This is a genomic window from Streptomyces sp. NPDC001920 (assembly GCF_053594495.1).
On the sequence record NZ_JBSFEP010000011.1, the window covers coordinates 1 to 57,533 of the forward strand.

At 71.6% G+C, this 57,533-nt stretch carries 45 protein-coding genes and 2 pseudogenes; 21 read left to right on the forward strand and 26 right to left on the reverse strand.

The genetic code is table 11. The features are described from left to right. Positions 1 to 408: 408 nt before the first annotated feature. Positions 409 to 858: a PTS sugar transporter subunit IIA gene (locus ACWCPI_RS19610; protein WP_388807279.1), complete on the forward strand. Its 450-nt coding sequence runs from the start codon at positions 409 to 411 to the stop codon at positions 856 to 858. Positions 859 to 940: 82 nt separating this feature from the next. Next, a complete protein-coding gene (gene ptsP, locus ACWCPI_RS19615; protein WP_451039315.1) occupies positions 941 to 2,611 on the forward strand; it encodes a phosphoenolpyruvate--protein phosphotransferase in 1,671 nt (556 codons plus the stop codon). Positions 2,612 to 2,682: 71 nt separating this feature from the next. On the opposite strand, the gene ACWCPI_RS19620 is transcribed toward ptsP, so the two are convergent. Both ACWCPI_RS19620 and ACWCPI_RS19625 read right to left on the reverse strand, forming a co-directional pair. Continuing rightward, positions 2,683 to 3,576, reverse strand: a complete 894-nt coding sequence (locus ACWCPI_RS19620) for a hypothetical protein (RefSeq protein WP_451039316.1) — start codon at positions 3,574 to 3,576, stop codon at positions 2,683 to 2,685. A gap of 121 nt (positions 3,577 to 3,697) precedes the next feature. Further along, on the reverse strand, positions 3,698 to 5,665 hold the full coding sequence (locus tag ACWCPI_RS19625; protein WP_451039317.1) for an acetoacetate--CoA ligase: 1,968 nt from the start codon (positions 5,663 to 5,665) through the stop codon (positions 3,698 to 3,700). Between the two features lie 211 nt (positions 5,666 to 5,876). Between ACWCPI_RS19625 and ACWCPI_RS19630 the strand changes: the two genes are divergently transcribed. After that, on the forward strand, positions 5,877 to 8,255 hold the full coding sequence (locus tag ACWCPI_RS19630; RefSeq protein WP_451039318.1) for a glycoside hydrolase family 31 protein: 2,379 nt from the start codon (positions 5,877 to 5,879) through the stop codon (positions 8,253 to 8,255). Here the strand turns inward: ACWCPI_RS19630 and ACWCPI_RS19635 are convergent. Beyond that, on the reverse strand, positions 8,246 to 8,782 hold the full coding sequence (locus tag ACWCPI_RS19635) for an NUDIX domain-containing protein (protein WP_451039319.1): 537 nt from the start codon (positions 8,780 to 8,782) through the stop codon (positions 8,246 to 8,248). The genes ACWCPI_RS19630 and ACWCPI_RS19635 overlap by 10 nt on opposite strands. A gap of 208 nt (positions 8,783 to 8,990) precedes the next feature. On the opposite strand from ACWCPI_RS19635, the gene ACWCPI_RS19640 reads away from it, so the two are divergent. From ACWCPI_RS19640 to glpK, 3 genes are all read left to right on the forward strand, one after another. Next, positions 8,991 to 10,637, forward strand: coding sequence for an EAL domain-containing protein (locus ACWCPI_RS19640; protein WP_451039320.1), 1,647 nt, complete (start codon positions 8,991 to 8,993; stop codon positions 10,635 to 10,637). A 482-nt stretch (positions 10,638 to 11,119) separates the two neighbouring features. Continuing rightward, on the forward strand, positions 11,120 to 11,917 hold the full coding sequence (locus tag ACWCPI_RS19645) for an MIP/aquaporin family protein (RefSeq protein WP_451039321.1): 798 nt from the start codon (positions 11,120 to 11,122) through the stop codon (positions 11,915 to 11,917). Between the two features lie 19 nt (positions 11,918 to 11,936). Continuing rightward, positions 11,937 to 13,457, forward strand: coding sequence for a glycerol kinase GlpK (gene glpK, locus ACWCPI_RS19650; protein ID WP_451039322.1), 1,521 nt, complete (start codon positions 11,937 to 11,939; stop codon positions 13,455 to 13,457). A 105-nt stretch (positions 13,458 to 13,562) separates the two neighbouring features. Here glpK and ACWCPI_RS19655 read toward each other — a convergent pair whose 3' ends face one another. The 5 genes from ACWCPI_RS19655 to ACWCPI_RS19675 are packed head-to-tail and all read right to left on the reverse strand — an operon-like array spanning position 13,563 to position 21,491. Then, positions 13,563 to 14,168 (reverse strand): GTP-binding protein, encoded by a 606-nt coding sequence (locus ACWCPI_RS19655; protein WP_451039323.1) that lies wholly within the window; start codon positions 14,166 to 14,168, stop codon positions 13,563 to 13,565. Further along, the gene (locus ACWCPI_RS19660) at positions 14,149 to 17,799 is read right to left on the reverse strand and encodes a hydantoinase B/oxoprolinase family protein (protein WP_451039324.1); all 3,651 of its coding nucleotides are present in this window, start codon (positions 17,797 to 17,799) and stop codon (positions 14,149 to 14,151) included. The genes ACWCPI_RS19655 and ACWCPI_RS19660 overlap by 20 nt, the downstream gene beginning before the upstream one ends. Before the next feature lie 24 nt (positions 17,800 to 17,823). After that, entirely contained in the window at positions 17,824 to 18,219 is a 396-nt protein-coding gene (locus tag ACWCPI_RS19665) for a DUF742 domain-containing protein (protein WP_451039325.1), read from the reverse strand. A 9-nt stretch (positions 18,220 to 18,228) separates the two neighbouring features. Then, positions 18,229 to 18,666 carry a roadblock/LC7 domain-containing protein gene (locus tag ACWCPI_RS19670; protein WP_451039326.1) on the reverse strand — a complete coding sequence of 146 codons (438 nt, stop codon included), beginning with the start codon at positions 18,664 to 18,666 and terminating at the stop codon, positions 18,229 to 18,231. Beyond that, positions 18,663 to 21,491 (reverse strand): nitrate- and nitrite sensing domain-containing protein, encoded by a 2,829-nt coding sequence (locus ACWCPI_RS19675; RefSeq protein ID WP_451039327.1) that lies wholly within the window; start codon positions 21,489 to 21,491, stop codon positions 18,663 to 18,665. Before ACWCPI_RS19675 ends, ACWCPI_RS19670 begins: the two co-directional genes overlap by 4 nt. A gap of 422 nt (positions 21,492 to 21,913) precedes the next feature. On the opposite strand from ACWCPI_RS19675, the gene ACWCPI_RS19680 reads away from it, so the two are divergent. Continuing rightward, the gene (locus tag ACWCPI_RS19680; RefSeq protein WP_451039328.1) at positions 21,914 to 22,513 is read left to right on the forward strand and encodes a hypothetical protein; all 600 of its coding nucleotides are present in this window, start codon (positions 21,914 to 21,916) and stop codon (positions 22,511 to 22,513) included. Between the two features lie 148 nt (positions 22,514 to 22,661). Here the strand turns inward: ACWCPI_RS19680 and ACWCPI_RS19685 are convergent, their stop codons facing one another. Further along, positions 22,662 to 23,624: a helix-turn-helix transcriptional regulator gene (locus tag ACWCPI_RS19685; protein WP_451039329.1), complete on the reverse strand. Its 963-nt coding sequence runs from the start codon at positions 23,622 to 23,624 to the stop codon at positions 22,662 to 22,664. Between the two features lie 188 nt (positions 23,625 to 23,812). On the opposite strand from ACWCPI_RS19685, the gene ACWCPI_RS19690 reads away from it, so the two are divergent. After that, entirely contained in the window at positions 23,813 to 24,499 is a 687-nt protein-coding gene (locus ACWCPI_RS19690; protein WP_451039330.1) for an alpha/beta fold hydrolase, read from the forward strand. 27 nt (positions 24,500 to 24,526) lie between these two features. Here ACWCPI_RS19690 and ACWCPI_RS19695 read toward each other — a convergent pair whose 3' ends face one another. From ACWCPI_RS19695 to ACWCPI_RS19710, 4 genes are all read right to left on the reverse strand, one after another. Beyond that, complete coding sequence (locus ACWCPI_RS19695) at positions 24,527 to 29,200, reverse strand: hypothetical protein (RefSeq protein ID WP_451039331.1); 4,674 nt, start codon at positions 29,198 to 29,200, stop codon at positions 24,527 to 24,529. Between the two features lie 72 nt (positions 29,201 to 29,272). Then, the gene (locus tag ACWCPI_RS19700) at positions 29,273 to 30,154 is read right to left on the reverse strand and encodes a hypothetical protein (protein ID WP_451039332.1); all 882 of its coding nucleotides are present in this window, start codon (positions 30,152 to 30,154) and stop codon (positions 29,273 to 29,275) included. Positions 30,155 to 30,185: 31 nt separating this feature from the next. Then, positions 30,186 to 31,712, reverse strand: a complete 1,527-nt coding sequence (locus ACWCPI_RS19705; RefSeq protein WP_451039333.1) for a hypothetical protein — start codon at positions 31,710 to 31,712, stop codon at positions 30,186 to 30,188. Positions 31,713 to 31,927: 215 nt separating this feature from the next. Continuing rightward, on the reverse strand, positions 31,928 to 32,623 hold the full coding sequence (locus ACWCPI_RS19710) for a GntR family transcriptional regulator (RefSeq protein WP_451039334.1): 696 nt from the start codon (positions 32,621 to 32,623) through the stop codon (positions 31,928 to 31,930). Positions 32,624 to 32,758: 135 nt separating this feature from the next. Between ACWCPI_RS19710 and ACWCPI_RS19715 the strand changes: the two genes are divergently transcribed. The 5 genes from ACWCPI_RS19715 to ACWCPI_RS19735 are packed head-to-tail and all read left to right on the forward strand — an operon-like array spanning position 32,759 to position 37,202. Next, positions 32,759 to 34,060: an MFS transporter gene (locus tag ACWCPI_RS19715; protein WP_451039335.1), complete on the forward strand. Its 1,302-nt coding sequence runs from the start codon at positions 32,759 to 32,761 to the stop codon at positions 34,058 to 34,060. After that, positions 34,057 to 34,905, forward strand: a complete 849-nt coding sequence (locus ACWCPI_RS19720) for a putative hydro-lyase (protein ID WP_451039336.1) — start codon at positions 34,057 to 34,059, stop codon at positions 34,903 to 34,905. Before ACWCPI_RS19715 ends, ACWCPI_RS19720 begins: the two co-directional genes overlap by 4 nt. A gap of 49 nt (positions 34,906 to 34,954) precedes the next feature. Then, a complete protein-coding gene (locus ACWCPI_RS19725; RefSeq protein WP_451039337.1) occupies positions 34,955 to 35,722 on the forward strand; it encodes a LamB/YcsF family protein in 768 nt (255 codons plus the stop codon). Continuing rightward, the gene (locus tag ACWCPI_RS19730; protein WP_451039338.1) at positions 35,719 to 36,336 is read left to right on the forward strand and encodes a 5-oxoprolinase subunit B family protein; all 618 of its coding nucleotides are present in this window, start codon (positions 35,719 to 35,721) and stop codon (positions 36,334 to 36,336) included. Before ACWCPI_RS19725 ends, ACWCPI_RS19730 begins: the two co-directional genes overlap by 4 nt. Next, entirely contained in the window at positions 36,333 to 37,202 is an 870-nt protein-coding gene (locus ACWCPI_RS19735) for a 5-oxoprolinase subunit C family protein (protein WP_451039339.1), read from the forward strand. Before ACWCPI_RS19730 ends, ACWCPI_RS19735 begins: the two co-directional genes overlap by 4 nt. 199 nt (positions 37,203 to 37,401) lie before the next feature. On the opposite strand, the gene ACWCPI_RS19740 is transcribed toward ACWCPI_RS19735, so the two are convergent. From ACWCPI_RS19740 to ACWCPI_RS19765, 6 genes are all read right to left on the reverse strand, one after another. Next, positions 37,402 to 38,352 carry an RNA-binding protein gene (locus ACWCPI_RS19740; protein WP_451039340.1) on the reverse strand — a complete coding sequence of 317 codons (951 nt, stop codon included), beginning with the start codon at positions 38,350 to 38,352 and terminating at the stop codon, positions 37,402 to 37,404. Positions 38,353 to 38,466: 114 nt separating this feature from the next. Beyond that, positions 38,467 to 39,453 (reverse strand): SGNH/GDSL hydrolase family protein, encoded by a 987-nt coding sequence (locus tag ACWCPI_RS19745; RefSeq protein WP_451039341.1) that lies wholly within the window; start codon positions 39,451 to 39,453, stop codon positions 38,467 to 38,469. Beyond that, positions 39,450 to 40,613, reverse strand: coding sequence for a glycosyltransferase (locus tag ACWCPI_RS19750; RefSeq protein WP_451039342.1), 1,164 nt, complete (start codon positions 40,611 to 40,613; stop codon positions 39,450 to 39,452). The genes ACWCPI_RS19745 and ACWCPI_RS19750 overlap by 4 nt, the downstream gene beginning before the upstream one ends. Continuing rightward, a complete protein-coding gene (locus ACWCPI_RS19755) occupies positions 40,610 to 41,737 on the reverse strand; it encodes a glycosyltransferase family 4 protein (RefSeq protein ID WP_451039343.1) in 1,128 nt (375 codons plus the stop codon). Before ACWCPI_RS19755 ends, ACWCPI_RS19750 begins: the two co-directional genes overlap by 4 nt. A 198-nt stretch (positions 41,738 to 41,935) precedes the next feature. Then, a complete protein-coding gene (locus ACWCPI_RS19760; protein WP_451039344.1) occupies positions 41,936 to 43,354 on the reverse strand; it encodes a HEAT repeat domain-containing protein in 1,419 nt (472 codons plus the stop codon). Positions 43,355 to 43,654: 300 nt separating this feature from the next. Further along, on the reverse strand, positions 43,655 to 44,047 hold the full coding sequence (locus ACWCPI_RS19765) for an ankyrin repeat domain-containing protein (protein WP_451039345.1): 393 nt from the start codon (positions 44,045 to 44,047) through the stop codon (positions 43,655 to 43,657). 363 nt (positions 44,048 to 44,410) lie between these two features. On the opposite strand from ACWCPI_RS19765, the gene ACWCPI_RS19770 reads away from it, so the two are divergent. Both ACWCPI_RS19770 and ACWCPI_RS19775 read left to right on the forward strand, forming a co-directional pair. Beyond that, positions 44,411 to 44,605, forward strand: a complete 195-nt coding sequence (locus tag ACWCPI_RS19770; protein ID WP_004002760.1) for a hypothetical protein — start codon at positions 44,411 to 44,413, stop codon at positions 44,603 to 44,605. A 40-nt stretch (positions 44,606 to 44,645) separates the two neighbouring features. Next, the gene (locus ACWCPI_RS19775) at positions 44,646 to 46,280 is read left to right on the forward strand and encodes a hypothetical protein (RefSeq protein ID WP_451039346.1); all 1,635 of its coding nucleotides are present in this window, start codon (positions 44,646 to 44,648) and stop codon (positions 46,278 to 46,280) included. Between the two features lie 104 nt (positions 46,281 to 46,384). Here the strand turns inward: ACWCPI_RS19775 and ACWCPI_RS19780 are convergent, their stop codons facing one another. Continuing rightward, on the reverse strand, positions 46,385 to 47,884 hold the full coding sequence (locus ACWCPI_RS19780; RefSeq protein WP_451039347.1) for an SCO1417 family MocR-like transcription factor: 1,500 nt from the start codon (positions 47,882 to 47,884) through the stop codon (positions 46,385 to 46,387). Between the two features lie 64 nt (positions 47,885 to 47,948). On the opposite strand from ACWCPI_RS19780, the gene yczE reads away from it, so the two are divergent. The 4 genes from yczE to ACWCPI_RS19800 all read left to right on the forward strand — a co-directional run bounded on the left by yczE (position 47,949) and on the right by ACWCPI_RS19800 (position 51,498). Next, a complete protein-coding gene (gene yczE / locus ACWCPI_RS19785) occupies positions 47,949 to 48,638 on the forward strand; it encodes a membrane protein YczE (protein WP_451039348.1) in 690 nt (229 codons plus the stop codon). Further along, entirely contained in the window at positions 48,635 to 49,405 is a 771-nt protein-coding gene (locus ACWCPI_RS19790) for a glycerophosphodiester phosphodiesterase (protein ID WP_451039349.1), read from the forward strand. The genes yczE and ACWCPI_RS19790 overlap by 4 nt, the downstream gene beginning before the upstream one ends. A 54-nt stretch (positions 49,406 to 49,459) precedes the next feature. Then, positions 49,460 to 50,845, forward strand: coding sequence for an MFS transporter (locus tag ACWCPI_RS19795; protein WP_451039350.1), 1,386 nt, complete (start codon positions 49,460 to 49,462; stop codon positions 50,843 to 50,845). 278 nt (positions 50,846 to 51,123) lie between these two features. Further along, positions 51,124 to 51,498 (forward strand): RNA polymerase-binding protein RbpA, encoded by a 375-nt coding sequence (locus ACWCPI_RS19800; RefSeq protein ID WP_003977404.1) that lies wholly within the window; start codon positions 51,124 to 51,126, stop codon positions 51,496 to 51,498. 167 nt (positions 51,499 to 51,665) lie between these two features. On the opposite strand, the gene fxsA is transcribed toward ACWCPI_RS19800, so the two are convergent. From fxsA to ACWCPI_RS19815, 3 genes are all read right to left on the reverse strand, one after another. Next, the gene (gene fxsA, locus ACWCPI_RS19805; protein WP_451039351.1) at positions 51,666 to 52,220 is read right to left on the reverse strand and encodes an FxsA family membrane protein; all 555 of its coding nucleotides are present in this window, start codon (positions 52,218 to 52,220) and stop codon (positions 51,666 to 51,668) included. 96 nt (positions 52,221 to 52,316) lie between these two features. Continuing rightward, entirely contained in the window at positions 52,317 to 53,138 is an 822-nt protein-coding gene (locus ACWCPI_RS19810; RefSeq protein WP_388807216.1) for a polyprenol monophosphomannose synthase, read from the reverse strand. Between the two features lie 557 nt (positions 53,139 to 53,695). After that, positions 53,696 to 55,300, reverse strand: coding sequence for an amidohydrolase (locus tag ACWCPI_RS19815; RefSeq protein WP_451039352.1), 1,605 nt, complete (start codon positions 55,298 to 55,300; stop codon positions 53,696 to 53,698). A 157-nt stretch (positions 55,301 to 55,457) separates the two neighbouring features. Between ACWCPI_RS19815 and ACWCPI_RS19820 the strand changes: the two are divergent. Beyond that, positions 55,458 to 55,541 (forward strand): annotated as a pseudogene (locus ACWCPI_RS19820) (transcriptional regulator); the annotation flags it as partial. A 7-nt stretch (positions 55,542 to 55,548) separates the two neighbouring features. On the opposite strand, the gene ACWCPI_RS19825 reads toward ACWCPI_RS19820, so the two are convergent. Beyond that, positions 55,549 to 55,989, reverse strand: a complete 441-nt coding sequence (locus ACWCPI_RS19825) for an Lrp/AsnC family transcriptional regulator (protein WP_004002750.1) — start codon at positions 55,987 to 55,989, stop codon at positions 55,549 to 55,551. A 267-nt stretch (positions 55,990 to 56,256) separates the two neighbouring features. On the opposite strand from ACWCPI_RS19825, the gene ACWCPI_RS19830 reads away from it, so the two are divergent. Next, on the forward strand, positions 56,257 to 56,691 hold the full coding sequence (locus ACWCPI_RS19830; protein WP_451039353.1) for a hypothetical protein: 435 nt from the start codon (positions 56,257 to 56,259) through the stop codon (positions 56,689 to 56,691). A 40-nt stretch (positions 56,692 to 56,731) separates the two neighbouring features. On the opposite strand, the gene ACWCPI_RS19835 is transcribed toward ACWCPI_RS19830, so the two are convergent. Beyond that, on the reverse strand, positions 56,732 to 56,854 hold the full coding sequence (locus tag ACWCPI_RS19835; RefSeq protein WP_451039354.1) for a hypothetical protein: 123 nt from the start codon (positions 56,852 to 56,854) through the stop codon (positions 56,732 to 56,734). Positions 56,855 to 57,171: 317 nt separating this feature from the next. Further along, positions 57,172 to 57,359, reverse strand: a pseudogene (locus ACWCPI_RS19840) (hypothetical protein); the annotation flags it as partial. Between the last annotated feature and the right edge of the window lie 174 nt (positions 57,360 to 57,533).

A 57,533-nucleotide genomic window follows, 5' to 3' on the forward strand; every position in this document is an offset into this window, starting at 1 on the left:
GGCGTTGACTTTTGGCACGCTGTTGAGTTCTCAAGGAACGGTCGCTTCCTTCGTACTCACCCTCTCGGGCTTTCCTCCGGGCGCTTCCCTTCGGTGTTTCAAACTCTATCAGTGTTTTTCCGGCCCTCCGACCACCGTCCTGCAGGCATGCAGAAGGCGACCCAAGGATAGGATCTGATGAGTTTGATCTGCTGGGCGAGGACACACCGTGGCGCCTCTCAGCCCCAAGCAGGAGTACGACTGTACACGCGGCCTCGGAGCCGGTGCAAATCCGTTTGGGGTATGGTCTAGACCACTCCGGTGCGCTCACGCGGAACCGGCAGTTCAAGTGACATACCCTGCTGAACAGTGTGCCGTCCGGCACTGGCAGGGACGGCCATATTGATCTCCACCTCTGGGAGGCTTCCCATGACCACCGTGACGTCCCCGCTGGCAGGACGCGCCGTCGGACTGGCATCCGTGCCCGATCCTGTCTTCTCCGGGGCCATGGTCGGCCCGGGCACCGCGATCGACCCCGTGCGTGAGCCCTCCGAGGCCGTGTCGCCCGTGGACGGGGTCATCGTCTCTCTCCATCCGCATGCCTTCGTGGTCGTGGACGACCAGGGGCACGGTGTGCTGACGCATCTCGGTATCGACACCGTACAACTCAATGGAGAGGGCTTCGAGCTACTCGTGAACAAGGGCGACACCGTCACCCGCGGCCAGGGCATCGTCCGCTGGAACCCGTCGGCCGTCGAGGCTGCCGGTAAATCGCCGGTGTGCCCGATCGTGGCCCTCGAGGCCACGGCGGAGTCCCTCTCCGATCTGCGTGACAACGGCGATGTGAAGGCCGGCGACAGTCTCTTCCTCTGGAAGTGACGAGGTGCCGTCGCAATGACGGCAAGTAGAGACGACAACCACCGCGGCGGCGGGACCCGCCGCACTATCGGAGACGGGTGAGATGGAGACAACGCTGCGAGGCGTCGGTGTGAGCCACGGTGTGGCGATCGGCGAGGTACGGCACATGGGAACGGCGGTCCTCGAACCGCCGGCCAAGCAGATTCCGGCCGAGGACGCGGAGCGTGAGCAGGGGCGCGCTCGCAAGGCTGTGGAGGCGGTGGCAGCCGACCTCGTAGCGCGCGGCAATCTGGCGGGGGGCGAAGCCCAGGCCGTGCTCGAGGCTCAGGCCATGATGGCCCAGGACCCCGAACTCATGTCGGATGTGGACCGCCGTATCGCTGTCGGAAGCACGGCCGAGCGCGCCGTCTACGACGCCTTTGCCGCGTACCGCGAGCTGCTGGCCGGCGCCGGCGAGTACCTTGCCGGACGCGTGGCAGACCTGGATGACGTGCGGAATCGTATCGTCGCTCGTTTGCTCGGGGTCCCGATGCCGGGTGTGCCGGACAGCGACGAGCCGTACGTCCTCGTCGCCCGCGACCTCGCCCCGGCCGACACGGCGCTGCTGGACCCGACGCTCGTTCTCGGCTTTGTCACGGAGGAGGGCGGGCCGACCAGCCACAGCGCGATTCTGGCGAGGGCGCTGGGTGTGCCTGCTGTCGTCGCGCTGCCTGGTGCCGGTGAGCTGGCCGAAGGCACGGTCATCGCCGTCGACGGGAGCACCGGCGACATCTTCGTGAACCCGAGCGACGAGAAGAAGGCGGAGCTCGAGGCCGCTGCCGCGGCGCGCAAGGCCGCGCTCGCGGCGTCGACAGGCCCGGGCGCCACCGCCGACGGCCACAAGGTGCCGCTGCTGGCCAACGTCGGTGGGCCCTCCGACGTTCCCGCCGCCGTCGAGGCGGGTGCTGAGGGTGTCGGTCTGTTCCGTACCGAGTTCCTCTTCCTGGACGACAGCAAGAACGCCCCGTCGCAGGAGAAGCAGGTCGAGGCGTATCGGCAGGTTCTTGAGGCGTTCCCCGAGGGGCGTGTCGTCGTCCGAGTCCTCGACGCGGGGGCGGACAAGCCGCTGGACTTCCTGACGCCGGCCGATGAGCCGAACCCGGCGCTGGGTGTTCGCGGGCTGCGGACCCTGCTGGACCACCCCGAGGTGCTGCGCACTCAGCTGACCTCGCTCGCGAAGGCCGCCGAGGGGCTGCCTGTCCATCTCGAGGTCATGGCCCCGATGGTGGCGGACCGCGCCGATGCCAGGGCGTTCGCGGACGCATGCCGGGCGGCTGGGCTGCAGGCGAAGTTCGGCGCGATGGTGGAGATTCCGTCGGCCGCGCTGCGGGCTCGCTCGATCCTGCAGGAGGTCGAGTTCCTGTCCCTGGGAACGAACGACCTCGCGCAGTACACCTTCGCCGCAGACCGTCAGGTGGGTGCGGTGTCCCGTCTGCAGGATCCGTGGCAGCCCGCGCTGCTCGACCTGGTCTCGCTGGCCGCAGAGGCGGCCGAGGCCGAGGGGAAGAGTTGCGGCGTATGCGGTGAGGCTGCGTCGGACCCGCTGTTGGCCTGTGTGCTGACCGGTCTGGGTGTCACCTCCCTGTCCATGGGTGCGGCGTCGATCCCCTATGTCCGCGCGACGCTGGCGAAGTACACGCTGGCGCAGTGTGAGCGTGCCGCGGCGGCGGCGCGTGCGGCGGACAGTGCCGAGGAGGCGCGCCAGGCCGCTCAGGCGGTGCTGTCCGGCGAGTAGCCGGTGCGGTACGGCTGCACGCCGATCGTGCAGGGGGCGCTCCGCCGGAAGGTGGGGCGCCCCCCGCGCGTTCAGTGGTGGTGTCCCGGGGGCACCTCGTCATCGCCGAGGTCTGGCGGTACGCAGTAGTCGACGCCCGATTCGGGAGAGATGAGGTCCCCGGATTCGACGTCGGTGCAGTAGGCGTCGAAGACCTCGCCGGCGGTGAGGGGTTCCAGACGGTCTCCGCGCAGGCGCCATCCGTAGATGCGGTCCGTCCTGCCCGGGGCGCTGGTGCGCATGACGAGTCCGCCGGGGCTCCTCGTGGCGAGGCCGAGGGCCAGGACCGTGGTGAATTCCAGCGTTTCGGCCTCGTCCAGATGCGTGGTGCCTTGGGCGTCGCCGTCGGCGTGGAGGACGGAGACGAGCGTTTCCGGGGCTCCGGTCACGCTGCAGACGAGGTGCCGGTTGCCCGGTTCGGCGGTCTCCAAGATGCGCAGGAGGACGTTCGAGGCGCGGGCGTAGGCTGCGCGGCCGATGTCCTCGCCGCAGGTGGGGCAGGGGCCGAGTCGTGCGAGGAGTGTGGAGGCGTACTCCCAGGTGGCCTGTCGGATGGCTTCGTCGACGAGGGCCGGGACGAGGTCTGCCAGCGGTCGGCCGTCGTACGGGACGGTGGGGCCTGTGGCGGCCAGCTCGGAGGTGAAGCGTGTGCGGCTCGTCGGGATGTCGGGATCGAGCCCGGTTTCGGCGCAGTAGTCGGCGTACTCCTGTGGATCGAAGAGGGCGATCGTCGTGTGGCTGCCCTGGGAGGCCCGCGTCCTGAGGAGGGCCTCCACCTGTTCCAGGTAGATCTTGTGGTCGTCGAAGGTGAAGCTGCGATAGCGCCGCATGGCACGGAAATCGTGTTCGTCGGTCAGCAGGCCGATGGTGCCGGCGATTTCGCGGCGCAGGACGCGTCGCATCGTGTGGCGGTCGGTGTGCGCCATGGTTCCCCCTGTGCTGTGCAGTCGATCAATGCTCACTCACAGTAATCGGGGGCACTGACAACGCGGACGTGCCGGCCTCGGTACCCGCCCCGAGGCCGGTGTCGAAGGCCGGCGTGGTCGGTCAGGCGCGTTTGCGGGCGAGTTCCTCGTAGAAGTGCAGCAGGTCGAGGTTGTCGATGGAGCCCGGGTTGACCGCCTTCTCCAGGGGGGCGCCTTGGAGGAGGCGCTTGACCGGGACCTCGATGCGCTTTCCGGTGAGTGTGTGGGGGACGCCGGGGACTTCGATGATCTCGTCGGGGACGTGGCGTGGTGAGAGCTGGTCACGGATGGTCTGCTTGATGCGGTCGAGGAGGGCTTCGTCCAGGACTGCTCCGGGGACCAGGTGGACGAACAGGGGCATCCAGTAGCCGCCGTCGGGCTGTTCGATACCGATGACCAGGGATTCCTTGATCTCGGGGAGGCGCTCCACGGCTTCGTAGATGTCGGCCGAGCCCATGCGTACGCCCTGGCGGTTGAGGGTCGAGTCGGAGCGTCCGTGGATGACGACGGAGCCTCGTGAGGTGACGGTGATCCAGTCGCCGTGTCGCCACACGCCCGGGTAGGTGTCGAAGTAGCTGTCGTGGTAACGGCTGCCGTCGGGGTCGTTCCAGAAGTGGATCGGCATGGACGGCATGGGGTTGGTGACCACGAGTTCGCCCACCTCGTCGGTGAGCGGTCTGCCGCTGGGGTCCCAGGACTGCAGGTCGGTACCCAGGCCGGGGGCCTGGAGTTCGCCGACGTACACGGGGAGGGTGGGCACGGCTCCGGCGAAGCAGGAGCAGACGTCCGTGCCGCCGCTGACGGAGGCGATCCAGAGGTCGTCGCGGACCTCGTCGTGCAGCCAGCGGAAGCCGTCGGGCGGCAGCGGTGATCCGGTGGTGGCCACGCACCGCACGCGGGTGAGGTCGAAGTCGTGTGCGGGACGTACGCCGGCCTTGCGGCAGGCCATGACGTACGCGGCGGAGGTGCCGTAGAGGGTGGCTCCCGTGCGTTCGGCGATCCGCCACTGGGCGCCCGTGTCGGGGTACCCGGGGCTGCCGTCGTAGAGGACGATCGTGGTGCCGGTGAGGAGGCCGGAGACGAGGAAGTTCCACATCATCCAGCCGGTCGAGGTGTACCAGAAGAAGCGGTCCTCAGGGCCCAGGTCGCAGTGCAGGCCGAGCTGCTTGAGGTGTTCGACGAGGATGCCGCCCTGGGACTGGACGATGGCCTTGGGCAGGCCGGTGGTGCCGGAGGAGTAGAGCACCCAGAGGGGGTGGTCGAAGGGCACCTGCTCGAAGACCGGTTCCTCGTCGGCGGCGGTGAGGGCCGACCATTCCAGGGCGCCTTCGGGGGCGTCGGTGCCGAGCAGGGGGATGTGGACGACGGCTCGAAGGGTGGGCAGTTCGGCGCGGAGCTCGGTCACGATGTCGCGGCGGTCGTGCTCCTTGCCGCCGTATCGGTAGCCGTCGACGGTGAACAGGACGACCGGTTCGACCTGCTGGAAACGGTCCAGAACACTGCGGGCGCCGAAGTCCGGGGCGCAGGAGGTCCAGACGCCGCCCACGGCGGCGGTGGCGAGGAGGGCGACGACGGCCTCGGGGATGTTCGGGAGGTAGCCGCTGACACGGTCTCCTGGGCGTACGCCGAGGGCGCGCAGCTCGGCGGCCAGGGAGCCCACTTGGCGGCGCAGCTCGCGCCAGGCCGTGGGACGGGGTTCGTGCGTTTCGTCGACGTGCACGAGCGCGGGTTCGTCTGCGCGGGTCTCGGCGGCACGCAGGGCGTGCTCGGCGTAGTTCAGGGTCGCGCCGGGGAACCACTGGGCACCGGGCATGGAGCGATCGCCCAGTACGCGCGTGTAGGGGGTGGCGAAGCGTACGTCGAACCACTCGGTGACGGCTTTCCAGAAGGTGTCCAGTTCGTCGACCGACCAGCGGTGGAGGGCCGGGTAGCCGCCCTCGGAGGGGGCACCGTGGCGTTCCGCGGCCCAGGCCTGGAATCTGGTGACCTGGGCCTGTGCGATGCGCTGTGGATCTGGCTGCCACAGCGGCTGGGGGTTGGAGATCGACATGGGGCGGCTCCCGGACTGTGCGCGTCGTGTGCGTCCTCCGCGCACGGCGGGGTGTGCGCGTGACGCGGATGACACGGACGATGCCATGTGATCGACTTCTGCACCAGGGTGCGCCCCACACAGTCCGCGTCGTGAAGATGTGGTCCCGTCATGGGTGAACGGCAGTTGAACGCCACACGCGCGTGGGGCGGACAGTGGCAGGCTGAGCAGCATGGACGGTCGTGACCTGGTGCGTTCGATGAGGGTGGTCGGTTCTGTGGGGGCTGCCCAGGGGTTGCGTACCGTACGAGCGGCGTGGCGCAGGAGGCGCGTCGACGCCGAGGGGCTGCCGCCCCGGGGCGCGGAGCGGGCTCGGGTGCCCGGGCCGGTGCAGGACGTGCGGCCCGGGCCGGGGGGCGGTGTGATCCGGTTCAGCCGGTCCGAGCTCCACGTCGTCGTCACCGTGCACGGTGCCGTCTTCTGGGGGTGGGACGGGGCCGCTCCCGAGCCGTCGTACGCGCTTGCGGGACGTTGTCCGGAGCCGGACCCTCGGGCGGTGCTGGAGCCGGACAAGGACGGTGGCTGGCGCGTGGTGGCCGAGCGGGTGACGGTCGTGATCTCGCGGCACGGTGCGGTGGAGGTGCAGACGCCCGGTGGGGTGACGCTGCGCCGGGATCTTCCGCCGCGTTGGTGGGAGCCCGTCGGCGGTGGGTCGGCGCGGTGGATGCAGCGGTCGGAGGTGGCGGCCGACGCGAGGTTCTTCGGGCTCGGCGGGCGGGCGGCGGGTCCACGGTTGCGGAACGGCACGTACCGGCTGTGGAACACCGATCCCGGACATGCGTTCGACCCGGGCGATGATCCGCTGTACATCACCATGCCGGTGCAGCTGGTCGTGGCCGATGCGGCCACGCATCTGGTGTTCCACGACAATTCCTGGGACGGCACGGTGACCTTGCGCGAGGGCGAGGAGGGGGCTGGTTCGGGACATGACCGGGCGGGGACCAGCGAGTTGCGCATGGAGGGCGGCCCGCTGCGGTGCTGGGTGATGGTGGGCACCCCCGCGCGCGTGCTGCTCGTCTGGGCCTCTCTGACGGGTGCGGCCGCACCGCCCCCCGCGTGGGCACTGGGCCATCACCACGCGCGCTGGGGTTTCGGCAGCGAGCAGGAGGTGCGGCGAATCGTTTCGGGGTATCTGGAGCGCGACCTTCCGCTGGACGCGGTTCATCTGGACATCGACCACTACGACGAGCACCAGGTGTTCACGGTCGATCATGACAACTTCCCGAAACTGCCGCAGCTCGCCGAGGAGTTGCGGCGGGACGGGATCCGGCTGGTGTCGATCGTCGACCCGGCGGTCAGGGCCACGCCGGGCAACGACGTGTACGACAGCGGGACGACCGAGGACGCCTTTGTCAGGGATGCCTCCGGGCGGCTCGTGCGCGGGGTGGTGTGGCCCGGGGAGTCGGTCTTTCCCGATTTCACCCACGCGCGCGTGCGTGAGTGGTGGGGTGGTCTGTACGAGGAGCGTCTCGGGCAGGGGTTCTCGGGTTTCTGGCACGACATGAACGAGCCGACCTCGTTCGCCGCTTTCGGGGAGTCGACGCTGCCGCGTTCGGCGAGGCACTCCTTGGAGGGGCGGGGCGGAGATCATCGGGAGGCGCACAACGTCTACGGGCTGTGCATGGCCAGGGCGGGCTACGAGGGGCTGCGCGATCTGCTGCCGCAGGAGCGGCCCTTCGTCCTCTCCCGTTCCGGTTGGGCCGGCATGCAGCGGTACGGGGGGACCTGGTCCGGTGACGTGGCCACGGGGTGGCCCGGGCTGCGGGCGTCACTGTCACTGGTGATGGGCCTCGGGCTGTGCGGGGTCCCCTACTCGGGGCCGGACGTGGGCGGGTTCGACGGCAGCCCGTCGCCCGAACTTTATGTGCGGTGGTTCCAGCTGGCCGCGTATCTGCCGCTCTTCCGTACGCACGCGAGCCTGCGCGCGGGGCGCAGGGAACCGTGGGAGTTCGGTCCCGAAGTGCTGGAGCACGCGCGCGTGGCGCTCGTCGAGCGTCGGCGGCTGCTGCCGTACTTCCTGACGCTGGCGCATCTGGCCCAGCGCACGGGGGCGCCGTACGTGCGTCCGACGTGGTGGTCCGCTCCCGAGGACCGTGCGCTGCGCGACTGTGAGGACGCGTTCCTGCTGGGCGACTGTCTGCTGGTGGTGCCGGTGCTGGATCCGGGTGCCGACCGGCGTGCGGTGCAGCTTCCGCGGGGGCGCTGGTACGACACGGCGACGGAGCGGGCGTACGAGGGGCCGGGGCAGGTTCTCGTGGACGCTCCCCTGTCCCGGGTCCCCGTGCTCGCGCGCGCGGGTGCGGTCGTTCCCGTCCGCGGGGACGACGGCGGACTGGAACTGGAGGTGTGGGCGCCCGCCCGGGGACGTGCCGGGGGCGGGCTGGTGGTGCCGGATGCGGGAGACGGCTGGGACGAACCGGAGGTCGAGCGCTACGTCACCCGCTGGCGGGGCCGGAAGCTGGTCGTCGAGCAGGAGTTCGATGACGGCGTGCTCGCGTCGCCGTATCCCGTGCGCGTACGAGGACTCGGCGAGCGTGGAGCTCAGACGTAGCGGCCCTCGAAGAAGGCCCGTACGGCGAGGGTGTGCAGCGGGAAGGCGAGTTCCTCGGGCCTGCGCAACAGGTGCCAGCCCTCGGTTTCGTCCGTGGCCACCGACGTCGGCAGACGGTCGGCGGGCCGTTCCGGAAGGAGGCCGAACAGCAGCAGGTGCCCGTCGGGAGAGCTCATGGCGTCGGCGAGGCGTACATCGCGGCCGGCCGCGTCGATGCCGGTCTCTTCCTGGAGTTCGCGGACGACTGCTTGCCGCCAGTCCTCACGGTCGTCGATGTAGCCGCCGGGCAGAGCGATGCCTCCGCGCGCGGGGCCTACCGTGCGGGTGATGACGACCAGGGCGGTGCCCTTCGCGTCGTAGACGGGCTGGAGTGCGACCGCCACCGGAAGCGGATTGCGGTAGGCCACGGTGCCGCACGCCGGGCAGGTGCGGGGCCAGCCGGAAACGCCCTCTCCGTAGGGCGCGCCGCAGCTCGAACAATGGGAGCCCGCTGCGGAGTTGGGGGCGGAGTGCTGAGTTTCGGACACGCCGCGGACTGTATCCGATCACTGGAAGCGGGTCTTTCGGGGGTTGGTCACCCGTGCCTCGCGAGGGCTTTCGAGGGCCGCGGTGAGGCCGGCGTCCGAGATCGGATGCGCCCTGCGGTCGTCTACGCAGTGTGACCCGTCCGGAATGCTGCGTGAACGTCGTATGAACTGGGCTCGGGCGCGATCAGGCGGCGGACATCATGCTCCCGTGAGCTCCTGGACGGACACTCTCCGCTTCGCCTTCCAGCCAGTGGTCAACCTGACCACCTGCGGAGTCGCGGGGCTGGAGATACTCGCCCGCCCGGAAGCCGGTGACATCCTGGCCGAGGCCCGCCGTGATCCCGAAGTCGACGGCCTGCTGGCCGTGTCCGCCTTCCGTGCGGCGGTCCGCAAGGAGACGCTGCTGCCTCTGTACATCAACGTCTTCGCCGGAACTCTCGCCGACCTGGGCGGTCTCACGCCGTTGCACGACGTGGTGCGGGCGGCCGGGCGGCTGCCGTGGGAGGTGACGATCGACGTCGGTCCGCCGTACACGCACGTGCCTCAACGGGCGCTGCTGGAGGCGATCGGCGCGCTGCGGGAGCAGGGCTTCCGCATCAGCGCGGACGGTGTCGGTGACGGGGACCTGCCGCTGCGGTTGCTCACCGACATGGCGCCGGACCTGGTCAAACTGGACGCGTCCGCACTGTCGCGGCCCGCGGCGGTACGGGCGATGCGGATGCTTTGCGAGCAGTTGGACGCGCTCCTGTGCGTCGAGGGCGTGGAGACGGAGTCGCAGTGCGCGAGCGCGCGGTCGGGCGGTGCCCAGCTGGCTCAGGGCGAGCTGTTCGCTCCACCGGCCCGGCTGCCGACCGCTGACGTGTACGTTCCGCCGCGCTCCCCCGGCCCTGAGATGACGCGCCGCTCCGGCCCGTCGGTGCGCGAGTTCGTCCGGCCTGCGGCGCTGCTGCCCGCCACCGCCTCCGCGGGCCAGGTACGGGCCTTGCTGACCGGGTCACCGGACGTGTCCGGGGTGCTGCTGGTCGACGTGAACGGCGTGCCGGTGCGGTCGGTGCACCGTTCCCGCTTTCTGCTGTCGATGTCGGGCCGTTACGGCCACGCCCTGTACGCCGACCGGCCCGCGGCCAAGCTCGGCGATCCGCCGCGCGCGGTGGGCGTGGACGCCACCGCGTGGGAGGTGCTGGACGTGGTCGCGGTCGGGGGCCGGGACCGTACCTCGGACGACGTGGCCGTCGTCGACCGGTGCGGCCGTTGCGTGGGGGTCGTGCGGCTCGCGGACCTCGTACGGGCCCTGGCGGAGACCCGCGTCGAGGAGGCGGCCGGGCTCAATCCGCTCACCAGGCTGCCCGGGTCGGACGCGATCACCGGTGAGGTGGACCGGCGGATCGCGGACGGGCGGACCTTTGCGCTGAGTTGGCTGGACGTGGACCACTTCAAGCAGGTCAACGACGGGGCGGGGTTCGCGGCCGGCGACGAATTGATCCGGTCGGTGGGGCGGGCGCTGCAGCACGCGGCATCGGACACCACGCGCGTGGGGCACATCGGCGGCGACGACTTCCTGGTGCTCGCCGAACCGGACGGGCTGAATCCGCTGGTCGCGTCCGTGCTGGACGCGCCCTGGTCGGCAGGCGGGCGTCCCGTCACGCTTTCCCTGGCCACGGTCCTGTGCGCACCCGGCAGTGTGACCGACCACCGTCAGGCGGCCTCGTGTCTGGCACCCCTGAAGAAGGCCGCGAAGTCGTTGAGCGGAGTGAGCTGGGTGATGGGCCGCGCGGGGGTGCCCGGACACCAGATCCTGCGCGGGGCGGTGTCCGCCCAGGCCGAATGCGCGGTGGCGGAGCCGGGGCCGGGGTGAGACGCTTTTCCCAAACAGGGCGGCGGAGGCCGAAAGGTGTCCGTGCGGCCCCCATACAGTCACCCATGGCCTTCGATCCCTGCCGGGTTCAGCAGGAGCTTGCCTCCCCCGTCGACCTCAGCAGGGCCCAGGTGTCCGTCCCACCCCGAGCGGTCGTCCGGAAGCCCGTTCGGCGACAACCCGTGAATCATCGGCACACCCGCAACCGCTGGCGTCAGCGACCTTGACGCCCCCCGGACACCGGTGAACACTTCCCGGTGTCAGCCGACATCGCCGTACATTCTCGGCGTATCCACGCACTGCGCCGCGCGGTTCCGTCCGGACAAGCCCTTCCCTCACGGGCGAGTCGGCTGCGACGGCACGCTCGTCACGGACGCCGGGCGGGGCGCGGGACCCCCTGCCTTCGGCTGAAGTCGCCATGGGAACGCACCCTGCACGGAGGAACGGGGTCGATCGCCCCGGGCCAGGGCCTAGGAGCCGCCATGAGCAACGGAGACATATTCCTCGGCGAGTTGATCGGTACGGCGATACTGATCCTGTTCGGCGCCGGCGTATGCGCCGCCGTCACCCTGAGATTCTCCAAGGCGCGAGCTGCCGGCTGGATAGTGATCACGTTCGGCTGGGGTTTCGGCGTCCTCGCGGGCGCCTACACGGCCGCCCCGCTGTCCGGCGGTCACCTCAACCCGGCCGTGACCTTCGGACTCGCCATCGACACCGGCGTGTGGGACAAGGTCTGGGTCTATGTGCTCGGTCAGATGGCCGGCGCCATGATCGGTGCTGTGCTCTGCTACCTGACGTACATGGCTCAGTTCCAGGCCAACGTGCGGCAGACGGGCACCACGGACGGCACCGTGGACGAGCCGGTTCCGACGCTCGGCATCTTCTCCACGATCCCCGAGATCCGGAATCCGGTCGCCAACCTGATCACCGAGATCATCGGCACCATCTCCCTGGTGCTGCCCATCCTCGCCCTGGTCGGGAACAACAAGCACGTGGAGGGCATCGGCATCGGTCAGATCGCGGGTCAGGCCGACGGCATCTACGGCTCCGGCATCGCGATTCTGCTGGTCGCCCTCCTGGTCGTCGGTATCGGCCTCTCGCTGGGCGGTCCCACCGGGTACGCCATCAACCCTGCGCGCGACCTCGGCCCGCGCATCGTGCACACCTTCCTGCCGATTCCGAACAAGGGCACGTCCGACTGGGGCTACTCGTGGATCCCGGTCGTCGGTCCATTGATCGGCGGTGTACTGGCCGGCCTCATCTACAACGCAGCCTTCTGACTCAGCCCAAGGGGTAGCCATGACGGACAACGCCGAGAAGTACGTCGCCGCAATCGACCAGGGCACCACCTCCAGCCGCTGCATCATCTTCGACCGGAACGGCGCCATCGTGGCGGTCGACCAGCGCGAGCACCGCCAGATCTTCCCCAAGCCCGGCTGGGTCGAGCACGACGCCACCGAGATCTGGTCCAAGGTGCAGGCGGTGGTGGCCGGCGCGATCGCCAAGGCGGGGCTGCGCGCCGACCAGCTCAGCGCGCTCGGCATCACCAACCAGCGCGAGACGACGGTGCTGTGGGACCGCGCGACGGGCAAGCCGGTGCACAACGCGATCGTGTGGCAGGACACGCGCACGGCGGCCCTGTGCAACCAACTGGGTGGTTCGGACGGGCAGGACCGTTTCCGCGAGCAGACCGGGCTGCCACTGGCCAGCTACTTCTCCGGCCCCAAGGCGGCCTGGCTGCTGGACAACGTGCCCGGGCTCAGGGACCGCGCCGAGCGCGGCGAGATCGCCTTCGGCACCATCGACTCCTGGCTGATCTGGAACCTCACCGGCGGCACGGACGGCGGCCACCACGTCACGGACGTGACGAACGCCGGCCGCACCATGCTGATGAATCTGGAGACCCTTCAGTGGGACTCCTCGATCCTGTCCGCCATGAACGTGCCCGAGGCGATGCTGCCGGAGATCAGGTCCTCCGCCGAGGTGTACGGGACCGCCGTCGGGCAGCTGTCGGGCGTGCCCGTGGCCTCGGCCCTGGGCGACCAGCAGGCGGCCGTGTTCGGGCAGGCCTGCTACGACGTGGGCACGGCGAAGAACACCTACGGCACGGGCAGCTTCCTGCTGCTCAACACGGGCAACCGGCCGGTGCCCTCGAAGAGCGGGTTGCTGACGACGATGGGTTACAAGATCGGCAGTGAGGCGCCGGTCTACTGCCTGGAGGGGGCGATAGCCATCACGGGCGCGCTCGTCCAGTGGTTCCGCGACCAGCTCGGCATCATCCGCACCGCCGACGAGATCGAGTCCCTCGCGGCGAGCGTCGAGGACAACGGCGGCGCGTACATCGTCCCCGCCTTCTCCGGTCTGTTCGCCCCCTACTGGCGCTCCGACGCGCGCGGGGTCGTCACCGGACTGACGCGCTACGTCACCAAGGGGCACCTGGCACGGGCGGTGCTGGAGGCGACGAGCTGGCAGACGCGCGAGGTCGTGGACGCCATGTACCAGGACTCCGGGGTGCAGATCACCAGTCTGAAGGTCGACGGCGGCATGACGAAGAACAACCTCCTCATGCAGCACCAGGCGGATGTGCTCGACGTACCGGTGATCCGACCCAAGATCTCCGAGACGACCTGTCTGGGCGCCGCGTACGCGGCCGGGCTGGCCACCGGCGTGTGGAACGACCTGGACGAGCTCAAGGCGCACTGGGCGAAGGACGCCGAGTGGACGCCGTCCATGTCCGCCGAGACACGCGAGCGCGAGTACCACAACTGGCGCAAGGCGGTGGAGAAGAGCTTCGGATGGGAGGAGGACGGCGAGGGCTGAGGCAGGCGTCGAGCCTCACGACGGCGCACGCGCGCGTGCGTCGCGCATGAGCCGCGGCCCGTACCCCGGTCGGCGGGGGTACGGGCCGTGCCCACGCATGCGGCGTCAGGTGGCCACGGTCTGGCGGCGGTCGGCCTGGAAGGCCATCGCGTGCTGGACGACGCCGATGAGGACCTCCTTGACGGATTCCCGGTCGCGGGCGTCGCACAGCACCAGCGGTACGTCGTCGTCGAGGTCGAGGGCCCGCCGGATGTCCTCCGCCGGGTAACGGGCGGCTCCCTCGAAGCAGTTGACGCCGACCAGGAAGGGTATGGAGCGCCGTTCGAAGTAGTCGACGGCCGCGAAGCACTCCTCCAGGCGCCGGGTGTCGGCGAGGACGACGGCGCCGAGGGCGCCCTCCGAGAGTTCGTCCCACATGAACCAGAACCGCTCCTGGCCCGGTGTGCCGAAGAGGTACAGCACCAGGTCCTCGCGCAGTGTGATGCGGCCGAAGTCCATGGCAACGGTGGTGGTGCGTTTGCCCTCGACACCGCTGGTGTCGTCGACGGGACGTCCGGCTTCGGTGAGCAGTTCCTCGGTGCGCAGCGGCCTGATCTCGCTGACCGCGCCGACGAGGGTGGTCTTGCCCACGCCGAAGCCGCCGGCCACGAGGATCTTGAGCGTGACGGGCTCGACCGGAGGCTTACCGCGCTCAGAACGCCCGAAGATCATCGATCTCTTCTCCTGCTTGATGGGGGTCGCGCGGCGGTGGGCCGTAGCCCCCGCCGCCGGGGGTTTCGATGACGAGTACGTCGCCGGGGCCGACGTCCGCGGAGTCGCTTCCGGCGAGGGCGGCGACCGTGCCGTCCGCGCGTTCGACGCGGTTGGCTCCCAAGGCACCGGGCTCGCCTCCGGCCAGTCCGTACGGCGGGACCCTGCGGTGCTGGGACAGGGTCGAGACGGTCATCGGCTCGTGGAACCGGATGCGGCGCACGGCACCGTCTCCGCCGCGCCACCGCCCGGCGCCCCCGCTGCCGCGCCGTACCGCGAACTCGTCGAGGTGTACCGGCAGTCGCCACTCCAGTACCTCGGGGTCGGTGAGCCGCGAGTTGGTCATATGGGTCTGGACGACGGGAGCGCCGGGGAACCCGTCGCCGGCACCGGATCCGGAGGCCACGGTCTCGTAGTACTGGTGTCGCTCGTTGCCGAAGGTGACGTTGTTCATGGTGCCGGAGCCCTCGGCCTGGACGCCGAGCGCGGCGTAGAGGGCGCCCGTGATGGCCTGGGAGGTCTCCACGTTGCCCGCCACGACCGCTGCCGGGGGTTCGGGCGCCAGCATGGAGCCGGGTGGCACGAGGATCTCCAAGGGCCGCAGACAGCCGTCGTTGAGGGGGATGTCGTCGGCCACGAGGGTGCGGAAGACGTACAGGACGGCTGCGTTGACCACCGAGAAGGGGGCGTTGAAGTTCGTGTCCAGTTGCGGGGAGGTGCCGGTGAAGTCGACGGTGGCGGAGCGGTTCGCGCGGTCCACGCGTACACGTACGCGGATGACGGCGCCGGAGTCGGTCTCGTAGGCGTACTCGCCGTCGTCGAGGGCGTCGATGACCCGGCGCACCGCTTCCTCGGCGTTGTCCTGGACGTGTCTCATGTACGCCTGGACGACGTCGAGCCCGAAGTCGTCGATCATGCGGGCGACTTCTTCGACGCCCTTCTGGTTGGCCGCGATCTGGGCGCGCAGGTCGGCGAGGTTGGTCTTCGGGTTACGGGAGGGGTAGGGCGCCTCGGTGAGCAGACGGAGGGTCTCCTGCTCGCGGAAGCGGCCGTTCTCGGCGAGCAGCCAGTTGTCGAAGAGGATTCCCTCCTCCTCGATGGTGCGGCTGTTCGCGGGCATCGAGCCGGGGGCGATGCCGCCGATCTCGGCGTGGTGGCCTCGTGAGGCTACGTAGAAGAGGATCTCCGGATCACGCTCCGTGTCCGAGGTTTCCTCGGTGCCGAAGACCGGAGTGATCACGGTGACGTCGGGCAGGTGGGTGCCGCCGTGGTACGGGTCGTTGACCGCGTAGGTGTCGCCGGGGCGCATCCCGGAGCCGCGGCGGCGGATGACCTCTTTGACGCTGGTGCCCATCGAACCCAGGTGGACGGGGATGTGAGGGGCGTTGGCCACGAGGTTTCCGTCCGGGTCGAAGAGCGCGCAGGAGAAGTCCAGGCGTTCCTTGATGTTGACGGACTGGGCCGTGGACTCCAGGCGGGCACCCATCTGCTCGGCGATGGACATGAACAGGTTGTTGAAGACTTCGAGGAGAACGGGATCTGCTTTTGTGCCCAGACCGGAACTCTGCGTAATCGCCACGCGTTCCATGACCAGATGCCCGTCATCGGACGCCGCGGCGCGCCAGCCGTCGTCGACGACGGTCGTCGCGCTGGACTCGGTGATGATCGCCGGGCCGGTGACGGTGTGGCCGGGAGGCAGGTCCTCGCGGCGGTGGAGGGGTACGTCGCGCCAGGTACCGCCCGTGTGGAGGCGGACGGTTTCCGGGGCGGCCGGGCTGCCGTCCTGGGTGGCCTGGTAGGGGGAGAGCGCGGACAGATCGGGGGGTTCGGTGATGCCGGTGGCTTCGACGGAGAGCGCTTCGACGACGATCGGGCGGTCGAGGGTGAAGGAGTACGTGGCGCGATGACGTTCTTCGAAGGCGCGCCCCATCGTGCCGGGGTCGGTGAGCTCGACGGTGAGGGTGGTGTCGGTGCCGTCGTAACGCAGCTGGGCGCGGCGGGTGACCTCGATGCGGTCCTCGGGGACATCCTCTTCGAGGAGTTCGGTGCGGGCGGCCGTTTCGAGGTCGTCGGCCGTCTTGAGGACGCCGGGCATCGTGGCGGCTTCCAGCGGTGCCTCGACGGACTGCTCGCGCATGGCCGTGGTGTCGGCCAGGCCGATGCCGAGCGCGGACAGGACACCGGCCATGGGCGGCACGAGGACGGTACGGATGCCGAGCGAGTCGGCGACCATGCACGCGTGCTGGCCGCCGGCGCCACCGAAGGTGGTGAGGGCGTAGCGCGTGACGTCGTGCCCCTTCTGGACGGAGATCCGCTTCACGGCGTTGGCGATGTTGGCGACCGCGATCTGCAGGTACCCTTCGGCGACCTGCTCGGGTGTGCGGTCGTCGCCGGTCCGTTCGCGGATCTCGCGGGCGAGGGCGGCGAAGCGGTCCCGGACGAGGGCGTCGTCGAGGGGTTGGTCTCCGTCGGGGCCGAACACCGCGGGGAAATAGGCGGGTTGGACACGGCCGAGCATGACGTTGGCGTCGGTGACGGCGAGCGGGCCGCCGCCTCGGTAGCAGGCCGGTCCCGGGTCCGCACCCGCCGAGTCCGGCCCTACGCGGTAGCGGGACCCGTCGAAGTGGAGGATCGAGCCGCCCCCGGCCGCGACGGTGTGGATGTCCAGCATGGGTGCGCGCAGTCGGACGCCGGAGATCTGTGTGGTGAAGACGCGCTCGTACGCGCCGGCGAAATGCGAGACGTCGGTGGAGGTGCCGCCCATGTCGAAGCCGATGACGCGGTCGAAGCCGGCCAGCTGCGACATGCGGGCCATGCCGACGATGCCCCCCGCGGGGCCGGAGAGGACGGCGTCCTTGCCGCGGAACTGCCCGGCCTCGGCGAGGCCGCCGTTGGACTGCATGAACATCAGCCGGACGCCGCGGAGTTGCTCGGCGACGTGCTGGACGTACCGGCGCAGTACGGGCGAGAGGTAGGCGTCGACGACGGCGGTGTCCCCGCGCGGGACGAGTTTCATCAGAGGGCTGACCTCGCTGGAGAGCGAGATCTGCGGAAAGCCGACGCGGGCGGCGAGCTGTCCGACGGCCCGCTCGTGGGCGGGGTGGAGGTGACTGTGCATGCAGACGACCGCGACGGCGCGGATCCCGTCGTCGTACGCCCGACGGAGCGGACCGGCGAGGGCGTCGAGGTCGGGCACCCTCAGGACGGTGCCGTCGGCTGCGATGCGTTCGTCGACCTCGATGACCCGTTCGTACAGCAGCTCGGGGAGTTCGATGCGGCGCGCGAAGATGCGGGGGCGGTTCTGGTAGGCGATGCGCAGAGCGTCTCGGAAACCGCGGGTGATGATCAGCAGGGTCCGCTCACCCTTGCGCTCGAGCAGCGCGTTCGTGGCGACCGTCGTGCCCATGCGGACGGCCTCGACGGTGTCCCCGGAACCTTCCAGCAGTTCCCGTACGCCCGCGACCGCAGCGTCCGAGTAGCGCGCCGGGTTCTCGGACAGCAGCTTGTGGGTCAGAAGGCGGCCGTCCGGGCGTCGCGCGACGATGTCCGTGAAGGTGCCGCCTCGGTCGACCCAGAACTGCCAGCCTGTCACGTCACTACCCCGCTTCCACGCCGCTCACAGCGCCCGCAGGCCGTTGATCACGTCGCGCAGGATACTCTCGTCCACCAGCTCGGCCGGCGGTACGGGCCGGTTCACATGGACGAATTCAGCGTCCACGAGGTCCCCGATGAGGACCCGTACGACTCCGATGGGCAGGTCGAGCTCGGCGGAGAGTTCCGCCACGGACTGCGGGGCGTCACGGCACAGCCCGACGATGTCCACGTGCTCCGGGGACAGCGACGAGTCGCCTTCCGGATCGTCCGCGTGCGCTTCGGCGACGACCACCGCGATCAGGTCGAGGCGGTGCTGGGCCGCACTGGTGGTGCGGCCGCGCGTCATGGCGTACGGGCGAACGACCGGTCCTGCCTCGTCGTCGAACCAGTGGCTTCTTCCCTGACCCTCAGCGCTCATGCCATCCCACTACCCGCCCGAAGGCAGATCGGTGCGTGGAGCGCTGCCCAGATGCACGCCCACCCGCTTGACGAGGAGCGTCATCTCGTACGCGACCAGGCCGACGTCCGAGTCGGCGTCCGAGAGCACCGCGAGGCAGCTGCCGTCACCGGCGGCCGTCACGAACAGGAAGGCGTCATCGAGTTCGACGACGGTCTGCCGGACGTTGCCCGCCTCGAAGTGGCGGCCGACGCCCTTGGCGAGGCTGTGGAACCCGGATGCGACGGCGGCCAGGTGCTCACTGTCCTCGCGGGTCAGGTCCCTGGACACACCCGTCGGCAGGCCGTCCCCGGAGAGCACGAGGGCCTTACGGATGCTGGCGACGCGGTCCACCAGGTCGTCGAGGAGCCAGTTGAGCTCGCCGGACCGGGTGGTCGCGGTGTGGCCGGTCGTCTTTGGTGCGGTCATCGACCGTCCCCCTTAGTTCCTTGTGGTGCTGTGCCGCTGTGGGCGTCGTCGCCCGCGGCGTTCTCCTGGCGGCCACGCTGCCAGCCTCGCTGCAGCGAGGCCATGCGGCTGCGTACCTGGTCCGCGTCCCGCTCGACGAGCTCGGCCGGCTCCTCGGCGCGCCGGGCAGGGCCCTGCTTGAGCTGCGGAGCCAGGCTGGCCTGCCGTACGCGCCGGGGCAGGGCTCCCGAACCGGTGCTCGGGGCGGGGGCCTCGGGACCGGACGATGCGATCGCGGGTCGCCGTGGGCGCTTGGGGAGGACCGCGGGCTCCTCGGCCTCGCCTCGGCCGTGCCCGCCGACGGGTGAGGTGCCGGCCGGGTCACCGCTCCGGTCCGGCGTGCCGGGGGCCCGCCCGCGTGGGCCGGTACCGCGGCGGCGGGTCGGCAGAGGGGCGAGGCCGTTCTGTTCGGGTCGGCTCCGGCCGGTCGAGGGCTCCGGCTCCGCTTCGGCCCGCTCGTCCCGCCGGGAGCGCTGGTCGGTGACCGGGCGCCCGTGGGAGCTGACCAGCTTGGGAGTCCTGCGGCGAGGGAGGGGGACGGGGGCGCTCAGATCGTCGCCCTGCTCGGCCTGCTCCGGTCCGCTGCGGATGCCGGACACCGGGTGCGGGCCGATCGGGCCCTTCGCCTCCTCCTCGGGGCGGGTGAGGGCGCGACGGGTGCGGAAGAGCCCGCTGCCTTCGCCGTCCTCCCCGTCGAGCGTGTCCGGGAAGTCGCTGAGGGCGTCCAGATCGACCGGGGCCTCCAGCTCGACCGGGCCGTCCAACAGCGAGGTGGGGAGGCCGGGCACGCGGGCGGGGACCTGGGCGAGGGCGGCGCGGCGCGCCTCCTCCAGCTCGGCCTCCTTGGATGGGGCGGGCCGGTCGAGGCGGAAGCCGATGCCGTTGGTGTCCGGGACGTCATCGGTGAGCAGCGCGTCGGGGATGAAGACGACGGCCGTCGTGCCCCCGTACGGCGACGGCTGCAGCGAGACGCGGACGTTCTGCCGCTGGGCGAGTCGGCTGACCACGAACAGGCCGAGCCGGTCGGTGTCGGACAGCTCGAACTCGGGGGTCTCGGCGAGCCGGAGGTTGGCGTCCAGCAGGGCGTCGGCGGCCATGCCCAGGCCGCGGTCGTGGATCTCCAGGGTGAAGCCGTTGGCGACGCGCTCGCCCAGGACCTGGACGGCCGTGTGCGGTGGGGAGAACACCGTGGCGTTCTCCAGGAGTTCGGCCACGAGGTGGGTGATGTCCGCGACGGCCGGGCCGGTGACGGCGACGCGAGGCAGACGGCGTACCTCGATGCGCTCGTAGTCCTCGACCTCGGCGACGGCGGCACGCACGACGTCCATGAGCTGGACGGGTTTGCGCCACTGCCGGGACGGTGCGGCGCCGGAGAGGATCACCAGGCCTTCGGCATGCCGGCGCATGCGGGTGGTCAGGTGGTCGAGCCGGAACAGGTCGGCGAGTTCGTCGGTGTCCTCGGTCCGGCGTTCCATGGTGTCGAGGAGAGTGAGCTGCTTGTGCAGGAGGACCTGGCTGCGGCGGGCGAGGTTGACGAAGACCTCGGAGACGCCGGCGCGCAGTTCAGCCTGCTTGACAGCGGCCTCGACGGCCGCGCGCTGCAGGGTGTTGAGGGCTTGGCCGACCTCACCGATCTCGTTCTTGTCGTACTGCAGACGCGGCACCTCGGTCTCCACGTCGACCTGTTCGCCGACGGAGAGGCGTCGCATCACACTGGGCAGCCGCACACCGGACGCCTCGTGGGCCTCCAGCCGCAGCTGCCGTAGATCGCGGATGAGGCCGCGGCCGATGCGCACGGACAGGAACAGGGAGAACAGCAGGGCCAGAAGGCCGAGGACACCGGCGATGGCAGCCTTCATGATGACGCCCATCGCGACCGGGTTGACGCGCTCCTGATAGCGGTCGCCCGCTTCGTCGTTGAGTTTGCTGAGTTCGTCGAGAACGCTTCCGGCGGCGGCGTCCCAGGTCTTGGCGTCCACTCTGACGGGGCCGCCGGGCTGGGCGGAGATGACGGCTTGTTCGGCGACGTACAACGGGGCGGTGGAGGCGTTCTTCCAGAAGCGCTCGTAGCGTTCGCGCTCCGATGAGGGAAGGTCGGCGAGGCTGATCTCGTACATGAGAGTGCGCTGGGCGATGAGATCGGAGACCGCGCGTATCTCTTGGCGTGAGAGTTTGCCGACCACGAGGGCCGAGCTGAGCAACGCGTCCTCGCGGGACAGCAGTTCGCGGGCGTGGGTGACGTTGAGGAGGGCGCGGGCCTGCTTGTCCATCGCCACGCTGTCGATCCCGTCGAGGGAGCCCAGCAGGGCGTAACAGGGATCCACGAGCCGGTTGTAGAGGTCGAACGCCTTGGCGCGGGTGACCGTGCCGTCCTCGACGCTGCGACGCAGAGGGCTGATGCCGTCGAAGGCGTCCAGGACGGCGGTCAGACGCTCGCTGTCGCCCTGGTCCAACCCGTCACGGACATCGGGGTCCTTGGCGTTCTTGCGGATCTCCGCGACGGCGGTGTCCGTGGCGTTCCGGGTGGCTCGCAGCGCGGACAGGGCGTCCGAGGCCCGGCGGTCGGCGAGGTAGACCAGCGCCTGGCGGCGCTCCTGCTGCAGGACGCGGACAGCGTCCTCGGTGGAGTAGCCGATCTTCTCGACGAGGGACGACACCGTGAACAGCTGGGCCACACCTCGCCCTGTGAGTACCGTGGCGAAGCCCCAGATGGCGGCCAGGGACACCAGCGGCACGAGAAGCAGCGCCACCATCTTCCGGCGGATCGACTTCCCGCGAAAGTGCATGGCCTCCCCCAGCTCAAACCCCCCGCGGTCGAGGGGGCACACCTGTGCGTCAACAATTGGGCGCGAGCCTACTACCGACGCACAAGTAACTCGAAGAGCCATCCGGAATCTGAACTTCCGCACGGCTGGCGAGACATGGGGAGTTGTCCGGGCATTACGGGAGATTGCCTCCCGCGAACATGCAACGGCTCACGGAAAGGATCTGGCCGGTCTCGCGGGTCAGTTGGCTGGAAATTCATCTACCGCGGGAATCTTCCGGACGCCTCGATCGTCCTTCTTCATGGGAAACGGGGGCGGATTGGGCCACAGGAGCCGCATGGCGCCCCCGGGCGGCGTAAAACAGCGCAAGCCGGGCAACCGCTGGGGAGCTGAGTCTTCGGATGCCGGTGAGCGGTCTACCGGCGGTGGGGAGTGACACGGTGATGGGCACGGCGGAGCTGAGCGAGGCGCCTGAGGGCGGCGTGACAGCGCATTCGGCACCGGGACCCGGTCCCGAAGCGTCTGATCGGGACGTTCCGACAAGCGGAGGAAGCACCACGGGCGACCAAGCCGTTCCGGCCGGTATGACAGCGACGGCGGATCACCGCGCTGCAGGAGCCGTTGACGGTGTGACGACGCAAGAACGGGCCGTCTACCGGCCGTTGTGGGTGGAGGAACCCGCTCGGCACCGCCGGATGCCGGACCCGGTGCGAACGGCGGCGGTGCGAGCCGTATTGATCATCGCGGTGACGCTGATCCAGGCCATGGTGGCCTTCCTGTGCACCCTGGCGGGGTCCTGGCTGGCGTTCCCGATGGTCATCAGCAGTGTGGCCAGCACCGTGGTGGCCACTTGGGGCGCTCTCGACGTCTGGGTGACCCGCCAGGTCTGGAACCAGCGCCACGGCGTGGTCTCGACACCGAGCAGCTCGGCGCGTGCCCTTCGCCGGGAGCGACGCCGGGCGCGACAGCAGGCACGGGAGGCCGAGCGCGCGCAGCGGCGAATACGCCGACGGGGCGGAGCGGGGCAGTTGTCGCATTCCTGAGGGAGCAGGAGGCGGCCGCGATCCCGTCTCTCGTGACGGGCGGTGGAGATGAGGCTCCTCACATAGGACAACTGATCGAGGATGAACTTTCCTGCTCCATAGGGCAGTTTCGCTGGATCTCGTTTTGGAGACCGGCCTCGGCAGACGGTCAGGGCTGGTCCGACACGGCGGCGGTGAAACGCCCCGCGAGTGCCGCGACCGCGGTGCGCAGCTCCTCACCGCCGTCGACGCGGAAGGCCAACGGCACCTTCGCCAGCCATTCCTGTGCGTACATGTCCGGGTTGCGGGTGCTGCCGATCAGTACGCATCCGGTTCCCAAGGGCTCAAGCCGCCCCATGGGCGGTCGGATCCATGGGGCCACCTCGGTCAGGGAAGCGTCGAACACCACACGGGTGGAGAACTCCCATCCAAGGCCGAGGTTCTTTTCCAGCACAGCCACCGGATCGAGGCCCTCGGGCGGTTCGAACCCGTGCCCGGTCGAACGGACGGCACGGATCCGGTCCACCCGGTAGGTGCGAATGGCGTCGGCGCGGTGGGAGTGGCACAGCAGGTACCAGCGGCCGTAGCGGACGACGATGGACCAGGGGTCCACCTCCGCCTCCCACTCGTTGCCGGCCTCGCTGCGGTAGGTGACGCCCACGCGGTGCCGGGCGGCGACGGCGTCGACGAGGTCGCTGGTGACGGCCGGATCCGGGCGGGTCGAGTACGGGTCCGGCGCTGCCGACGCGTACTCGCGAAGCATCGCGGCCTGCTGCCCCACACTTTCCGGCAACGCCTTGACGACCTTGCCCATGGCCGCGCCCACCAGGTCGTCGGCCTCGGCCGCGGCCGGTTGCGCGCTGAGGACCGCCATCACCAGGCCGAGAGCCTCGGACTGCGTGAACTGCACCGGCGGCAGCCGCGTCCCGCGGCCCAGCCGGTACCCGCCGTGCGGTCCCCGGACCGACTCCACGGGGATGCCGGCTTCCCGGAGGATGCCGACGTACCGGCGCGCGGCTCGCTCCGTGACGCCCAGCCGCACGGCAAGGTCACCGGCCGTCGTACCGGGTCGGGCCTGGAGGATCTCCAGCGCACGCAGCGCTCGGGCGGTGGGGCTGAGGTCGTTGGGCACGGGAGCAGGCTAATCGCACGGCTGAACCCCGCGGCCAAGGGTGTGAGCGGTCTTGGGCCGGGGCTCTGGGAGCGGGTGCGACCGCTTCCACTCCCGCTTCTCTCGCACGCTCGTCGAATGATCCGGCAGTACATCGTCCGGATCTCCTTCTACGGTGACGCCACGAGGGAGAAGAAGGGGATCGAATCATGGACATCCTGCTCATCGGCGGCATGTGGCTGAACGGATCGGTCTGGGGGCGCGTCGCGTCCGCGCTGGAGTCGCTCGGTCATCGCCCGGTACCGCTCACCCTGCCGGGTCAGGGCGACGGCTCCGCGTCGGTCACGCTCGACGACCAGGTGGCCGCAGTACTGGCTGCCGTTGACGCGGCACCCGGCAAGCCCATGGTGGTCGGGCATTCCGCCGCCTGCACGCTGGCCTGGCTGGCCGCCGACCGGCGCCCTGACCGGCTTTCCAAGGTCGCCCTGATCGGCGGTTTCCCGTCCACCGGCGGTCAGCCCTACGCCGACTTCTTCGAGGTGCGGGACGGTGCCGTTCCTTTCCCGGGCTGGGGTCCCTTCGAGGGGCCGGATGCCGCCGACCTCGACGACAGGGCCAGGCGGGAGTTCGCGGCCGGAGCGATCCCTCTCCCAGCCGGCGTGGCCAAGGGCGTGGTGCGGCTGACGGACGAGCGGAGGTTCGACGTCCCGGTGGTGGTCGTGTGCCCGGAGTTCACCCCCGCGCAGGCGCGGGAGTGGATCGAGGCGGGGGACGTCCCGGAACTCGCCCGGGCCAAGCACGTCGACTTCACCGGCATCGACTCCGGCCATTGGCCCATGGTCACCAAGCCCGACGAACTGGCCCAAACCCTGGCTGCGGCAGCCGACGCGGCCTGACGGCTGAGCCGGAGACGGGGCGGGTGACTACGGAGTCGCGGGCGCCGGCCGTTTGAACATCCGGGTCGCCGTGATCTCGCTGTGCACCGCTTCCCCGGCCGACGGCTGCTGCGGCAGCCCCGGACGCAGGTGCTCCTCGACACTGATGTACTTCAGTCCGGCTCGGAGGTCGGCGTCGTTGCGCAACCGGATGACCAGCGGGAACTCGGCGAGCGCGGTCGTGTCGAACAGGCCGGTGGTGTAGAGGAGCTGTACACCCAGGGCGTCGGACACGGCACGCTGGAGTTCCAGCAGGTAGGTGGCGTTGGCGCGTCCGATCGGGTTGTCCAGGAAGAGCGTGCCGGCGTGCCGGTGCTTGTCGCGGCCCCGGTCGTTCGACCGCAGGGCGGCCATCGTGCAGTACAGCGCGATGGCCGCGGTGAGCAGCTGACCACCGGAGAAGACGTCACCCATCTGTCCGACGGGCACACGCTCGGCCCGCAGGACGGCATCCGGCTTGAGGATCTCCACGGCGACGCCCTTCGGCTGCAACGCCGCTGCAACGCCCCGCAGCAGCAGGGACATGCCGTCCCGCCTCAGGTCGGAGTTCTTCTTCACCGCCGCCCGGGTGGCCTCGTCGATGACCTCGCCCAGCCGTTCGGTGAGGGTGGCCTGGTCGGGCTCCTCGAAGCGGATGCGGAGGAACTCCTGCCCGGACCACTCACCGAGCCCCTCCGGAAGCCGGGACAGCCGCTGGGCGGACCGAAGGGTCGCCAGTGCCGACTCGACCAGACCTCGGAGCCGGTCCACGATCGAGTCGCGGTTGCGCTCCAGCTGGGCCAACTCGTCCGTGAGGACGCGGAGTCGGGGCGCGAAGGCGTCCGCCCACTTCTGCGCGTGCTCGGGCAGTGCCGAGGCGGGCAGCTCGCGGATCTGCTGACGGGCCGGAGTGCGAACCTGCTCGTAGCGCGTGGAGTTGGCGTGTCGTACGAGTACGTCGCTCGCCTCGCGCACGGCCCCCTCGGCGGCGGACAGGTCGGCGGCGCAGCCGCGCAGCGACCGACGGGTCTCGGCGGCCGACTGCCGTGCCTCCTCCAGGCTGCCTGGGTACGGTTCCGGTTCCTCCTGCTCCTCGTCCTGGACGTGTTCGCGCAACAGGTCGCGCAGCATCGCGGCGATCTCGTCGAAGCCGCCCGCCGCGTCCTCGGCGGCGCGATGGGCTTCGAGGAGCTCCGCGTGCGCCTCACGGGCCTGCGCCAAGGCCTCGGTGCGGGAGGCGAGTTCGGCGGTCGCCGTGCGCAGCAGGGCCTGCGCGTGCTCGGCGTCACGCGGCTGAAGCTCCTCCGGCAGTTCGGTGTGTGTCTCGCCGTCCTCCGGGGCATGCCGCTCGGCCTCGCCGCGCAGCCGTCCCAACTGCTCGCTGGCGCTGGACATCCGGGTCTCCAGGAGCTGGACCAACTCCTCCGCGCGCGCGGCGGCAGCCTGCCGGGACGGCCCGTCGGAGCCGTCCGGCGACTGCAGGAGCTGTTCGGCACGGGTCCGGACCTTGTTGCTCAGCCGGTCCAGCTCCGCGCGCGCCGCGCTCTCGTCGCTCTCGGCGCGGGCCTGCTCGGCGCGCAGATCGGCGCCGACGCCGACCTTCTCGTAGACCTGGGACGCGGCCCGGTACGCCTCGCGCAGCGCGGGCAGTGACGCCTTCGGGCCATCCGTGTCGGTGTCCGGTACGTCGTCCGGGGCGCCCGCGATCTCCGAGCGCTCGGCGCGCAGGGCACGGGCGGTGCGACGCGCGTCATCAGCGGCGCGCTGGGCGGCGCGACGGTCCTCGTCGGCAGCACGAGCCCGTTCCAGACAGGCCTGTGCGCGGGCCTCGGACTCGGTGGCCTCGTCGGCGAGTTCACGCATCTTCACCTGCCAGCCGGCCCGCTCACGCAGCCGGAAGGCCAGCCCGGCGAGGGCATCGGCGGCACGTCGCGCCTTCTGTGCGGCCTCCTGCCGCTCGTCGCGGACCTGCGCGGCCTCGGCGGCGGCTTCGTCGGCCTCTGCACGCACGGTCCGTGCCTCGGACAACTCGGCCTCGGACTCCTCGGCGAACGCGCGCGCGTCCCGAGCGGCCCGCGCCAGCTCGACCAGCCGACCGGCCGGGCAGCCGGTCCGCCACGAGGCGAGCCGCGCGGCCAGCTCCCGGTCCTTGCCGAGCCGTGCTGCGAGGCTTCGGATCTCGTCGTCCCGCTCGGTAGCCCGGGCGCGCAGGGCCTGCCGCTCCTCGTCCGCGGCGTGCTCGTCGTGCATGGCGGGGTTGGGCGGTACGAGGAAGACGTCACCGCCTTGCGCGTCGGGCGCCGGCGTCGGGGCGAGCAGCGCGGCTGCCGTACCCACCGCGACGGCCGACCGGGGCAGCAGCGCCGCGTCGCCGAGCGCCTCCCTGGCCCGTGCGTGCGTGTCGGGGTCGGTGATGATGACGCCGTCGACCAGCTCGGGCCGGGCGGCGAGTACGCGCGCGTGGTCGGCGGGGTCGACGGCCTGGGCGAGGTAGCGCCAGCCCGGCAGGGCGGGAATGCCCTGCTCGCCGAGGAACTCCACGGTGGCCAGGACGTCCGGGCCGGGCGGCAGCAGCCCGCCGTCACCGAGTGCGCCAAGGATCCGGGAGTCGTCGGCAGCCGCCGTACGCAGTTCGAAGAGCTGGCGCTCGGCGCCCGAGACGGCGTCGTCGAGCAGTTCGCGCAGCTCGTCGGCGAAGCGGTCCAGGTCCTCCGGGGTGAGGGCGCCGTCGTGCAGGGTGCCCGCGACGGAGACCTCGGCACCGTCGCGGGCGGACGTGCCGTCGGGGTCGCCGCCCGAGCGGGGAGCGGGAACGGACCCGCGCTTCGGGCCGGACTCGCCGGCCAGGCCGAGGAGTTCAGCGAGCCGCTCCTCCGCCGCCAGGCTCTCGGCGAGGCGGCGCTCCGCCTCGTAGGACCGCTCGGCAGCGGCGGCGGCGTCAGCGGCCCGGGCCGCCGTCAGCTCGGCGCGGGATTCGGCCGAGGCCGCCTCGCGCGCGTGCTCCGAAGCGCGCCGTGAGGCCTCGCGGGCGGTGTCCCAGGCGGCGACGGCCGTCTTCTCGGCGTCGCTCGCGGCGAGCGCCGCACGGGCCGGGTCGGCGTCGGGCGTGCTGTCGTCGAGCCACCCGGCGCGCACGGCCTCGGCGGTCTCCTGCTCGACCTCGTTCAGCCGCTGCCGCAGATGCCCGATGTCGCTTCGGGCGCGCTGCGCCTCGGTGGCGGCGGCGGTGGAGTCACGGTACGCGGACTCGCTGACCTCCTGGAGCGCGGCGGACCGCTCCTCCTCCTCGTTGGCGAGGGTCTCGGCGCTCTCGGCGGCGGCGTGCAGGGCCCGTACGAGATCGACGGCGGCCTTGGCCCGGGCGGCGAGCGCGGGGGCGGCGTCCCGCTCGGCCTCCTGGATCGCGGCGGCGACGCGCGCGACCCGGTCGGCGGCGACCCGGTGCCGCAGCACGGCCTCGGCGGCCTGCCAGGCGGAGTGCAGCGTGCGGGCGTCGGCGAGCTCACGCTTTTGCGCGGCCGCCGACTTCTCGGCTGCGGCGAGCGCCAACGAGGCATGCCGGTAGGCCAGTTCGGCCGAGATCAGCGCACTGCGCTCCCGCGCCGCCTCCGCGTGCGTGACGGCGTAGGCGGCGGCGGTGACCCGCTGGGCGAGGTCGGCGGCGCGCACACGCTCCTGTACGCCGCGCGCGGACAGGCGCCGGGCAAGGGTCCGGGTGCGTCGTTCGGCACCGGAGTGGATGTCACGCGCGCGTGCGCGTGTCCCGGTGGCTTCGACGATCCGCCCGAGCAGGTCGACCGATCCGGCGGTGAAGTCCCGTTCGGCGATCAGCTCGGCGCGCCGGCCCAGCTTGTTGCCGAAGCCGCTGACCAGGTCGGCGAGCCCGTCGGTGTCACGGGTGTCCGTCACGGCCCGCAGCAGCAGGTCGGTGAAGTCGGAGTCCTTCTTCACGGCGAAGAGGCCGGCGGCCTCGCCCTCGTCGGCGTTCATCTCCCGCTGGTAGCGGAAGAGTTCGGGGTCCAGGCCCAGGTCGCCGAGGTGCTCGATCCACCGGTCGTGGATCTCTTCCCAGTGCACCTCGAGATGCGGATACGCCTTGCCCGCCTCGGTGATCGCGTCCCGGAAGCCCTTCATGGTGCGGCGGCGCCCCTGCGCACCCGACTGGCCCTCGACGGACGGACGGACGGCGGTGGACTCGGCGACCGGCAGGTTGTCCAGGCTGAGTCCCGGGCCGGGCCGGAACGAGTACCAGGCCTCGGCGAACTTCCGCGGATCGTTGGAGACCTGGCGCCCGCGCCACTCGCTGACCTTGCCGACCACGACGCACTCGCCGGTGAGGACGTGCTGCCACTCCAGCGCGACATGGCCGCAGTCGTCGGCGAGCAGGAACTTGCGCAACACACCGGAGCTGGCGCCGCCGAGGGTGTTGCGGTGGCCGGGCAGCATCACGGAGAAGATCAGCTTGAGCAGGACGGACTTGCCGCCGCCGTTCTCCAGGAAGAGCACCCCGGCGGGCGCGGGCCGGCGCGGCGGACCGACGGGCTCCTCCTCGAAGAACTCCGCCTGCGTCGGTGCGGGATCGGGCACGGGTTCGCCCACACCGCGCAGGTCAAGCACGGTGTCGGCGTAGCGCGCACCGGCCGGTCCGATGGAGTAGAGGCGGACCCTGGACAGCTCGTACATGGCGGACTCTCGTAAGTCTTCGTCAGATCAGGGAAGTTCGGGCTTCGGGCGGATCGGGCGGCGAGGGCCGCCTCACGCGGAGTGGAACGGCAGCCCGGCGTCGGCCGCCAGCTCCAGGTCGTCCGAGTCCTCGGGAGGCAGCAGGGTCGGTGTGCCGTCGGTGACCGGGACCACGCCCAGCTCCAGCAGCTCGGCCATGGCGGCGCTGCCCGCCATGTCGCGCACCTGGAGCTGGTAGCGGGCGGTCGTCCGGTACGTGCCGCCGTTGTCGTCGCCCGTGCGCTGCAGGAAGCCGGAGTCGGTGAGGAAGGCCACGGCCTTGCCGACGATGCCGGTCGTGGAGCCGGCGAGGCGGCGCGCGTCCTTGGTGGCGCCGGTGGCGCTGCGTCTGACCCAGATCCGCCAGGCGGCCTCCAGGCCGGGCGCGTCGGTGGCCGGGTCGGTGTTCTCGCCCTGTTCCTCCGCCCGCTCCTCCAGCCGCCGGCAGGCCTGCCGTACGAAGGCGTCGACGCCGTTGACCGTGACCCGGCCGATGTAACCGTCGTCGGCGAGGTCCTCGGGGCGCGGGAACGCCATCGCGGCCACGGCGAGATGCGCCAGTCCGTGCAGGAACCGGTCGCCGCCGTCGGCCGAGGTCCGACGGGCGTAGTCCCCCATGCGGACGGCGAAGACCGAGTCCTCGGCGGCGGTCACCGCCATGCCCGCGCGTGGCGACACCTCCAGTACGACGAGCCCGAGCCCGGCGGCCACGGCGTCCGCGAGCCTGGCGAACGATGGGTCCTCGCGGTAGCGCCGCAGCAGGTCGGCGTACTCCTGGTCGCGCGCGGGCTGCAGCTTCGGCTGCAGCCCGAAGGCGACGAGCCGCGCCGCGTCGGCGGCGTCGGCGGGGGTGACGGCGGCGGTCGCCGACGGGGCGGGGGCCTCCGCGTCACTCCACTCGACGTGCTCGCTCACGGTCGGTGCTCCTTGCTGCGCTGTTGCTCACTCATGCTGCTTCCGTCCTGTCCGCGGCCATCCCCGCCGCGTCCAGCAGCGCCGTCCCCACGATCAGGTCGGCGCCTCCGAACTCGGGATCGTCGAGCTCCGTCCCGTCGTCCACGGCGAACAGCAGCTTCTCCTCACCCTGCCGGTACGCGGTGCCCACCGGCGGGCTGGCGGCGTGCACGGCCAACAAGGCCACCAGGTAGGGCAGCTCGGGGTCCTGCCGCCGTGCCTGGGCCAGCAGTCCCGACAGCCGTCTGGGCGCGTCCGCCGGCAGATCCAGCAGCTCCGTGGCGGCGGTCAGCTGTTCCTCGCTGAACCGGCTGTCGTCCGGCGTGGCGATGAGGTCGGGCTCGGGCATCTCCGCGCCGAGGTGCTCCCGCTCCACGGGCGGCGTCAGCAGTATGTCGACGAGGTCACCCACTCGCACCGACACCGGTGTGCGCAGGCCGGTCCCGCGCGCGAAGAAGGCGTCCGTGACCCGGACGGCCTGCTCCAGCGGCAGGGGCAGGACGGGCGCGAGCAGGTGTCCGTACAGGTCTGTTCCCGACGTCGTCATCGGGGTCGCGAAGGCCTGCCGGTCCTGTTCGGCGCGGAAGAGCGGTCCGGCTTCCAGCAGCCGCGACTGAAGCTGCGTATGGCGCCGGATGCAGTCCTTCACGATGTCGACGAGCTCGGCGGCGCGCCGCTTGTGCTCGGCGTCCTCCGTCTCGTCACGGGCCTTGCGGATGTTGGTGAGGATCGCGTTCTCGTGGCGGTAGCGGTCGGCGACGTGGTCGAGGGCCTCGGCGATCATGTCGGGGACGGAGTTCAGCCAGTCCACCGCCCGGACGTTGCGCCGGGTCGCCTCCAGGGCCCTGCGGAGCGTCTCCGAGTACTGCACGGTCCGGTACCGGGCCTGTTCGGCGGCCAGCTGCGCGTCGGCGAGGCGGCCGCGGTTGATCAGGACCTCCAGTTTGACCTCGGCGGCGATCTGGGCACTGGTCACGTCGGTGTCGAGGGCGCCGACGAGGACGTTGACAGCCTCGTCGGTCGTGCGGAGGTAGACCGTGCCGCCCGGACCCGGCACCTCCTCGATCAGTTTGAAGTCGTAGTCGCGGCGGACGTAGCTGCCGTCCGACGCGAAGGTGCCGTACACCGCCCGGAAGCCGCGGTCGACGCTGCCGACGTTGATCAGGTTCTCCAGCACCCAGCGGGCCACCCGCTCGTGCTCGGCGGCAGGACGCCTCGGGGCCTGGGCGGCGATGCGCGGGATGAGCCGGGCGACGATCTGCTCGTGGTCGGCGCCGGTGTCGAAGTCCATGTTGAGCGTGACCAGGTCGATGGCGGCGAGCGCCACCTCGGCCATGCCGTAGACGGAGTACTCACCCGCGAGGTTGGCCTTGCGCGCGTCGAGGTCGTGCAGCGGCGCGGTGCAGGCGAGCGCGCGCAGCCGCCGCGCCAGACCCTCGTCGGCGGCCGGGCCCGGAGCGGGGCGCGGCCCCGCGCTGAGCTGGGGCGGAACACGGTCCGTCGATGCAGGCGAAGTCACGGTGCACAGACTAGGTCCTCGGTCTGACAACGACCCAAACGAAGGTCTCGGGCGGCGGAGCGGGGCCGGGCGGCGGCCTCTGCGAGGACGGCGGACGCCCCCTGAGGCGTCCGGCGCCGCGTCCCGCCTCCGGGCCCGAGGCCCGTTCGGCCTTCGTACGGATCCCGGCGAGGTGCCGAACCTGCCGGTGGCAGGGCGGGCGGCTGCCGCGTCCCTCAGTGCGTGCCCGCCACCCGGCGTCGGTAGACCTCCACCACCCTCTTCAGCGAGTCGTCGAGGTACACGGCGAGCAGTCTCTCGGCCTCGCCTGTGTCGCCGAGCGTCAGCGCCTGCAGGATCTGCAGGTTCCGGGACAGGTACGGCTCGTGCAGTCGGCGCGGGTCGTCCACCACGTGGAAGGCGAGCCGCAGCTCGGCGAAGACGCTGCGCATCACCTCGTTCGTGCGGGCGCTCCCGGCGAGGGCGACCAGTTCCCGGTGGAAGTGGATGTTGGCGGTACCCACTCCTTTCCAGTCACCTTGGCGCGCCGCCCGCTGTCCCTCCTCGACCGCCCCGGTGAGGGCGTCGAGGTCGTAGGGCGGCTCGCCGAGCCCGCGCACCACGGCACACTCGACGAGCCCGCGCGTGCGGTAGATGTCCTCGACGTCCTCCACGGTCAGGACCCGGACGAACACACCGCGGTTCAGTTCGTGCACGAGCAGGCGTTCATGGGTGAGCAGCCGGAACGCCTCGCGGAGTGTGTTGCGGGACACACCGAGCGCCCCTCCGATGCTGTCCTCCGACAACCGGGTGCCGGGCGGGAAGAACCCCTCGGCGATACGGCTTCTGAGGATGTCCGAGACCCGCTCCGCCGTGCTGGTGCGGCCCAGCAGGGCGCGGTCCTCGGACAGAGAGCTCAGCTGATCGTCCATGCCTGGAATTCAATCGCAGATCACAAGGACGAACCAACATAGGTATTGAGGGATCGTTGAACGATCCTCTACGGTGCTTCGAACAGGTACGGCTCACCCTCCAAGCACCCTCCGTCCCCTCACTGCGAGGTGCCCATGAGCACAACCCCTCCGCCGCAGGCCCCGAGCACCGACACACGCCCCGTCACCCCCGGACACCCCTCCGACGACGGGGCGTTGGGCTGGTTGCGCGCCCTGGGTCCGCGCGGCCGCCGCGCCTTCGCCGGCGCGTTCGGCGGCTATGCCCTGGACTCGTACGACTACTTCACGCTGCCGCTGAGCATGGTCGCTCTGGCCGCGTACTTCGGCCTGGACAGCGGCCAGACCGGCCTGTTCACCACCGTCACCCTCGTGGTCTCCGCGATCGGCGGTGCCCTCGCGGGGGTTCTGGCCGACCGGATCGGCCGGGTCAAGGCACTGATGATCACCGTGATCACCTACGCCGTGTTCACGGTCGCCTGCGGTTTCGCGCCCAACTACGAGACGCTGCTGGTCTTCCGCGCCCTCCAGGGCCTCGGCTTCGGCGGTGAGTGGGCGGTCGGCGCGATCCTCGTCGCCGAGTACGCGAGCGCCAAGCACCGGGGCCGCACCCTGGGCGCGATCCAGAGCTCGTGGGCCGTCGGCTGGGCACTCGCCGCCGTCATGTACACCGTGGTCTTCTCGTTCCTCGACGACGACCTGGCCTGGCGCGTGATGTTCTGGACCGGCGCCCTGCCCGCGCTGCTCGTCATCTGGATGCGCCGCCGGGTGCACGACGCCCCCGAGGCGGTGGCGGTGCGGGAACGGAGCGCCGAGAAGGGCTCGTTCACGGCGATCTTCAAGCCCGGCCTGCTGCGCACGACGATCTTCGCCGTGCTGCTCTCCACGGGGGTCCAGGGGGGCTACTACACCCTCGCCACCTGGGTGCCGACCTATCTGAAGACCGAGCGCGACCTGTCGGTCGTCGGCACCGGCGGCTATCTGACGTTCCTGATCTCGGGCGCCTTCGTCGGCTACCTGACCGGGGGCTACCTCACCGACCGGCTGGGCCGCCGCCGCAACATCTGGCTGTTCGCCCTGCTGTCGGCGGTGTGCATCCAGGCCTACGCGAACGTCCCGAGCGGCGCCAACACCCTGCTGCTCGTGCTCGGTTTCCCGCTCGGGTTCTGCATGTCGGCGATCTTCAGCGGCTTCGGCTCCTACCTGAGCGAGTTGTACCCGACGGCCGTGCGCGGCACGGGACAGGGCTTCACGTACAACACCGGCCGCGCGGTGGGCGCCGTCTTCCCGACGACGGTCGGCTTCCTGGCGGACAACTGGGGCGTGGGCGGCGCGCTGGTCTTCGGCGCGATCGGTTACGGCATCGCGGCGCTGGCCCTGCTCGGGCTGCCCGAGACACGCGGGAAGGAGCTGGCGTGAACCACACGGAGGACTGTCCGGTCACCGCAGTGGCCGAGGACCGCCCGCTCGTCCTCGTCGACGAGCACGCGCACGCGTGGAGCCCGACAGCGGCCCGCGCCCGCTTCCGGGAGGGCCTCACGGGCCCCACTTCCGGGGTCGCGGCGGGCCACACCCAGGTCAACCTGATCTCGGTGCCCGCCGACTGGGCGTACGACATGCTGCTGTTCTGCCAGCGCAACCCCAAGCCCTGCCCGGTCCTCGACGTCACGGACGCCGGTTCCTGGACGACCGTCCTCGCCGACGGCGCCGACCTGCGCACCGATCTGCCGCGCTACCGGGTGTGGCGGGACGGCGAGTTGGTGGACCAGCCGACGGACGTGCGCGCGCACTGGCGGGACGACATGGTGTCGTTCCTGATCGGCTGCAGCTTCACCTTCGAGTGGGCGCTGGCCGCGGCCGGCGTGCCGATCCGCCACGTCGAGCAGGGCCGCAACGTCCCGATGTACGTGACGAGTCGTCAGTGCCGTCCGGCGGGCCGGCTGCACGGTCCTGTGGTCGTCTCCATGCGCCCGGTGCCGCCGGAGCACCTGGCGGCGGCGCTCCGGGAGACCAGCCTGCTCCCGGCGGTGCACGGCAGCCCCGTGCACTGCGGCGATCCCGCGGCGCTGGGCATCGCCGACCTCACCCGGCCGGACTTCGGAGATCCGGTGGACGCCGAGCAGGACGACATCCCGGTCTTCTGGGCCTGCGGGGTGACCCCGCAGGCCGCCGTGATGGCCTCGCGCCCGCCGTTCGCCATCACCCACGCGCCGGGCCAGATGTTCCTGACCGACGCCCGCGACGAGCAGTACCGCGTCGCCTGACCGTCGCCACGAGCGGTACCGCTTCGCCTGACGAGACCCAGAAGGATCCATGACCTCGATCGACCTCAACGCCGACCTCGGTGAGGGCTTCGGCCGCTGGCAGCTGACCGACGACGAACGCCTGCTGTCCGTCGTCACCAGTGCCAACGTGGCCTGCGGCTTCCACGCCGGGGACGCGGCCACCATGCGGCGGGTGTGCGAGCAGGCGGCCGAGCGCGGCGTGCGGATCGGTGCCCAGGTCTCCTACCGGGACCTCGCGGGTTTCGGGCGGCGCGCGATGGACGTACCGCCCGCCGAACTGTCGGCCGAAGTGGCCTACCAGATCGGCGCCCTGGAGGTCTTCGCACGAGCCGCGGGCACACGCGTGTCGTACGTCAAGCCGCACGGTGCCCTCTACAACCGGGTGGTGCACGACGAGGAGCAGGCCGGCGCGGTCGTCGACGGCGTGCTCCTCGCGACGCGGGCCGACGCCGGCCTGCCGGTGCTCGGCCTGCCCGGCTCCCGTCTGCTGGACCTGGCCGCCGAGGCCGGACTGCCGGCCGTCACGGAGGCGTTCGCGGACCGCGCCTACACCGAGCGGGGCACCCTTGTGCCGCGCGGCCGGGACGGTGCCGTCGTCACCGACCCGGAGGCGGTGGTGGAGCGCTCGGTGGGTCTGGCCCACACGGGCCTGGTGACCTCACACACGGGGGTTCCGGTCGAGGTACGGGCCCGTTCCCTGTGCCTGCACGGGGACACCCCGGGCGCGGTCGAGCTGGCCCGCCGGGTACGCGCGCGGCTGGAGGAGTCGGGCGTCCGGGTGGAGGCCTTCGTATGAGGGCGCTGCACGTCGGCGACGACGCCCTGCTCGTCGAGGTGTCCTCGGGTGAGGAGGCCCGGGCGCTGCACGCGGAACTGCTGCGGCGCCGCGCGGAGGGCTCGCTGGCGGTCCGCGAGATCGTGCCCGCGGCCCGCACGGTCCTGCTCGACGGCCTCGCCGAGCCGGCCCGAGTGGCCGGCGAGCTGACCACGTCCGAGCTGCCGCCCGCGCCACCACGCGCGCGTGACGTGGTGGAACTTGCGGTGCGCTACGACGGCCCGGACCTGGCCGACGTCGCCGCGTACTGGGGCGTGTCCACCGAGGACGTGGCCCGCATCCACGCGGGCACCGAATTCAGCGTGGCCTTCTGCGGTTTCGCCCCCGGATTCGGCTATCTCACCGGTCTGCCGCCCCGCTACGACGTCCCGCGCCGGGCCACCCCGCGCACGGCCGTACCGGCGGGCGCGGTCGCGCTGGCGGGGCCGTACACGGGGGTGTACCCGCGCTCGTCGCCGGGCGGCTGGCAGCTGATCGGGACCACGGACAGCGTGCTGTGGGACCACACACGCGTGCCGGCCGCGCTGCTGTCGCCGGGCACGCGCGTGCGCTTCGTTCCGGTGGCGAGCTCATGACCGACCGCGCGCTCGCCGTCGTACGCGCCGGGGCGCTCACCACGGTGCAGGATCTCGGCCGTCCCGGACACGCCCACCTCGGCGTGCCCCGTTCGGGCGCGCTGGACGGACCGGCGGCGGCACTGGTCAACCGTCTCGTGGGCAACGCCCCCGATGCGGCCGTGCTGGAGACCACCCTCGACGGCTGTGCCGTGCGGCCTCGTTCGGCGGTCACCGTGGCGGTCGGCGGCGCGCCCTGCCGGGTCACCGTGGCCGGACGCCCGGTCGCCTGGGGCGCTCCGGTGCGCGTGCCCGCCGGTGCGCTCCTGGACGTCGGCCCTGCCGTGTCCGGCGTCCGCAGCTACCTGGCTGTCGGCGGCGGCATCACTGTCGAGCCGGTCCTCGGCAGCCGCTCCACCGACCTGCTGTCCGGTCTCGGCCCGCCGCCCCTGACGGACGGCACGGTGCTCCCTCTGGGCCGCCCCACGCCGCTCCACGCGCGCGTGGACGTCGCTGCGCAGCCGGCACCACCCGCGGAGCTGGTTCTGCGCGTGACCCTGGGCCCACGCCACGACTGGTTCACGCCGGAGGCGGTGCGCCTCTTCACTTCCCGCGCCTACCGCGTCTCCCCCGCGAGCAACCGCATCGGGCTGCGCACGCAGGGCCCCGCGCTGGATCGGGCGGTCGCCCGTGAACTCCCCAGCGAGGGTGTGGTCCTGGGCTCGGTCCAGGTCCCGCCCGACGGCAGGCCGGTCGTGTTCCTGGCCGACCATCCGACGACCGGTGGCTACCCGGTGATCGCCGTCGTCCGCGCGGCCGACCTGCCGGCCGCCGCCCAGGCGGTACCGGGCATCCCGATCCGCTTCGTGGCCGTACGCCGTCGCTGACCTGGGCGGCGCCAGGGAGAGTCACGCCGCCTCCACGACGACGGCAACGGCAACGGCGGCGACGACTGTCCGATGAGCGCGGGCAGGGCGAGGACCCTGACCTGCGGCTCCCGGAGTCGAGCGGGCCACGAGAGCGGCCGATGTCCCATTGGGCCGCAGGCAGGACGACGAGTCGCTCACGGCGCCACCGGTGGCCCGGTCACCACCTGGCGCGCAGCACACCGTCGCTGTCCGGCAAGGCAGCTTGGAACAGCGGGTGGCGCTCGTCGAGGATCAGGGGCAGGGAGCAGGCTGCTTTCGCGCCCGCGACCAGGCGGGCCAGCTGTTGGTGATCGGTTTCGTCGACGGTGACGTGGCGGATCGTTCCGTCGGGTGCCTCCCAGACGAAGTCCATGGACGCGTCCGCGGGCAGCGCGGCGAGGACCTCGTCGACATCGGGGTCGAGGTCCGGCCAGATCGTCAGGAGCGCGCGAGGACCCAGCCCGGCGCGTACCGGGTCGAGATTGCTCGCGGTGAGCCGGTGCCAACGGGTCGCGTTGCGGACGTAGGCCTCTTCCAGGAGCAGGGTCTGTTGCGACGCGAGCTCGACGCGGACTCGTTCCCAGAAGTCCGCGTCGGCGGCCTCGGTCACTTCAGGTTCGTCAAGATGTGCCGCGTACGGGGAGGCGCTGATCCGTTGCGCGAACAGGCCCAGTTCATGCGTCCGGGCGACCGCTGCGTCGCAGGGTCGGTCGCTGCCGACGTACACGTACTGGTCCCACCCGACGTGGATGGTGAACGTGTCCTCGCGCTCCAACCGGCACCAGGCCCCCTCGTCGCGGAGCATGGCCCGCACCAGCTCCAACGCCACGGGCAGAGAAACTTCGGCGCCGTCGTGGTAGCCGGTCAGGTCCGGCGGGAACAGGCCGGCGAGTCCGTGGCCGTCGATCGGTGCTTCCAGGCCGAAGTTGACGAAGCCGGTGACCTCGGGTTCACGGATCTCCAGTGTGGTGATGCCCGCTTCCCGTGCGAAGGCAGCGATCGCTTCCAAGTAGGCGGCCTCGACCGGCCCGTGGTCGCTCACCGTGTCCTCAGCACCCGTGTAGTGCCCGCGCTCGTCACGGTCGGCGGGGTCGTACTTGGTGATCTGATGCACGAAGGACGGCGGCACGAAGCTCCCTGCGCTGATGAGGCGGGGCCTCAGCATAATTCGTGGCAACAGATGCAGATCCCGCCTGCCCCTCGACGGAACGCGGGCCACTCACCCACAGAAGCGGTGGGCGCCCTACACATGGCTGGGGCAGGACAGCGACGACGGCACTGACGGCACCTGCGACTGCGACAGCACGGGCATGGAGACCGGCGCCGGCTCTGGCACCGGCACCGGCACCGGCACCGGCAGCGGCAGCGGCAGCGGCAGCGGCAGCGGCAGCGGCAGCGGCAGCGGCAGCGGCAGCGAGGCCAACGCCACGGACACCGACTGCGCCGCGCGCAGGTCGAGCCGGCCGCTCGTGCCCGCCGCCCGGTGCCGAAGTTCGTCGGCGGCGAGGCACAGCAGCTGGGGCAGCAGGTCGTTGCAGCGCCGGACCACCCAGGCGGTGCCCGCGGTGGCCAGCCACCCCAGCTTCGCCGATCTGGTGGGCGGCGGGAACTCGGGCTCGGCGCCGGGCACGGGCCCCGTCGCCATCCCGGCGTCCGACAGCAGCCCGTGGAACCGTACGGCCAGCTGCCGGTGGCCCCGCTCACCGGGGTGCAGCCGGTCCGCGCTCCACATCGCCCGGTCCTCGACCCACGCGCCCTTCGCCGCGTGCAGGTGCAGGGCGCCGTACCGCTCCGAGAGGGCGTGGACCACGGTGTCGACCGCCCGCTGCCGCCGGGCCAGCGGGTCGGCCAGCGCACCGGGCAGCCCGAGCATCGTGCCGGGGTCGGGGAGGCACGCGGTGAGCACGACGGTGCCGTGGCGGGTGAAGGCCGCGTAGACCCTGTCGAGGCGTTCGGCGACGCGGTGGATGTCGAAGGTCCGGCGCAGTGTGTCGTTGACGCCGACCAGGACGGACACGACGTCCGGGCGCAGCGCGAGCGCGGCGGGCAGCTGACGCTCCACCACGTCCCGCGTCTGCGCCCCGCTGACCGCGAGGTTGGTGAACTCGGCGGAGGGTTCGCACAGCCCGTCCGCGAGCAGCGCGGCCCAGCCGCGCCACCCCTTTCCCACCGGGTCGCCCACTCCCTCGGTCAGCGAGTCCCCGAGGGCGACGTAGCGGAGCGGTCTCATGCCGCGCCCTCCGCTCGCGCGAAGGGACGCACCGGAACCGCTGCGTCGTGGGCGCGGAGGAAGGCGTCCACCGCCGTGCCCCACCCGAAGCACTCCGCACGCGCGCGTGCGGCCTCCCGGCGCTCACGCTCGGGACGGGCCAGCAGCACTTCCACGGCGTCGGCGAAGGCGTCCCCGTCGTCCGCCGCGGTGGCCCCGGCGGCCCCGATCACCTCGGGCAGCGCCGAGGACGCGCTCGCCACGACGGGCGTCCCGCAGGCCATGGCCTCCAGGGCGGCGAGCCCGAACGTCTCGGCGGGCCCGGGAGCCAGGCAGATGTCGGCGGAGGCCTGGAGCGCGCCGAGCAGGCTGCGGTCGGCGACATGCCCGAGGAAGGTCACCGGCAGGTCGCGCTCCTGCGCCCGCTGTTCGAGTCGGGCCCGCAGCGGGCCGTTCCCGGCCACCACGAGCACCGCGCGCACTCCGCGCCCGCGCAGCGACTCCAGGGCGTCCAGCGCGGTACCGGGCCGTTTCTCCACGGAGAGCCGGGAGCACATCAGCAGCAGGTTCTCGTCCTCGCGCGCGTGGGTGGCTCGCAGTGCCGTGTCTCGCAGGGTGGGACGCCGGTTCATCAGGTCGACGCCCAGGGGAGCCCGTACGACGTTGCGGGCGCCGATCCGCACGAACTCCCGCTCGGCGAACTCGGTGGTGCACACGACCTTCGAGTAGGTGTGGGCGGTGCGGACGTTGAGGGCGTCCGCTGCCCGCCGGGACAGGCTCTCCGACAGCCCCCACGTGCGCAGCACACCGTCGGCGGTCTCGTGGGAGACCATCACCGCGGGCACCCGGGCGCGCCGGGCCCACTTGCCGGTCCACCGCAGCGTCGTGCGGTCGGAGACCTCCAGGCGGTCGGGGGCGAGCTCATCGAGGAGCGCCGCGACCCGGCGCCTGTCGATCAGCACGCGGTAGCCGCCGGTGCCGGGCACCATCGGAGCGGGCAGGGTGATCACCCGGCCCTGCTCGGTGTCGCTGTCGCTGTACTTCTCCCCCGGCACGACGAGCACCGGGTCGTGGCCGGCCAGCTTGAAGCCCTTGCCCAACTCGCGCAGCGCGGTGCGCAGCCCGCCGGACGCGGGGGCGACGAAGTTCGCCAGCCGGACGATTCGGAGCGAGGCGTTCATACGGCCACCGCCGGCCTCCGTGCTCCCAGCACGGCCTCGTAGTGGGTGATGAGCTGGTCCCCGATCGCCGCCCAGGTGCGGCCCTCGACCGTCGCGCGGGCGGCGGCCCCGTACGCGGCTCGCAGTGCGGGGGCGGTGACGAGGGACCGTACGGCGTCCTGCACGGCGTCGGCGTCGCGCGGCGGCACGAGGAGACCGGTGCGGCCGTGGTCGACCAGGTCCAGCGGGCCGCCCGCCGCGGGTGCGACTACGGGCACACCGCTGGCCATGGCCTCCTGCACGGACTGGCAGAACGTCTCGTACGGGCCGGTGTGGGCGAACACGTCGAGCGAGGCGAAGATCCGGGCGAGGTCTTCCCCGCCGCGACGGCCCAGGAAGACCGCACCGGGCAGCGCCTCGACGAGCGCCGGCCCGCTCGGCCCGTCACCGACGATCACGAGCTTCACGCCGGGCATGGCGGACACGCCGGAGAGCAGCTCGATGTGCTTCTCCGGGGCGAGCCGTCCGACATAACCGACGATCACCTCGCCGTTCGGGGCGAGGTCCCGGCGCAGCGCCTCGTCGCGCAGCTCCGGGCGGAAGCGGGCGGTGTCGACGCCGCGCCGCCACAGGTGCACCCGGGGCACTCCGTGGGTCTCCAGGTCGTTCAGGGACGCGGTGGACGGGGCGAGCGTGCGGTCGGCGGCGGAGTGGACGGAGCGTATGCGGCGCCAGGCCGCGGCCTCTCCGGCACCCATGTAGGTGCGGGCGTATGCGGCCAGGTCGGTCTGGTAGACGGCCACGGCGGGGACGCCGAGCCGGGCGGCGGCGGCCATGCCGCGGACGCCGAGGACGAAGGGGCTTGCCAGGTGCACGATGTCGGCCCGGTGCTCGGTGACCGTCGCGGCGAGGCGCCGGCTGGGGAGGGCGACGCGGACCTGGGGGTAGCCCGGGAGCGGGAGGGAGGGGACATGGACGACCGGGCACGGCGCCGGCACGCCGAGCTTGTTCCCGGGCGCGGGGGCGGGTGCGACGACGAGGGGGGCGTGACCGCGTTCGACGAGGTGTCGGGCGGTCTGGAACGCGCAGTGGGCCACGCCGTTCACATCGGGGGGAAAGGATTCGGTCACGATGACGACACGCATACCGGTGTTGTCGCCGTGCCGGACGTGGCCGCGTCAACGTGGATCTTTCCGGACGAGGAACGTCCCATGAGCGTTCCGCGGCGCGCCCGAGCGGGTCAGGGCACGTCCATGCGCGCCTGACCCGCAGATCACCCCGCGTTCACCGGGCGGGCCGGGCTTCTCCCGAGGGACACCTCGTGGCCACGCCCCGCGCGATGGTCAACCGGCGGTCGAGTCGGGTCCGATCCTGCTGCGTACGGCCGTCTGCACCTCGGCCTCCTCGGCCGGATCGGCGGCGAGGCGGCGCAGCCGGTCGACGACCCGTGTGTCGCCGGTCTCGGCGTGCCGGGCGGCGATCTCGCGGGTGGTCTCCTCGCAGTCCCAGAGGCACTCGATCGCGAATCCGGAGGCGAAGGAGGGATCGGTGGCGGCGAGGGCGCGGGCGGTGCGGCCGCGCAGGTGGGAGGAGGCGGTCTCGCGGTAGATGTGGCGCAGGACGGGGGCGGCGCAGGCGATGCCGAGCCGTCCGGTTCCGTCCACGAGGGTCCACAGGGTCGGCGCGTCGGGGCCTTCGCCGCGTACGGCCTCCCGCAGGGCGGCGAGGACCAGGTCCTTGTCCTCGGCTCCACCCCGGCAGGCGAGCATGCGCCCGGCGGCGGCGCCCAGCGCGTCGGGCCGCCGGGCCCAGCCGCGGGCGCGGTCGACGGCGCCGATACTGCGCATCCGTTCGAAGGCGTCGACGGCGGCCTCGACCACCGTCGGCGACCCGGTGACCACGGCCGCCTCGATCAGATCGAGGGCGTCCGGGTCATTGCTGTCGGCCAGGTAGCGAAGGGCGGTGCAGCGGGCTCCGTCGGTGCCGTCCTTGGCGGCTGCGACGATCTCGGGCCGGTCGTCGGGCCCCGCAACCGCCGTGAGGCACCGTGCGGCGGGCACATGGAGCGCGGCACCGCGCTCGACGCCCTGCTGGGCCCACTCGAAGACCGCTTGGACGCTCCACCCCGGCCGTGGCCCGGTCGGCCGCATCTGCCGCTGCCAGCGGTCGAAACAGCCGGCCTCCTGAGCGGCACGCACGCGCGTGGCGATCGATTCGCGCGGATCCTCGGCCCACAGCCGCCACGGCCGTGGCTCAAAAGCATCGCGTACGTGGGCGGCCAGCTCGGCCTCGCCCTCGGGATCGGCCGGGAAACGCGCCAGGACGGGCGCGGCGAGGGCACGCAGGCCCGCGTCGTCGTCCCGGAGCGCCAGCTCGTCCAGGGCCCAGGCCCAGTTGGAGCCGGTGGCGGCGTACCTGCGCAGCAGTTCGAGGGCGTCCCGCCTGCCGTAGGAGGCGAGGTGGCCCAGGACGGCGAGGGCCAGCCCGGTGCGTGACTCCTCGGTGTCGAAGACGTCCTCGACGTCGAAGAGGTGGGCCTCGATCTCGTCCAGTTCGCCGTTCAGGTCGAGGTAGAGACGGGCGTAGTACAGGGAGCGGTTCTCCACCTGCCAGTCGTGGCGGGGGTCCCGCAGCACACAGTGGTTCAGGGCCGCGAGCGCCTCGGCGCGCGGGGCGGTGAGCGCGTGCAGTGTGCCGTCGCCGCGACCCCGCTGGAGCAGGCCGAGCAGCGTACCGCTGGGCGCTATGACCGGTTCGAACATGGGAAACAGCCTCACATCAAGCGTCGACGCAACCGGGATCTTGCTTTACCTGGCCGCGTGACAACACGTCGGGGCGCCCGCCGTTTCCTGCTTGCTGTAGACCATCTTCCTCTGCCTCTCGTCGGTGGCCCATGCGGGCCGCATCACGGCCCGCGCGGTGCGGCAACACCTGCCCAGCCATCGCGTCCGTGAATCACGAGGTCATGATGACTCGGCACTTCCATCTGCCGCGACCGAAATTTCGGCGGCCCTGTACCGCCTCCCCCGTTTTCAGTGTTCTCGCTGGTCAGATCGGTCGGATCAGTGTGCGCCGAACAGTTCGAGCAAGTCCGCTTTACCGAACATGCGTGCGGTGTCGACGGCCGAAGGGGTACCCGCGGCCGGGTCGGCACCGCTTTCCAGAAGGACCTTGATCACTTCCGCCTCTCCCTTGAAGACGGCACCGGCGAGGGGCGTCTGACCACGGTCGTTGACGCGATCGGCCTCGGCGCCCCGGTCGAGCAGGGCGCGCACGGCGTCGGCGTGGCCGTGGTACGCGGCGAGCATCACGAGCGAGTCACCGCGGTCATTGGTGAGGTTGGCCGGCACACCAGCGTCGACGTACGCCACGAGTTCCTCGGTCCGACCCCGCCGGGCCAGGTCGAAGATCTTGGTCGCCAGCTCCACGACCTCGGGGTCGGGGGCTTCAGTCATGGGCCGGACCACCTCTCACTACACATACGAGACTGCTGGGGACTACTGGTACTGCCGGTACTTCCTGTGCCGCTGGTACTGCCGGGCACTACGGGGAGCACGGTACGACCGGCGAGCGGTGCTCGGCCGTACGAGTGATTCGCCAGGGTACTGGCTCGCGCGGCACATGACCCGCCGCGTGCGAGGCAAAGATCATCGCAGACACGGTCGGACGCAGGACCCAAGCTCATCCGCCCCAGGACACTCCGCCACCCGGAGGAAATCCGCCGAATTTCACCCAGTTGCACCTTTTATCGTATAGATACATCCTGTGAGCCTGGAAGTACTCATGGTGACTGTCCCCACCCAACCAGGAGCACTCACATGATCCTCTCCATCTCAGGCGTCGTCCTGCTCGGCATCGTCGTCTTCATCTTCTTCCGCAAGGACGGACTGAAGGCGTCACACGCCCTGATCTCGGCCCTGTTCGGCTTCTACCTGGCGAGCACGGCGATCGCCCCCAGCATCAAGGCCGGTGGCGAGAGCCTGGCGAGCCTCCTCGGCGGCATCCAGTTCTGACGCCGCACCTCCCGCCCGTACGCACCTGTAGGAGACAGCAGTGGCCCGCCGCCCCCTCCCCCGCATCCTGAGCACAGGCACCGAGCAGCTCGCCCGGAGCCGGGAGCTGGCCCGGACGCAGTTCGCCCGAAGCCGAGAGCTGGCCCGGACGGCGACCGACAGTGCCTCTGACGTCCTCCACCCGCTGATCACGATCACCCGGGGCTTGCGCCGGCTGGCCGCGGCCGGACGGCGCAAGTGGGCCGACACCCCCAAGGACCGGCGCGGGCCACTGCTGTTCATGGTGGCCTCGGTGATCCTGGTCGTGGCACTCGTGCCGTACGGTCCGCTGCTCGCCGTCATCACGCTGATGGCGGCGGCAGCCTGGCACGGCCGCGACCGCGCCCCCACGACTCCCGAGGGACCGGACGAGTCCCAGACGGAGCGGCTGAGATCGCTGTACGAGGCGCTCGTCCCGTACTTCTCCGCGGCCGACGACCCGGCACCGATGTACGCCCACGGCGGCGAGTGGGACAAGGCGTTCCCGGAGTACGCGTTCGACACCACGGGACGCGTCAGCGCCCTCGTGGTCCGTTACCCCGCCTACTTCACCGACGGCGAGCCCCAGGCACGTGCCCGGATCGAGCACCTGCTGGCCGCGAAGTCGGGCCGTGGCCGGGAGTACCACTTCGCCTGGGATGAGGAGGGCAACGAGCTCACGGTCACCGCCCTCGCACCCCTGCCCACCGACATCGCCGCCCAGCGCTTCGTCACCACCCCCGGCGAGACCGTCCTGGGCTTCACCGACCCCACCCAGGTCCACCGCACGCTTCCCCTCACCCACGGCGAGGAGCAGCTGGACGTCCCACCGGTCGTCTGGCGCACCGGCGTGCGCTCCACCGAACCCCACCTGCTGGTCATGGGCCAGCCCGGCAGCGGCACCTCGACCCTGCTGCGCTCCGTCGCCCTGCAGGCCCTGCAGTACGGCGACGTCGTCATCGTCGAGGGCGGCAGCACCGGCGAGTACGCCTGCCTCATCGGGCGCGACGGCGTCCTCGCGGTCGAGTGCGGACTGGCCGGGGCGCTGGCCAGCCTGGAATGGGCGGCGACGGAGACCGAGCGGCGCCTGATCGCCATCAACCGGGCACGTCAAACCGGCAACCCGCCGCCCGACGACACCAGGCGCCCGCTGTGGATCCTCCTGGACCGCCCGACCGCCTTCTCCCACCTCGCCGCCGCGGACCACCGCAAGGACCCCCAGTCACTGCTCCAGGTACCGCTGCGGCACGGCCGCGCCGCCGGCGTCACGGTCGTCGTGGCCGACCAGTGGGACGCCATGGACGCGTTGAGCGACGCCGTACGCCAGCACACACGCGCGCGTGTCGTGCTCGGTCCCGCGACGAAGGAGCAACTGGAGGCGGCCCTGGGCGCCCTGCCGCACACGACCCCGGTCACCGAGGTCCCACCCGGTCGCGGCTACGCCCGCCTGGGCACGGGCCCGGTCCATCGCCTCCAGGTCCCGGCGACCCCGGACCCGTACGACGACGCGACGAGCGACGCGCACCGCCAGGCGGTCCTCGACCTGCTGCCGCCCCGGACGACGCCACCGGAGGCGGAGGAGCTGCCGGGGCCGGTCCTGGAGAAGACGGAACAGGAGCCGGTACCGGCGGAGGCAGTGGCGGCCGAGACGTCGTAGAGGCCGGGACCGGGCGGGCCGGGCGCGGTCGCGCACCCGGCGCCCGCCGGGAGCCGCCTCCCGCCGCCCGTACCGGGAACCCCCCCCCCCGTGCTCCGCGCCCGTCACGCCACGAACGGCCGCGCCGACTCGCTCCCCCCGCTCACCCCGTTCTCCACCAACCGCACGGCCGCAGCCAGCCGCACCGCGGCCTCCTCGGCCACCGCACCGCCCACGGTGAACGGCAACCGCACATACCCCTCGAACGCCCCGTCCACCCCGAACCGGGGCCCGGACGGCACCCGAACCCCCACCCGCTCGCCCGCCTCCGCGATCCGCGATCCCGACAGCCCCCCTGTCCGCACCCACAGGGTGAGGCCGCCCCCCGGCACCTCGAACTCCCACTCGGGCAGTTCCCGTCGCACGGCGTCGACGAGAGCGTCCCGGTTCTCCCGGGCCTGCGCTCGCCGCACGTCCACCGCCTGCTCCCAACCCCCGGTGCTGAACAGCCAGTTCACGGCCAACTGCTCCAGTACGGGCGTCCCGAGGTCGGCGTACGCGCGCGCGGCCACCAGGCTGCGGATGACGTCGGGAGCCGCGCGCACCCACCCGATCCGCATCCCCGCCCAGAACGCCTTGCTGGCCGAACCGACCGTGATGACGGTCGACCCGGCGGGGTCGAAGGCACACACCGGGCGCGGCATCACGACCTCCGGGTCCAGCCACAGTTCGCTCATGGTCTCGTCGGCGACGAGCACGGTCCCCGCCGACCTCGCCGCGTCCACCAGCCGCCGCCGCTGGTCGTCGTCGGCCAGCGCCCCGGTCGGGTTGTGGAAGTCGGCGACGACGTAGGCGATCCGCGGCGCGGCGTCGCGCAGTACCTGCCGCCAGCGGTCCATGTCCCATCCCGCGAGCCCCTCCGCCATGGCGACGGGCACGAGGCGGGCGCCCGCCTCCCGCATCAGCTGGAGGATGTTGGCGTACGACGGCGACTCGACCGCGATGCGCTCACCGCGGCCCGCGAAGAGATGGCAGATCGCGTCGATCGCGCCCATCGCCCCGGTCGTCACCATGATCTGCTCGGGCATGGTCGCGATCCCGCGCGAGGTGTACCGCTCGGCGATCATCGCGCGCAGGGCGGGCAGCCCCGCGGGGTAGTCGCCGTGCGTGTGGGCGTACGGAGGCAGTTCCTCCAGGGCACCCTGCACGGCACGGGTCAGCCACGGTTCGGGCGCGGTCAGGGCCGCGCAGCCGAGGTCGATCATCGAGCCGAGAGCCTCGGGCGGCAGGGGTTCCAATCCTCGCGCGGGCAGGGGGTTACCGGCCGGTACAGCCGTCCAGCTGCCGGCCCCGCGCCGCGACTCCAGGAACCCCTCGGCACGCAGCGCCTCGTACGCCGCGGCCACGGTGGTACGGCTCACGGAGAGCGCGAGGGCCAGCTCCCGCTCGGCCGGAAGCCGTGCGGCGACCGGAACCCGGCCTTCCAGGACGAGCAGCCGGACACCGTCCGCCAGGGCCCGGTACGCGGGCGGCCGCTTGCTGCCGGGGCCGGCGGGACGGTCCTGCTGGGAGGTGAGGAGCCGGGCGAGCTGTGCGGCCCCCACCGCCGAGGTCCACTGCGCCATGATTTCCAGTCCACCTTCCCTGAATTGGCCATGGAGGACGCCGCCTCTCAAGCCACAGGGTGTCATGCATCAGGCCACTACCACCACAGGGGGGCATGTCTTGTCCACAGGAGGGCACCTCATCCGCCGGCTGTCGCAGCTGTACGTCGGGCTCGCGCTCTACGGCGCGAGTTCGGCGCTCCTCGTCGAGGCGGGCCTGGGCCTGGAACCCTGGGGAGTGCTGCACCAGGGCCTCGCCGAACGCACCGGGCTGACGATCGGCGTCGTCTCGATCGCCGTGGGGGCCGTGGTCCTGCTGCTGTGGATCCCCCTGCGACAGCGCCCGGGACTCGGCACCGTCTCCAACGTCTTCGTGGTCGGCATCGCCATGGACGGCACCCTCGCCCTGGTTCCCGACGCGCACGCCCTGACCGTACGGATCCCCCTCCTGCTCGCCGGCATCGTGCTCAACGGCGCGGCCACCGGCCTCTACATCGCCGCCCGCTTCGGCCCCGGCCCCCGCGACGGCCTGATGACCGGCCTGCACCGGCGCACCGGCCGCTCGATCCGCCTGATGCGCACGGCCGTCGAGATCGCGGTCGTGGTGACCGGCTTCGCCCTGGGCGGCACAGCAGGCGCCGGCACCGTCCTCTACGCCCTGTCGATCGGCCCGCTCGCCCAGCTCTTCCTGCGCGTGTTCGCCGTCCCCTCGGCATCGGACAGCAGCACGGTCGTTGCCGGCGGGCAACCCCGACGGGCGATACTGCGTCCGTGAGCACCACGCGGATACGCCACCCCTACCTCGACCACCCCGGTCCGATCCCCTTCGCCCACCGGGGCGGGGCGGCGGACGGCCTGGAGAACACCGTGCTGCAGTTCCGGCGCGCGGTGGAGCTGGGCTACCGGTACATCGAGACCGACGTCCACACCACGCGCGACGGCAGGCTCGTCGCCTTCCACGACGCGACGCTGGACCGGGTGACGGACGGGGCAGGCCGGATCTCGGACCTGCCCTGGGACGACGTACGGCACGCGCGCGTGGCGGGCAAGGAGCCGGTGCCCCTCTTCGAAGAGCTCCTCGAGACCTTTCCCGAGGTGCGCTGGAACGTCGACCTCAAGGCGGAGCCGGCGCTCCACCCCTTCCTGGAGCTGATCGAACGCGCAGGTGCCTGGGACCGCGTCTGCGTCGGCTCCTTCTCGGAGGCACGGGTCGTACGCGCCCAGCGCCTGGCCGGCCCGCGCCTGGCGACGTCGTACGGCACCCGGGGCGTGCTCAATCTGCGACTGCGCTCCTGGGGGGTGCCGGCCGCGCTGCGCCGCTCGGCGGTCGCCGCCCAGGTACCCGAGACACAGTCCGGTATCCAGGTGGTGGACCACCGCTTCGTACGGGCCGCCCACGCGCGCGGACTGCAGGTGCACGTGTGGACGATCAACGATCCCGCGTCGATGCACCGGCTCCTGGACCTGGGAGTCGATGGCATCATGACCGATCACATCGACACACTGCGCAAGGTCATGGAGGACCGGGGCGTCTGGGTCTGACCCCGTCCCGGCTCCGCCCACGCGCGGGATCTCCACGGGGAAGCGAGGGCACGGGTGGGCACCGATACCGTGCGGACGGACGCGGCCGACGAGGCCGCCGGGCGGCGGCGCGAGCAGCGCGGCTGGTACTTCTACGACTGGGCGTGCTCCGTCTACTCGACGAGCGTGCTCACCGTGTTCCTGGGCCCCTATCTGACGTCGGTCGCCGAGGCGGCGGCGGACTCCGAGGGGTTCGTCCATCCCCTGGGCATCCCGGTCCGCGCGGGATCCTTCTTCGCGTACTCGGTGTCCCTGTCGGTGATCGTGGCCGTCCTGGTGATGCCGCTGGTCGGCGCGGCCGCCGACCGCACCGGCCGCAAGAAGCCCCTGCTCGCGACGGCCGCCTACGTGGGGGCCACGGCGACCACCGCCATGTTCTTCCTCGGCGGCGGCCGCTATCTGCTCGGTGGCCTCCTGCTGATCGTCGCGAACGCCGCGCAGTCGGTCGCGATGATGCTGTACAACTCCTACCTCCCCCAGATCGCCCCGCCCGAGGATCGGGACGCGGTCTCCTCCCGGGGCTGGGCCTTCGGCTACGCCTCGGGCTCGCTGATGCTGATCGTGAACCTGACCCTGTACCTGGCGCACGACTCCTTCGGGGTCTCCGAGAGCACGGCCGTACGGATCTGCCTGGCATCGGCCGGCCTGTGGTGGGGCGCCTTCGCCGTCATCCCGCTGCGGCGGCTGCGCGACCGCCGGTCGGCGGACGCCGCGAAGGGGACGGACGGCACGAGCGGCGAGGCGACCAGCGGGGCGACCTCATCCGGCTTCCGGCAGCTCGCGGCGACCCTCCGCGACATGCGCCGCCATCCGCTGACCCTCGCCTTCCTCCTCGCCTACCTGATCTACAACGACGGAATCCAGACCGTGATCTCCCAGGCGTCGATCTACGGCTCGAAGGAGTTGGGGCTCGGGCAGTCCACGCTCATCGGGGCCGTACTGCTGGTCCAGGTGCTGGCCGTGGCGGGGGCGCTCGCGATGGGCCGGCTGGCCCGCGTCTACGGCGCGAAGCGGACGATCCTCGGCTCACTGGTGGCGTGGACGCTGACGCTGACGGCCGGGTACTTCCTGCCCGCCGGGGCACCGGTGTGGTTCTTCGTGCTGGCGGCCGGCATCGGCCTCGTCCTCGGCGGCAGCCAGGCCCTGTCCCGCTCCCTGTTCTCCCATCTCGTCCCGCCCGGCAAAGAGGCCGAGTACTTCTCTGCCTACGAGATGAGCGACCGCGGCATGAGCTGGCTGGGCCCGCTGCTGTTCGGGCTGACCTACCAGCTGACCGGAAGTTATCGGGACGCGATCATCTCCCTCGTGGCCTTCTTCGTCATCGGATTCGCCCTGCTCGCGAGGGTTCCGGTGCGGCGGGCCATCAGCGACGCGGGCAATCGGGTTCCGACCACGATTTAGCGTTCGGCGTGAAAGGGCGGTAGTGTACGCGTTTGGCCTGCCAGGCGTACCGTTACTGCGCGTCAAAGATGCCGAAACGCTGTGTCACATCTGCGAGCAGATGTGACAAACCGGGCGCCGGTGGGTACGACATTGGTCAGCAAGGCTGCGGCTACGACGGCGACGCACGACCCGGAACGTGACTCGGAACGGGAATCTTTACCGCCGACCGGACGTTGACCGGATGACGACGACAGCGACACCTGTCCTGTGGGCGACAAGCCCGGGAGGCACGATTCATGAGTGAGCGAGCTCTTCGCGGCACGCGCCTCGTGGTGACCAGCTACGAGACGGACCGCGGCATCGACCTGGCCCCGCGCCAGGCCGTGGAGTACGCATGCGAGAAGGGGCACCGGTTCGAGATGCCCTTCTCGGTAGAGGCGGAGATCCCGCCGGAGTGGGAGTGCAAGGTCTGCGGGGCCCAGGCACTCCTCGTGGATGGCGACGGCCCTGAGGAGAAGAAGGCCAAGCCCGCGCGCACGCATTGGGACATGCTGATGGAGCGGCGCACCCGTGAGGAACTCGAAGAGGTCCTCGAGGAGCGTCTTGCCGTGCTGCGCTCCGGGGCGATGAACATTGCGGTTCATCCCCGGGACAGCCGCAAGTCCGCGTAGCGGGTAGCCGGAACAGACATACGCCCGACACCGCAGGTGCCGTACATGAGAGTGACGTACGGCACCTGCGGTGTCGTGCGTTGCCCGCAACCGGTCCGACCCGTCCCGCGCGGCTGACCGGGCCTACGCGGAACGCGGAAGAAGGATCGACCGGCGCGGCAGAAGGATCAGCCGGTCAGCGGAGGCCTCGGCTCCTGAGGGGCGTCCCGCGGCTCGTCCTTGATGACCTCGCCCTGCACGATCTTGCCGTCGGGGTGGTGGATGCGGGCCTGCTGGAAGGCGTCACCGAACGAACCGGGGGTCGCCTCGCGCAGCTTCCGCTCGAACGTCCGCTCCGCACGGCGGCTGAGCGCCTTCTGCACCGGTGGGATCAGCAGGACCAGGCCCACCGCGTCCGAGACCAGACCCGGCAGCATGATCAGCAGGCCGCCGAGCATCATCAGGCCGTTCCCACCGCCGCGCTCGGGGGTGCCGCCGCGCTGCAGCGCCTCGTTCAGGGCCTCGAAGGCGCGTCGGCCCGCTCGCTTGATCACCACCGAGCCCAGCACGATGCCGCCGACCAGCAGCAGGAACACCGCGAGCCCGCCGGCCACGTCCGCGACCACGGTCAGCAGCCAGATCTCCAGCACCAGCCACGCGGCGATCCCCAGCGGCAGGAAGGTACGCAGGCGGGAGCGCCGGGGCCGGGCGGGGTAGGTCGGGGTCGGTGCGCCAGTCGTCATGCGTCCAGTGTGCCTGGGCGCTGCTCAGAGCGGGATAAGGGGCCGCCGACGCAGGAGTGGTGAGGCAGGCAACGGCGGCGCCCGAGGATCACTGCCCTACGACGGCGGCTGCTGCGACGGCCGCGTCGACGGCTTGGGGCGGCTCAGCAGCTTGCCCACCCGTTCCTGCGCCCCCCATGACGTGACCCGCCACAGCGCCTCTACCAGGATGTCCCGGCTCATCTTCGAGTCCCCGAGCTCCCGCTCGACGAAGGTGATCGGCACCTCGACTACATGGAAGCCGGCCTTGACCGCGCGGCGGGCGAGGTCGACCTGGAAGCAGTAGCCCTGGGACGCGACGTCGTCGAGGCCGAGCCCTTCGAGGGTCTCGCGGCGGAAGGCGCGGTAGCCGCCCGTGATGTCGCGCAGGGGGAGGTCGAGGGCGAGCCGGGAGTAGAGGCTGCCGCCGCGGGAGATGAACTCCCGGGACCTGGGCCAGTTCACGACCCGGCCGCCCGGTACCCAGCGCGAGCCGAGGACCAGGTCGGCGCCTTTGAGCGCGGTCAGCAGACGGGGCAGTTCCTCGGGCTGGTGCGAGCCGTCGGCGTCCATCTCGATCAGGACGCCGTAGCCGTGCTCCATCCCCCAGCGGAATCCGGCGAGGTAGGCGGCGCCGAGGCCCTCCTTGCCCTTGCGGTGCAGAACCTGGACGTGGTCGTCCTCGACGGCGAGTTCGTCGGCGAGCTTGCCGGTGCCGTCGGGGCTGTTGTCGTCGGCCACGAGCACGTGCGCGTCGGGGACCGCCTTGCGGACCCGGCCGACGATGCTCTTGATGTTCTCCGCCTCGTTGTAGGTCGGGATGATCACCAACGCCGTGCCGAGCGGCCCGAACTGTCTCCCCCGGTCCTGTGCCGCGAGGGTCCCGTCGCCGTCGTTCACTGCTGCCCCTTCATGTCCGTACGCAGACGTCCACCATAGTGGGCGCGGCCTGCGCCGACGTGACCGCGCGTTCGTATGGCGGTGTCGATTCCACAAGAGCGGGGTGAGGCGGGGTGTTCCGGGGCGGTGCGCCGGGTTCGCGACCGCTGCGGATGGGGGCCCGGCGCCCTTCGGGCCGACCTGGGACCCGCTGGCTGCGGGTCGACCTGAAGCCGTTGTCTACTGAGCGCCCGGGCCCCACCCGGGTCACACCTCCCCGACCGGCCGGAACGTTCCGTCGTCGCCGCGCCGGCGCTGAGCCTGGCTCCCAGTGGCGGTGCCCCGGTGCGGCACACCGTCCCTGACCCAGCGGCGTTGCGGCGGGTTCCCGGAAGTTCCGCGGTTGCCCGGTCGGGCGTCCGGTGGTGGACCCGGCCGAACCTACCGGCCCCGGACCTCCGCCTGTCAACAGCCCTCTGAACTGCTCGTTTTCGGTCAATTTCCTGGTCAGAGCGGAGGATGCGCAGGTCGCGCGCCGGGGTGGCGGGCGGCGATCGGGCCAGCGCCACCCCGGGAGATCACTCGCCCGGCCGTACGAAGACCGTTCGTCCGCCCACCACCGTGCGCAGACAGACCGGGAGGTCGCGTCCCGGGGTCAGGTCGGGCAGGCCGGGCGTGCCGGAACGGGGGTCGGTGGACCAGCGCGCGACCCGGTCGTCGGGAGCCTGGACGACCAGTTCCTCGGTGCGCCACACGGCGTAGTCGGCGGGCGCGCCGGGCACCAGGACGCCCGCGTCGTCCCGACCGATCGCCCGCCAGCCGCCCCGCGTGTGCGCCGTGAACGCGGCACGCACCGAGACCCGGTGCCCGGGCGTGCGGTGGAAGGCCGCCGCGCGGACCGTGCCCCAGGGGTCGAGCGGCGTGACCGGGCTGTCGGAGCCGAAGGCGAGCGGGACACCGGCCCGCAGCAGGGCCGCGAAGGGGTTCAGGGTGCGGGCCCGTTCGACGCCGAGACGCTGGGCGTACATGCCGTCCTCGCCGCCCCACAGCGCGTCGAAGGCGGGCTGGACCGAGGCCGTCAGACCCAGCTCGGCGAAGGCCGCGACGGTCTCGGAGGTGAGCATCTCCGCGTGCTCGACCCGGTGCCGGGCGGCCCGGACGCGAGCCAGGCCCAGCTTGTCGGCGGCGGCCCGAACGCCCTCCACGACGGCCGTCACGGCGGCGTCGCCGATCGCGTGGAAGCCCGCCTGGAGGCCGGCCTCGGTGCAGGCGACGACATGGGCGGCTACGGCGGGTGCGTCCAGGTAGGCGGTCCCGGTGTGTTCGGCGTCGGCGTACGGCTGGTGCAGGCAGGCGGTGTGCGAGCCGAGGGCGCCGTCGACGAAGAGGTCGCCGGCCGCGCCGATCGCCCCCAGCTCGCGCGCCTTGCGCACGTCCTGCTCGGCCCAGTAGCCGACGACCCGCGGGCCGGGCTCCTCACCTGCCAGCCGCAGCAGCGCAGTGAAGTCGTCCTCGGAGGAGATGTCGGGTCCCGCGCACTCGTGGACGGTGCCGATACCGAGGGACGCGGCATGGGTGCGGGCGGCGCGCTGGGCCTCGGCACGCTGGGCAGCGGTGATCGCGGCCAGCGCGGTGGCGCGTACGGCGTGGTGCGCGTCGGCGACGAGCGGGGCGTCGGCCGCGCCCGGGTGGCCGGGGGTCAGGTCCAGCAGGGCTGTGGTGACGACCGCCGAGTGGACGTCGATGCGGGAGAGGTAGAGCGGGCGGCCGCCGGCGGCTTCGTCGAGCTCGGTACGTGTCGGCGGGCGCCCGCCGGGCCAGCGGGAGGCGTCCCAGCCGTGGCCGAGCAGGACGCGGTCGTGCGGGCGGGAGGCGGCGAAGTCCCGTACCCGGGCGAGGGCGTCCTCCAGGGAGGCCGCGCCGGACAGGTCGAGGCCGGTCAGGGCGAGCCCGGTCGCGGTGGTGTGCACATGGGCGTCGGTGAACGCGGGGGTGACGAGGGCACCCTCCAGGTCGACCACCTCGTCCACCCCGTCCGCGAAGGCGTCCGCGGCCCCTTCCGAGCCGACCCAGGCGATCTGCCCCCGCTCCACGACCATCGCGGTGGCGAAGGGATCGGCAGGACTGTGCACCTCTCCGCGGCGGAGCAGGACGGTCTTCGGCGGGGCACTGGACTCACTCATGCGGAACAGTCTCGCCCCTCGCCGGGGGCCGCTTCGGACAGGGGTCGCCTCGGACGCCGCGGCAGGGGCGTGGGCCGTGCCGGTGTGCGGCTTCGCCGGGCGGACGCGCCCCGTGTCGCCCGCCGGCCGGTCGGCGGTGAACAGGGCCGGGGCGGGGCCGGAACCGGTCAGCCGCGACGAAGCCGCCGAGGCCCTCGGCCTCGCCCCACAGACCGCGGCCTTCCCCCTGGACCGACTGGCCCATCCGGTCAGATGCGCGGCGGCCGGGCCTCATAGGGCGTGGACAACACCACTGTGGTCCGCGTGGACACCCCCGCCAGCGACCGGAGCCGGGCGAGCAGTTCCTCCAGCTCGTGCGGGGTGGCCACCCGCACCTTGAGAATGTAGTTCTCGTCGCCCGCGACACTGTGGCAGGCCTCGATCTCGGGCACCCCGGCCAGCCGGTCCGCGATGTCGTCAGGGGCGCTGGGATCGAACGGCTTCACCGAGATGAACGCGGTCATGGGCAACCCCACGGCCTCGGGGTCCACCACCGCGGCATAGCCGCGAATGACGCCACGCTGCTCCAGCCGCCGCACCCGCTGGTGCACGGCCGAGGTGGACAGGCCCGTGGCCTTGCCCAGGTCGGTGTAGCTCATCCGCCCGTCCTTGACGAGCAGCTGCACGATCTGTCGATCCAGCTCCTCCATGGCGCAAGAACCTACAGTGCCGCTGATCTCCTGGGATACCTGAGCAGACCAGGTCATGGCCGGTTTGTGATGTGGATGTCAGGCGGTTGTGAGCCGGCCGGGGGACAAACCGGCCGCCTTGGGCACCTGCGGACGGCATGTGACGAACGCCACAGCCCTCGAACAGGCTCCGTGATGGTCTCGTGATTACCGCCGAGAGCGGACGGGAAGTGCTTGCTGTGGTCGAGGCCGCAGCGCCTTCACGGCCCAGCCCGAGGGGGAGAACCAATGCAGAGTCTTAAGCGTCCTGGTCGTACCGCACCCAAGCGCCTCCAGCCGGTCGCCGAGCCCGAGCCGGAGGGCGTCGAACCCGACGCCTACGAGGACGAGTTCGACACCTACGACACCTTCGAGATGTACCGGGTGATCTGCCCGGACTGCGCGCAGCCCATCGCGCTGCTGGCGGACGAGGAGGTCCTGCCGGAGCACGCGCTGTGCGCCTCGCCGTGGAACCCGTTCGGCCTCACGGTGTGCGCCGGCACGGGCCGCCGGGCCGCCGAGGCCCGCTCGGCGGACGAGTCCCTGGAGCCCCAGGAGCAGGACACCGCCCTTCTGTTGACGCTCCCTCAGGGGCTCGACTGGCGGACCCAGCCCTTCTCGCACGTCGGCGGCCCGGGCTCGCGCCCGATGAGGGTCCCGGTGATGCGACGCCAGGCCGCCTGAGCGCATTGCCGGGCAGCACGGTGCCTCGTCCGCGTTTCGCTCAGTCCCAGTAGCTGCCCTGCACCATGGCCCGCAGGCTGCCATGGTGCAGGAGCAGTGTGTCCGGGCCCGCCGGGCCGTCGACTTCGCCGAAGTGGACCTGGCGGTGGGCGATACGAAGCATGACGACGCCATGCCGCACAGCGGCGTACAGCGTGTGCAGGCCCCTGTCGCGCGGAGTTGCTCCAGCCGCTCGAACGCCTCCTTGATGCGCGGTGAGCGAGGGAGCCCGTCAACCACCCCTGTGCGGCACGCGTTGACTGCGACGCGCCCCGACACAGCGCGCCCCCGTCGCCCCGAAGGGTGCGGAACTTGGCCTTCTGTGCCGGGACTTGGCCGTGCAGCCGGGACGGCAGCCCGATCGTCGCCGCTTCGAGGTGCCCGCGTGCCCCGTCGGTCGCCGCGTGCGGCCAGTCGCCCTGCCGGCGTCGCGGGGCCCGGCAGGGCACGCCCCTCGCGGTCGAGGACAGGGAAGACGCAGCGGCGCAGGCACTGCGGTCGGTGGTCGCCACGTGCCTCATGAACCAGGGCACCTGGTGCACGACGTACTCGTCGAGCGGTACCGGGCGTTCACCGTCGGCAACAGCAAACCTCCCCGGAGGAAAGTCGGCTGACGGTACGTCAGACAGGGAAACGTGGCCGGAGCGGGAGCCGGACGCGCCGCGAACTCACGCCCTATTCCCACCGACGTGACTTGTCCCCCCGCCTCCGCGTTGCCCTGGTATGCCCCCCACTTTCTCAGCGACCGGACCGCAGCGCCGCATCTTCGTCCCACGGCCCGCGGGAACGCTTCCGCCGGCACC

Bases quoted from the DNA above. Each gene is read 5' to 3' on its own strand.
- ACWCPI_RS19610 (WP_388807279.1), top strand. From the start codon at position 409: ATGACCACCGTGACGTCCCCGCTGGCAGGACGCGCCGTCGGACTGGCA.
- ptsP (WP_451039315.1), top strand. From the start codon at position 941: ATGGAGACAACGCTGCGAGGCGTCGGTGTGAGCCACGGTGTGGCGATC.
- ACWCPI_RS19620 (WP_451039316.1), bottom strand. From the start codon at position 3,576: ATGGCGCACACCGACCGCCACACGATGCGACGCGTCCTGCGCCGCGAA.
- ACWCPI_RS19625 (WP_451039317.1), bottom strand. From the start codon at position 5,665: ATGTCGATCTCCAACCCCCAGCCGCTGTGGCAGCCAGATCCACAGCGC.
- ACWCPI_RS19630 (WP_451039318.1), top strand. From the start codon at position 5,877: ATGGACGGTCGTGACCTGGTGCGTTCGATGAGGGTGGTCGGTTCTGTG.
- ACWCPI_RS19645 (WP_451039321.1), top strand. From the start codon at position 11,120: ATGAGCAACGGAGACATATTCCTCGGCGAGTTGATCGGTACGGCGATA.
- glpK (WP_451039322.1), top strand. From the start codon at position 11,937: ATGACGGACAACGCCGAGAAGTACGTCGCCGCAATCGACCAGGGCACC.
- ACWCPI_RS19655 (WP_451039323.1), bottom strand. From the start codon at position 14,168: ATGATCTTCGGGCGTTCTGAGCGCGGTAAGCCTCCGGTCGAGCCCGTC.
- ACWCPI_RS19665 (WP_451039325.1), bottom strand. From the start codon at position 18,219: ATGAGCGCTGAGGGTCAGGGAAGAAGCCACTGGTTCGACGACGAGGCA.
- ACWCPI_RS19670 (WP_451039326.1), bottom strand. From the start codon at position 18,666: ATGACCGCACCAAAGACGACCGGCCACACCGCGACCACCCGGTCCGGC.
- ACWCPI_RS19675 (WP_451039327.1), bottom strand. From the start codon at position 21,491: ATGCACTTTCGCGGGAAGTCGATCCGCCGGAAGATGGTGGCGCTGCTT.
- ACWCPI_RS19680 (WP_451039328.1), top strand. From the start codon at position 21,914: ATGGGCACGGCGGAGCTGAGCGAGGCGCCTGAGGGCGGCGTGACAGCG.
- ACWCPI_RS19690 (WP_451039330.1), top strand. From the start codon at position 23,813: ATGGACATCCTGCTCATCGGCGGCATGTGGCTGAACGGATCGGTCTGG.
- ACWCPI_RS19695 (WP_451039331.1), bottom strand. From the start codon at position 29,200: ATGTACGAGCTGTCCAGGGTCCGCCTCTACTCCATCGGACCGGCCGGT.
- ACWCPI_RS19710 (WP_451039334.1), bottom strand. From the start codon at position 32,623: ATGGACGATCAGCTGAGCTCTCTGTCCGAGGACCGCGCCCTGCTGGGC.
- ACWCPI_RS19715 (WP_451039335.1), top strand. From the start codon at position 32,759: ATGAGCACAACCCCTCCGCCGCAGGCCCCGAGCACCGACACACGCCCC.
- ACWCPI_RS19725 (WP_451039337.1), top strand. From the start codon at position 34,955: ATGACCTCGATCGACCTCAACGCCGACCTCGGTGAGGGCTTCGGCCGC.
- ACWCPI_RS19730 (WP_451039338.1), top strand. From the start codon at position 35,719: ATGAGGGCGCTGCACGTCGGCGACGACGCCCTGCTCGTCGAGGTGTCC.
- ACWCPI_RS19735 (WP_451039339.1), top strand. From the start codon at position 36,333: ATGACCGACCGCGCGCTCGCCGTCGTACGCGCCGGGGCGCTCACCACG.
- ACWCPI_RS19745 (WP_451039341.1), bottom strand. From the start codon at position 39,453: ATGAGACCGCTCCGCTACGTCGCCCTCGGGGACTCGCTGACCGAGGGA.
- ACWCPI_RS19750 (WP_451039342.1), bottom strand. From the start codon at position 40,613: ATGAACGCCTCGCTCCGAATCGTCCGGCTGGCGAACTTCGTCGCCCCC.
- ACWCPI_RS19755 (WP_451039343.1), bottom strand. From the start codon at position 41,737: ATGCGTGTCGTCATCGTGACCGAATCCTTTCCCCCCGATGTGAACGGC.
- ACWCPI_RS19760 (WP_451039344.1), bottom strand. From the start codon at position 43,354: ATGTTCGAACCGGTCATAGCGCCCAGCGGTACGCTGCTCGGCCTGCTC.
- ACWCPI_RS19765 (WP_451039345.1), bottom strand. From the start codon at position 44,047: ATGACTGAAGCCCCCGACCCCGAGGTCGTGGAGCTGGCGACCAAGATC.
- ACWCPI_RS19770 (WP_004002760.1), top strand. From the start codon at position 44,411: ATGATCCTCTCCATCTCAGGCGTCGTCCTGCTCGGCATCGTCGTCTTC.
- ACWCPI_RS19780 (WP_451039347.1), bottom strand. From the start codon at position 47,884: ATGGCGCAGTGGACCTCGGCGGTGGGGGCCGCACAGCTCGCCCGGCTC.
- yczE (WP_451039348.1), top strand. From the start codon at position 47,949: ATGCATCAGGCCACTACCACCACAGGGGGGCATGTCTTGTCCACAGGA.
- ACWCPI_RS19800 (WP_003977404.1), top strand. From the start codon at position 51,124: ATGAGTGAGCGAGCTCTTCGCGGCACGCGCCTCGTGGTGACCAGCTAC.
- fxsA (WP_451039351.1), bottom strand. From the start codon at position 52,220: ATGACGACTGGCGCACCGACCCCGACCTACCCCGCCCGGCCCCGGCGC.
- ACWCPI_RS19815 (WP_451039352.1), bottom strand. From the start codon at position 55,300: ATGAGTGAGTCCAGTGCCCCGCCGAAGACCGTCCTGCTCCGCCGCGGA.
- ACWCPI_RS19825 (WP_004002750.1), bottom strand. From the start codon at position 55,989: ATGGAGGAGCTGGATCGACAGATCGTGCAGCTGCTCGTCAAGGACGGG.
- ACWCPI_RS19830 (WP_451039353.1), top strand. From the start codon at position 56,257: ATGCAGAGTCTTAAGCGTCCTGGTCGTACCGCACCCAAGCGCCTCCAG.
- ACWCPI_RS19835 (WP_451039354.1), bottom strand. From the start codon at position 56,854: ATGCTTCGTATCGCCCACCGCCAGGTCCACTTCGGCGAAGTCGACGGC.